The organism is Rhizobium sp. CSW-27, from assembly GCF_018760785.1.
Classification (GTDB): domain Bacteria; phylum Pseudomonadota; class Alphaproteobacteria; order Rhizobiales; family Rhizobiaceae; genus Neorhizobium.
This window is the reverse complement of the sequence record NZ_JAHHZO010000011.1, coordinates 1-56111: the sequence shown is the minus strand read 5'-3', so window position 1 is coordinate 56111 and position 56111 is coordinate 1. Positions and strand designations below refer to the sequence as shown.

The window sequence follows — 56111 nt, the reverse complement described above, 5'->3', positions numbered from 1 at the left end:
ACCCACCAGGGCAGAAGCAGAGTGGTGGCGACGATCATGATCCGCCGCCAGCGCGGCCCGCCGATGACGGTATGAGCAACCGGCCAGACGATCGCCAGCAGCCCGGCAAGCGCCGATGCCAGCACCGCAAGGCGCACAAGCCAGAGCCACAGCGTGCTGCCGCCGAGCAGCAGAAACAGTGGCAGGAGCAGCAGGTAGCCGCCATGAACGAGTGCGACGCCGCCCCAGTTCAGCATCACGATCAGCGGTCGCGCCAGCGGCCGAAGGCCAAGCGCAAGGCAGGCCAGCGAAGCCGACAGCAGCACCGCGCCCCAGGTGGCGACATTCAGCACCAGAACCTGATAGACGAAGACGATGTGCCAGCGTCCGGCATCGGGCAGCACCTGCAGGAAGGCGATGCGCCACAGCACGGCCGAGAAGAGGAAGGCCGGCAGGCAATAGAGAAGAGCGCGGAACGAGCCGATCACGCCCTCGTCGGAAATATCGAAATGAGAGAGGCCGCGGGCATCGCCGCGTGCCAGCAGAAGCAGCCCGCCGAGGTGATGGCGGATCTCCTCAGCTGGCCGCATGCGCGAACCAGCGGTCGATGAAGGTCTCGTAGATGGTCGTCAGCGTCTCCAGATCCGCCAGCGCCACCCGCTCGTCCACCATGTGCATGGTCTGGCCGACCAGGCCGAATTCCACCACCGGGCAATAATCCTTGATGAAGCGCGCATCCGAGGTGCCGCCGGTGGTGGAAAGTACCGGCACCTTGCCGGTCACGGCCTCGACGGCGCCGGACAGGGAGGAAATCAGCGCATCGTTGCGCGTGAGGAACACATGGCTCGGCCGCTCCGACCAGGTGATCTCGTAGCGGATCGGCGCACGGTCCGGACGCAGCGTCTGGTCTGCCGCTGCCGCGTCCAGCCGGCGCAGCAGTTCGGCCTGCAGGCTTTCGGCGGTCCACAGGTCGTTGAAACGCACGTTGAAATCGAAGCGCGCACGCGAGGGAATGACATTCGTCGCGCGGTTGCCGGTGTCGATGGTGGTGACTTCCAGATTGGTCGGCGGAAAGTTCTCGGTGCCGGTGTCGAGCGGCGGATGCATCAGCGCGGCGGCCATGGTGGTGACGGCCCGCAGCGGATTGTCCGCCAGATGCGGATAGGCCACATGCCCCTGCACGCCATGAACGGTGACGAAGCCGGAGATCGAACCGCGACGACCGATCTTGATCATGTCGCCCAGCTGGTCCGGATTGGTCGGTTCGCCGACAAGGCAGGCGTCCCAGCGCTCGCCCCTCTCTGCCGCCCATTCCAGCAGCTTGACGGTGCCGTTGATCGCCGGGCCTTCCTCGTCGCCGGTGATGAGGAAGGAGACCGAGCCCTTTGGGGCCCCGTGCTTGTTAATGTGGCGGGCAAGCGCTGCCACGAAGCAGGCAATGCCGCCCTTCATGTCGACGGCGCCACGGCCGAACATCTCTCCGCCGGCAATCTCGGCCGCAAAGGGCGGATGCGTCCAGGCCGCCTCGTCGCCCACCGGCACGACATCCGTATGCCCGGCAAACATCAGATGCGGGCCATCCGTCCCGAGGCGTGCATAGAGGTTCTCGATGTCCGGAGTCCCCGCCTCGCGGGCGGTGACGCGCTCGACGTTGAAACCGAGCGGCGCCAGCATCGCCTCAAGTGCGGCAAGCGCCCCGCCTTCCGAGGGCGTCACGGAGGGGCAACGGATCAGGGTGGCGAGGTTGTCGGCCGGGTTCGTCACGGACATCGGGATCATGCCTTCGATCAGTCGCGCAGCAGCTCGTTGATGCCGGTCTTGGAGCGGGTCTTCTCGTCGACGCGCTTGACGATGACGGCGCAATAGAGATGCGGTGCCGGCTGGCCATTGGCCATCGTGGCATTGGCGGAGGGCATGGAGCCGGCGACGACGACGGAATAGGGCGGTACTTCGCCATACATCACCTCGCCCGTGGCGCGGTCGACGATCTTGGTGGACTTGCCGATATAGACGCCCATGCCGAGCACGGAGCCTTCGCGGATGATGCAGCCCTCGACCACTTCGGAGCGCGCGCCGATGAAGCAGTTGTCCTCGATGATGGTCGGGCCGGCCTGCAGCGGTTCCAGAACGCCGCCGATGCCCACGCCACCCGACAGGTGCACGTTGGCGCCGATCTGGGCGCAGGAGCCGACGGTCGCCCAGGTATCGACCATGGTGTTTTCGCCGACATAGGCGCCGAGGTTGACGAAGGAAGGCATCAGCACCACGCCCTTCGAGACATAGGCCGAGCGGCGCACGACGGCATTCGGCACGGCGCGGAAGCCGGCGGCGCGGAACTGGTTCTCGCCCCAGCCTTCGAACTTGGAAGGCACCTTGTCCCACCAGGTGGAGGTGCCGGGGCCGCCCTTGACGACCTCCATGTCGTTCAGGCGGAACGACAGGAGCACGGCCTTCTTCAGCCACTGGTGCACCGTCCAGGTGCCGTCAGCACCGCGGGAAGCGACGCGCAGCGTGCCGCTGTCCAGCAGCGTCAGAGCCTCGTCGACCGCATCGCGGATCTCGCCCTTCGTGCTGATGGTCACGCTGTCGCGGTTCTCGAAGGCGTTTTCGATCGTTGCTTCGAGGGTGGCGAAGTCCTGGTTCGCGGGGCTGGTCATCGGAAGTCCTTGGCTGTCAAACGGAACGTGATGAGGGGAAGCTTTCTGCCGGCTGGCAAATTCTTGAGGATTGATCTAAGCGACCGCCTCTCGGGCGTCAACGTGGTTTGGCGTCGCGCGGCGTCGAGGCACGAGCGGGCGCGATTGCGTCTGCCGCCGGCATTTCGGCGGGAACCTACGGATTCGTAATCCATTGCGGGTTAGAACCTGTTTTTTGTGAGCATAAGGTGGAGGATTACCCCATGGCAGCGGGCAAGAGCGAAAGGCTGAGGCGCAAGGGCGGCGTGTTCGATCCGCTGAAGGACAGCTCGGTCGACAAGCTGCGTGCCCGCGCGATCCCTCAGACACCGCAATCGGTGTCGCCCTCCTACCGGCTGGCCTATGCCGACGAGGACTTTCTGTGTCGGGATGAGTTGCGGCCGGTGCGTCTGCAGCTCGAGTTGCTGAAGCCGGAGATGATCCTGACTGAAATGGGGATCAAGTCGACCGTCGTCCTGTTCGGCGGTGCGCGCATTCCGGCCCCCGGCGAGGAACCCTGGGCCGCGCGCAACGAGGTGCAGCGCAGGAGCCTGCAGCAGGCATCCATCTATTACGAGGAGGCACGCAAGTTCGCGGTCTTCTGTGCCGAGGAATCGGCCCGGCATGCGCATCAGGAATTCGTCGTCGTCACCGGCGGCGGGCCGGGCGTGATGGAGGCGGGCAATCGCGGTGCGGCCGAAGCCGGCGCGCCGAGCATGGGCCTCAACATCCTGTTGCCGCACGAGCAGGCGCCCAACCAGTATGTGACGCCGGCGCTCAGCTTCAACTTCCACTACTTTGCCATCCGCAAGATGCATTTCCTGATGCGGGCACGGGCGATTGCCGTCTTCCCCGGCGGCTTCGGCACGCTGGACGAACTGTTCGAAGCGCTGACGCTGATCCAGACGCGGCGCATGGAGCGGATTCCGCTGATCCTGTTTGCCGAAGCCTTCTGGCGCAGGATCATCAACTTCGAAGCGCTGGCGGAGTTCGGCACCATCGCGCCGGAAGACATGGAGCTGATCAGCTTCGTGGAGACGGCAGAAGAGGCATGGCAGGTGATTTCCGACTTCTACGAGCTCGACGCCGGCTGATCCGGACATAAAAAGGCCCGCCCCTGAGCGAAAGGGGCGGGCCGGACGTCGGCGGCGGACCTTACAGGGGGCGGTCCGGCAGGTCGTCGACGGTGATCAAACCATCCTTGTTGCGATCCATGCGCTCGAACATCTTGTTCATCGCTTCGGTCGCCTCGGCCTTGCTGATCTGGCCATTCTCATCCGTATCGATCATCCGCACCAGCGCAACGCCGGGCATCATGCCGCGCGGTCCCATCCCGCGGCGCATGTCATCGCCAGGGCCGTGATGGGGACCGCGCGGGCCGTCATTGTCGGCCATCTCACGGGGACCACCCTTGCCATGCGGACCCGGCGCACCGTCGGCGGGCGGCGGCGGGTTGTCGCCTTCGGCAACGTCCGGGCCCTTCGGGCCGCGACCCTCTGCCTGACGCTCGGCACGGCGCTCATCGCGCCATGCCTCCATGCGGGCTTCGTGAAACTTGCGCAGCTCGCCAGGCGTCACCACGCCGTCATTGTTGGTGTCGATTTCGGTGAACAGCTTGTCACCCCAGGCGAGCACCTCGTCCTTGGAGATCTTGCCGTCCTTGTTGGTATCGGCATTCTTCAGCAGGCGGACGAACATCATGTCCTGCATCATGCCGCGTGCGGGACCATGGCCGGGACCGCGATCCGGTCCGCCGGGAGCGGCAAAGGTGATTGAGGCTGCAGCGCCGGCCAGAACGGTGGCTCCGAGGGCTGCGAGGGCGAATTGGCGGGCCTTCATCGGCATGCTTCCTTTCCTTGGGTTCCTGTTTCAGGAAAAAGGTAGGGCGCGCCGTCGGCATTCACCACTTAAACATCGGTAATCTCGATGAAACTTTGGTAAGGTTGGCGGCTCAGGCCGCGTTCAGTGCCTGCAGGAAACCCGTCAGGTCGTCGGTCATGTAGTCGACGTTCGGATCTTCCGCGGAGGCCTGTTCCCAGCGCTCGATGACGAAGTCGCCGAGATTGCGCGGCACGAGAAGGATCGTCTTCATGCCGAGCGCGCGCGGCGCTTCCAGATTGCGCGGCAGGTCCTCGAACATCGCCGCATGCCGGGTGTCGACGCGGTTGAGACTGGCGAACTTGTCATAGGTCGCCCCCGCCGGCTTCGGCACGTAATCGGCCGCGACGATGTCGAAGATGTCGTCGAAATGGTCGAGAATGCCGAGCGCGCGCGCGGCTGCCTGCGCATGCGAGACGGTGCCGTTTGTGAAGATGAACTTGCGGCCCGGCAGCGCCTTGATCGCCTCGCCGAGTTCCGGGTGCGGCAGCAGCGCCGAATAGTCGATGGCATGCGCCCGTTCGAGAAAGGCGTTGGGATCGATGCCGTGATGCACCATCAGACCCTTCAGCGTGGTGCCGTGCTCGTGATAGTAGCGCTTCTGCAGGGCGCGAGCCTCATCCCTCTCCATCTGCAGCAGTTCCGCCACGAATGCCGTCATGTTGCGGTCGATCTGCGAAAACAGATTGACGTGATGCGGATAGAGCGTGTTGTCGAGATCGAACACCCAGTCGCGGACATGGGCAAAATCGGCGGGGTTCGGCATGGCGTTGAGCTGTGGCATGGCCGCTTTATGCACCGGGGCGCCGGCAAAGGGAAGCGGCAAAGCGGCGGGCGGCAAGCGTGCTGGCCGCCAGGCGAACCGATTGCCGTCGCGGCGGCCTTGGCGCTGTCGGGACCCCGTGCTAGCGCACGTGCATGGAACCCTGGATCCCCATCACCATTGCCGCCGCCTTCCTGCAGAACCTGCGCTCCGCCTTGCAGAAGCATCTGCAGGGCTCGCTTGGCACGCGGGGGGCAAGCTTCGTGCGCTTCGGCTACGGCTTTCCCGTGGCTGTTCTCTACGTGATCGCCCTGCATGCTCTGGCCGGCTATCGGTTGCCGGTGCCGACGCCCGGCTTCGCCATCTGGGCGGTGATCGGCGGTCTGGCACAGATCTATGCGACAATGATGCTGGTGCATCTCTTTTCGCTGCGCAACTTTACGGTCGGCACGGCCTATTCCAAGACGGAGCCGATGCAGGCGGCGCTGTTCGGCCTTCTGATCCTCGGCGAGCGCCTGAGCCTTGGCACCGTGATCGCCATCCTGATCGGCGTCCTTGGCGTGATGACCATTTCGGTCGCCCGCTCGCCGCTGACGGCCTCCAGTCTCATCCGCTCGCTCACCAGCCGGACGGCACTGATCGGCATTGCCTCGGGCGGGGTCTTCGGCATTTCGGCGGTGGCTTATCGCAGCGCCTCGCTGTCGCTCGATGGCCCGAATGCGGTGATGCAGGCGGCCGTGACGCTTGCCTGCGTGACGGGCTTCCAGACGCTGTTCATGCTGGGCTGGATGCTGCTCACCGATCGCGGCGAGATCGTCAAGGTGGTGCGCTCGTGGCGGACATCGTCCCTGGTCGGGCTCGCGGGCGTGGTGGGTTCGGCCGGCTGGTTCACGGCCATGACGCTGCAGCAGGTGGCCTATGTCAGGGCTCTCGGCCAGATCGAGCTGGTCTTCACCTTCATGGCCTCGGTCTTCCTGTTCAAGGAGCGGATCAACCGGCTGGAACTGGCGGGATGCCTGCTGATCGTTGCAGGCATCCTCGGTCTTCTGTTCTTCTGAACGCGGAGATCAGGCCGCAATCAGGGGACGATCAGCGTCCCCGCGCCGCCTTCGGTGAAGATTTCGAGCAGCACGGAATGCGAGGTCTTGCCGTTCAGGATGACGACGCCCTGCACGCCGGCACGGATCGCATCGATGCAGGTCTCGACCTTCGGGATCATGCCGCCGGAAATCGTGCCGTCCTTGATCAGCGCCTGGGCTTCCGCGACGGAAAGCTCCTTGATCAGGTTCTTGTCCTTGTCGAGAACGCCGGGCACATCGGTGAGGAACAGCAGGCGGTCGGCGCGAAGCGCGCCGGCAATCGCACCCGCAAAGGTATCGGCATTGATGTTGTAGGTGGCGCCGTCGCGGCCGGGCGCCACGGGCGCGATCACAGGGATCATCTCCGACTTGGCCAAGAGGTCGAGAAGCGTGCGGTCGACTTCCACCACATCGCCGACGAAGCCGAGATCCAGCACCCGCTCGATGTTGGAATCCGGGTCCATCACGGTCTTGCGCGCCTTTTCGGCGAAGACCATGTTGCCGTCCTTGCCGCACAGGCCGATCGCCCATTCGCCGGTCTGGTTGATGAGGGCGACGATTTCCTTGTTGATCGAGCCGGCCAGCACCATTTCGACGATCTCGACCGTCTTTTGGTCGGTGACGCGCAGGCCGCCCTCGAACTTGCTCTCGATGCCCATCTTGGCCAGCATCGCGCCGATCTGCGGCCCGCCGCCATGCACGACGATCGGGTTGACGCCCGACTGTTTCAAAAGCGCGATATCTTCCGCGAAGGCCTTGCCGAGCGTGGTGTCGCCCATGGCGTGGCCGCCATATTTCACCACGATGGTCTTGTTCTCGTAACGCTGCATGTAGGGCAGAGCCTGCGCCAGCAGCTGGGCCTGCATCTCGCTTTCGGACGTGGACATGATGTACCTCTGGAACGTGCGGTCCGGCCTTGTAACCCATGTTCTTGACGGAGGAAATAATCCGCGCGCAACAAATCGGCGTAACCGGGGGCACTGCGATCCTCCGGCAGAAAAGATGCCGGGCCGTGACGTGCATGACGCATTGACAGCCGCTGCGCCGCGTTGGATCCTTCGCCTTTGCGGGCTGTGTGAGGAGTGCCTGCGCGAAGGAGGATCTCGGCCGGGTGAGGGGGCAGGCGCTGGCGGTTGCGGCGCAGGTGCTGCGCGGCAGGTCGGGAATTGGGTGAACATGGCGAGAGAGTGCAGGGACCGATGAGCAGTCCGAACCAGAGCGAGGGCGATCGCGCCAGGGATGAAGTGCTGGCCGGCGAATATGTGCTGGGCGTGCTGTCGCCGGAGGGGCGTGCATGCGTGGAGGCCCGCATGCGCCGTGACCGTGCCTTCGCCGCCATCGTGGCGCGCTGGGAGCAGAACCTCGCCCCGATCGACGACGAATATGAGGCGCTCGCTCCGCCGGACTTTATCGTGCCCATGGTGGAACGGCGGATGATCGCGGCCCGCCAGAAGTCGTTTGCCCGGCCTACGCGCTTCGGTTCGCTGTGGGGCTCGATCGGGCTGTGGCGGACTCTCAGTCTTGCCTTCGGTTTCCTGTTCGTCGGCATGCTGTTCTTCAGCCAGCATCCGCCGGCAACCGGCACGGCGCCTGTCCCGCTGCGGCCGCTGGCGGAGTTGAAGGGGCAGGACAATCCGGTCAGTCTCGCCGCGCGCTACGATACCGGCGAAGGCCGCCTGAGCCTTGCCCCGATCGCCACCGTGGCCGCCGAGCAGCAGTCGCTGGAAGTCTGGGCGATTGATGGCAACGCGCCGGCTGTCTCGCTTGGCGTCTTGCCGCAGGCGGGAGATGGAGAGCTGCAAGTGCCGGACGAACTGCGCGCCCACCTCAAGCCGGGTGTGAGGCTGGCCGTCAGCCGCGAGGCCTATGGCGGCTCCCTGAGCGGCAAGCCTACGGGCAGCTTCATCGCCGAAGGCGTCGTCGGCGCGCCCTGACGGGATCGCGTTGCCGCGGTGGAGCGGGGCAGCGGCACGCCGGTGCCGTGCGTGGCATCAGGCCCGGTAGCCGACCGTTTCGGCGATCGCCTGGCGCAGGTCGTCCAGTCCCTCGACCTTTTCCGAGGAGGTGGCGAGCACCTGCGGATAGGCGGCAGGGCGCTTGCGGATCTTTTCCGTCGTCTCGCCGATCAGGCGGGGCACGGCCGGCGGCTTGATCTTGTCGGTCTTGGTCAGCACGATCTGATAGGAGACGGCTGCCTTGTCCAGCAGCGTCAGCACGTCCTCGTCATTCTTCTTGATGCCGTGCCGACTGTCGATCAGCACATAGACGCGCTTCAGCGTGGCGCGACCGCGCAGGTAGTCGAAGACGAGCTTGGTCCAGGCATCGACCTGATCCTTCGGCGCCTGGGCATAGCCATAGCCCGGCATGTCGACCAGCGCCATCGGCGGCAGGTCGTCGCCTTCACCGGAATAGCCTTCCGGAACGAAGAAGTTGAGTTCCTGCGTGCGGCCGGGCGTGTTGGAGGTGCGCGCCAGCCCTTTCTGGCCGACCAGCGCATTGATCAGCGAGGACTTGCCCACATTGGAGCGCCCGGCAAAGGCCACCTCCAGCGGTCCCTGCGGCGGCAGGAAATTCATGGAGGGAACGCCCCGGATGAAGATCCACGGCCGGCCGAAAAGCGGCCTTTCCTCTTGTGCTGCGTCCATGTCCGTACTGCCTGTCTTTGTCTCGGGTCAGGTTGTCGTCCGGCTTCCGGGTTTTCGGCCGCCATGTCAAGGCGCGGCGGCACATGCGGCCGGCCGGAAAGAGAAGACCCCGGTCGATGCCGGGGTCCCCAAGGCTCTTGTTACTTGCTGGTGGCCTGTTTTCGCTTGAACAGGCCCTTGAGATTGTCGAACAGCTCGATCTTGACGCCGTGCCGCTTCATGATCAGCGACTGCTGGATGATCGACAGCGTGTTGTTCCAGGCCCAGTAGATCACCAGACCGGCCGGGAAGGAGGCCAGCATGAAGGTGAAGACCAGCGGCATCCAGGTGAAGATCATCGCCTGGGTCGGGTCCGGCGGCGTCGGGTTCATGCGCATCTGCAGGAACATGGTGATGCCCATGATGATCGGCCACACGCCGATCAGAAGCGCATGCGGCACGTCGTAGGGCAGCAGGCCGAACAGGTTGAACAGCGAGGTCGGGTCGGGCGCGGAAAGGTCCTGGATCCAGCCGAAGAACGGTGCATGGCGCATCTCGATGGTGACGTAGATGACCTTGTACAGCGAGAAGAAGATCGGGATCTGCAGGAGCACCGGCCAGCAGCCGGCGATCGGGTTGATCTTCTCTTCCTTGTAGAGCTGCATCATCGCCTGCTGCAGCGCCACGCGGTCGTCGCCGTGCTTGGCCTTCAGTTCCTCCATCTTCGGCTGCACGCGCTTCATGCCGGCCATCGAGGCATACTGCTTGCTGGCGAGCGGGAAGAACAGCGCCTTCACGACGATGGTGGTGCACAGGATCGCCACGCCGAAATTGCCGAAGAAGCGGAAGAAGAAGTCCATCAGCTTGAACATCGGCTTGGTGATGAAATAGAACCATCCCCAGTCGATCAGCAGGTCGAAGCGCGGGATCGAGAGCGACTGCTCGTAGCCGTCCACCAGCGGCACTTCCTTGGCGCCGGCAAACACCATGTTCTTCAACTCGGTCGACTGGCCGGGCTGGATGGTGATCGCATCGGTCTTGTAGTCGGCCTGATAGCGCGGCTGACCGTCTGTGAAGTGCATGAAGCGGGATTCGTAAGGCACCGACTGCGGCGGGATAAGTGTCGTCGCCCAGTACTTGTCGGTGATGCCGAGCCAGCCGCCGGTCGCCTTCGGATTGTTGTAGGCTTCCTTCTCGACGTTCTTGTAGCTTTCTTCCATCAGGCCGCTCGTGGCGCCGATGACGCCGAGGAAGCCTTCGTGGATGACGTAGACGGCCGGATGCTCCGGCTTGTTGTAGCGGGTCACGCGGCCATAGGTGGACAGCGAGACGGGCGCGCCGGTCGGGTTCTCGACCTTGTCCGTCAGGGTCAGCATGTAATGATCGTCGACGCCGATGGTGCGGGTGAAGACGATGCCCTTGTCATTGGTGTAGGTCAGCGTCACCGGGGTCTGCGGCGTCAGCTTGTTGCCGCTTGCCAGCGTCCATACGGTGTTTGGGCCGGGAACGCTGCCGGCATTCTCGCCGGGAATATAGCCGATCTCGGTGAAATAACCGTCGCGCGTGTCGGCCGGCGACAAAAGCGTGATCGTCGGGCTCTTCGGATCGACCGTCTCGCGATATTCGTTAAGATGCAGGTCGTCCAGGCGGGCGCCCGTCAGGTTGATGGAGCCGCTCAGGGCCGGCGTGTCGATGGCGACGCGCGGCGTCTTGGCCAGCGCCTGCTCGCGGGTTGCTGCAGGGGCGGCCTGGGTGGAGCCCGGCAGGTTGCCGGTCACGGTGCCGGCGGCGGTCGATGCCTCACCGGCCGCGGGCGAGGCGCTCTGCGCCTGCTGTGTCTGCACCTGCTGGGCGCGCGCGGCCTCTTCGGCGCGCTGTGCCTCGATCCTCGGGTTCATATAGAGGAACTGCCAGGCCAGGACGATCAGCACCGAAAGCGCAATCGCGATGTAATAGTTACGGTTCTTTTCCATCATGCTTTCCTGGAACGGGTCTCCTCGGACCGCTTGGGTTTCGGTCGGCTCTCCAGGCGTTCGGAAAGCGCCGCCGTGATGTCGGCGAAGGAAGCTGTCAGCACCTCGCGTCGGGCGACAATGACATAGTCATGACCGTCTTTCATTGCAAACCGGGCCGAGTGCCGGACTGCCTCGCGCAGACGCCGGCGCATGCGGTTCCGCTCGACGGCGTTGCCCTGCTTCTTGGTGACCGTAAAGCCGACGCGGGGCGCGCTGTCCGGCTCCTTGCGGTCGAGCACTTCCAGAAGGAAAAGCGGGCCACGCCGCTTCTGTCCCTCCCGGACAGCAAGAAACTGCGGCCGGCTCTTCAGCCGCCCGACAGTCTTGTTTTCATCGTCGGAAGACGACATCGCCCGCGCGTTCCGGGCAGGCCGGCCTTAGGCCGACAGGCTCTTGCGGCCGCGGGCGCGACGGGCGGACAGAACCTTGCGGCCACCCTTGGTTGCCATGCGGGCGCGGAAGCCGTGACGACGCTTGCGAACAAGCTTGGACGGTTGATAGGTACGCTTCATTTATTTTACACCGCGGTGTGCGGCCCTTCTTGGGTTTGTCCCTTGTGGGACAACAGCGTTGATGGAGACGTTGCGGCACAGGAAAGCGCTCGCGCGCGCCTGAAAAGCCGGACGTGGGCGGCTTATAAGAGGACTCCGCCGCAAAAGTCAATCGGCGCGGGGTCGCTCGTTGCCGGCGCCTCATCACGAACCGATCACGAATGATCGTGCAAACATTTCTTAATCAGATGCTGCGAAATTAAGCAGGTCGGAATGGAGTGCCGGTCTGCCTCTTCCGTCGGACGTGTTTTGGAAGGAAACCACATGAGAATTCGGGGCAAGATCAACCTCCTGGTCGGTGTGATGGGGCTGGTCGCGTTGATTGTCGGCGGCACATCACTGTTTGCCATCTCGGAATACAGCCGGCGCATCGCCACCTATCAGTCTGCGGCAGAGCGCGCCCATCTGGGTGAGAGCCTGAACCGGATCGTGACGGCGGTGGTGATGGATGCGCGCGGCATCTATGCCTCGAAGACGGCGGCCGAGACCGAGAAGTTCGGTCCGGGCCTGATGAAGAGCCTCGACCAGATGGACAAGCTGCTGGCCGAATGGCAGCCGATGATCCCCGAGCAGCAGAAGCCTGCCTTCGAGGCCGTCGTCAAGCGCGCCAAGGAGTTCCGCGCCTTCCGTTCGGAGACTGTGCGCCTCGGCAAGGAGGTCGGTCCCGAAGCCGCCAACGAGCAGGGCAACAACGAGGGCAACCGCAAGAACCGCAAGGACTTCCAGGCCGAGATCGATGCCGTCGTCGCCCAGGACAAGGCCGAGCTGGAAACGGTGCAGGCCGGGCTTCATCAGTTCGGCAGGCTGCTGTTTTACGCGATCGGTTCCTTCACGCTTGCCGGTGTCGCCATCGGCGCCGCCTTCGGCCTCATCATGGCCCGCCGTTCGCTGAGCGATCCGATCCTGGCGCTGACGGAATCGATGCGGAAACTGGCCGGCGGCAATTACGGCACCGATATTCCCTCCCTCGGCCGTGCGGACGAAATCGGCGACATGGCCGCAGCCGTGCAGATCTTCAAGCAGAACGGCATCGAGGTTAACCGGATGAATGCGCAGGAGCGCGACATGCGGGTTCAGAACGACGACCTGCAGGCCCGGATGGCCGAGGTCGTTGCCGCTGCCGCCGAAGGCGATTTCACCCGCCGCATCGACAAGCATTTCGGCGATCCCTCGCTCGATCGCTTCGCCACCAATGTCGACCAGCTCCTGTCGTCGGTCGATACCGGCCTGCGGCAGACGGGCGAGGTGCTGCAGCGGCTGGCCGGCGGCGATCTGACGCAGAGCATGAACGGCGATTTCCGCGGCGCCTTCGCCCGGCTGCAGCTCAACGTGAATGACGCGATCGCGAATCTTCGCCGCACGCTCACCGAAATCCGTGCGACCGCGGGCGACATGAACGGCAATAGCGAGGAACTGCGCGCGGCCGCCGATGACCTGTCCAAGCGCACCGAGCAGCAGGCGGCAGCGCTCGAGGAGACCTCGGCGGCGCTCGACGAGATCACTGCAGTCGTGAAGTCCTCCACCGAACGGGCGCAGGAGGCAAGCAGCATGGTGACCGAGGCCAAGCAGAGTGCCGCCCAGTCTGCCGTGGTCGTCCGCGACGCGATCTCGGCGATGGAGCGCATCGAGCAGGCCTCGCACGAGATCAGCCAGATCATCAACGTCATCGACGAGATTGCCTTCCAGACCAACCTTCTGGCACTCAATGCCGGCGTCGAGGCGGCACGCGCCGGCGAGGCGGGCAAGGGCTTTGCGGTTGTCGCGCAGGAAGTGCGTGAACTGGCCCAGCGCTCGGCCAATGCCGCCAAGGACATCAAGGCGCTCATCACCAAGTCCGGCGACGAGGTTGCCGGCGGCGTGAAGCTGGTTCAGAAAACCGGCCAGGCGCTGAACGAGATCGAACGGCGTGTGCTCGGGATCAACGACCACATTCATTCCATCGCGACGGCCGCCCGCGAGCAGGCGACGGGCCTGCAGGAGGTCAATACCGCCGTCAACCAGATGGATCAGGTCACGCAGCGCAATGCGGCAATGGTGGAGGAAACGTCCGCGGCAACCCACCGGCTGTCGCAGCAGGCCAATGGGCTCTTCACGCTGATCTCCCGCTTCAACATCGGAACGGAAGCGGTCGAGCGTCCGATGCATGCCTCCGCCGGGCCGGGACAGCCGCGCGCTTCCGTGCCGCGGGTCGCCGACGAGCGCGCGGCGCCCAAGGCTTCGCCTGCCCGGCGCATGATGGGCACGCTTGCCCGCACCTTCTCGGCGCCCGCCGCCACGGCTGCCGTTGCCGTCGCCCCGTCCGGGGAGAACTGGGAAGAGTTCTGAGCGTGACCCGCAGCGCCCGTGCGGCTTGGACAGTGCTGAAAGACCCTGATGCCCGAGGACTGGAAAAAGTTCCCGGGCATCATTATTATGCAGGCAGATGAACGCGTCGTGCAGCTGCGTGGGGGCGCTGGCGTGCAACAGGAACGGAGATCCGCATGATGAAACAGGCGGAGGCTTCCGCCCCGCTGGGATCGCGCCCGGAGGACGAGGCGGATCTGCCCCTTCAGCCGATGCCGAGGCGTTTTCACGGTCTCTCCGGCCGCCTGTTGTGGCTGACCGTGATCTTCGTCATGTTCGCCGAGGTGCTGATCTTCGTGCCCTCCATCTCGATCATGCGGACCACCTGGCTGCGCGACCGGCTCGACACCGCCGCTGCCGCCGGCATCGTCATCGATGGGCTGCAGCCGGCCGAACTGCCGCGTGAGGTGCAGGACGATACGCTGCTGGCGACCGGTACCAAGGTTCTGGCGCTGCGCAAGGACGGCACCTCCCGGCTGCTGGCCGCCATCGACGTGCCGCCGCAGGTGGACGAGCAGTATGATCTTGCCAGCGAGACCATGCCGGAGGCCATGCAGCATGCGCTGGACACGCTGCTGTTCGGTGGCGACAAGGTGATGCGCGTCTATGGCCCGATCGGTGAGACGGACATGATCATCGAACTGGTGATGACCGACACGGCGCTGCGCAAGGCGATGATTTCCTTTTCCAAGCTGATGTTCGGCATTTCCCTGCTGATCTCGCTGGTAACGGCCGTACTGATCTATCTGGCGATCAACCGCATGATGATCGGGCCGATCCGTCGCCTGACGCATGGCATGCAGGTGTTTTCCGAGCGGCCCGAGGATCCCGAGCGGATTTTCCGTCCGGCGCGCGCCAAGGGAGAGCTGGACGTCGCGGGGCGACACCTTGCGGCCATGCAGCGTCAGCTGCAGCGCACGCTCCGGCAGCAGAAGAACCTCGCCGATCTCGGGCTTGCCGTCTCCAAGATCAATCACGACATGCGCAACATCCTCGCTTCTGCGCAACTGATGTCCGACCGTCTGGTGGATGTGGAAGATCCCATGGTGCGCAGCTTCGCGCCGAAGCTGCTGCGCACGATCGACCGGGCCGTCGGCTATACCAGCGAGGTGCTGGCCTATGGCCAGGCCTCCGAGGCGGCGCCGAAGCGTCGCCTGCTGCGGCTGACCGATCTCTGCCAGGATGTGCGCGACATTCTGGCCATCGATCCGGAGGCGGGAATCGAATTCATCGAGCAGATCGCGCCGGAACTTGAGGTGGATGCCGACAGCGAGCAACTGTTCCGGGTCATCCATAATCTGTGCCGCAATGCAATGCAGGCGCTGGTGCAGGCCGGCAGGACTGCGGAGGACCAGCCGCGCCGCATCCTCCTCAGCGCCCAGCGCATCGGCAGTGTCGTGAGCATCACCGTCGATGACAACGGCCCAGGCATGCCACAGAAGGCGCGCGAGAACCTGTTCACCGCCTTTCGCGGCTCCGCCCGCTCGGGCGGAACCGGCCTCGGACTTGCCATTGCCCGCGAGCTTGTGCTGGCACATGGCGGCACGATTGCGCTGGTCGAAAAGCCCGGTCCGGGCACGCAATTTCGCATCGAAATTCCCGACAGGCCGGTGGCGATCGAGGAGTATCGCGTGCGCGCCTGAAAATTAGTGTTTAAAATCAGTTCGTTGGAAACTTATTGCAATAAAATGACAGGCCGGCCGGCAAAATCGCTTGCAATCCAAATCGAACCGCTTTAGAGGATCGCCATCGCCGACGGACAGTCGGTGAGGCAAGCACCCGTAGCTCAGCTGGATAGAGCACCAGACTACGAATCTGGGGGTCAGGAGTTCGAATCTCTTCGGGTGCGCCACTTTACTTTCCCTGACATTGTGACGACGAGTTGGCGCGAGAGCAGGTATTTAGCTTCTTGCAATTGTTTGCTGCGCTGCAGCAACAACGATAAAAAGCCGCAACGCGTCGCGTTGCGGCTCCTTTCCTTGAATGACAGTGTCGCCCGATCAGACCGTGCGGTAGCCGCGGTCGAAGTAGACCAGTGCATCACCGTCGGCGCGGCTGCGGATCGTTTCGACCTCGCAGAACAGAACGTCATGCGTGCTGCCATCCGCCACCGAGCGGATGCGGCAGTCGAAGGAGGCGAGGGCGTCGTCGAGGCGGGGGCAGCCGGTTTCGCCGACCGACCATGAGGCTGCGGCAAAGCGTTCCTCCACCGGCGTCTTGCCACCGAACAGCCGACTCACCTCGACATGATCGGCCGACAGCACGTTGACGCAGACCGCCTGATTGGCCGCGACCGGCCGATAGGCGGAAGAACCGCGGTTGAGGCAGACGATGAGGGTCGGCGGATCGTCGGAAACGCTGCAGACGGCAGTGGCGGCGAAGCCGGCCCGGCCGCCCGGTCCGTCGGTGGTGACGATCGTCACGGCCGCAGCCATGCGCGCCATGGCATTGCGATAGGCAAGCCGGCGGTCCTCATCAGTGCTGGTCAGGGGGGCGGGGGCAGCGGACATGCAAAAACTCCAGATGGGATAGAGCAATTCCAGCAGATGCGCGGAGCATTTTGCCTCCGGAATTGCGATCAAACGAAGAGACGGGGCATTTCAGGCGGTTGCGATGGTGCCGGACATGCGCCGGGTGAATGTTTCTACGGTTTCGGAGCGGGCCGGTTCAGCAGGCATCGCAATTCCTGTGCCTGCCGGCAACGGCCCGCCGGTATCGCGGGCGGATCGACTTAGCCTGATCAGCCGGCCGGAGCCAGAAAATCAAGGATGTTCCGGTTGAACGGCTGCGGATAGACGATGTTGACGGCATGCGCACCGCTGTCCGTCAGCGATAGCGTGGCCCTCGGCAGTCCCTCCGCCAGCCGCAGCGAGCGCGTATAGGGCACCAGAAGGTCGTCCCTGCTGGCCACCACCAGAGTCTCGGCCCCAATCTCCGCCAACCGCGCATCCACGTCGAAGGCGCGCAATGCCGCGATGCGCCGGCTGACATTTTCCCTGCCCTGGAAATGCGCGAGGCCATGCGCATCGTCCGCCGCCAGACGCTCGGCATTTTCGCTCATCCACCAGCCGGGATAGAGAAACAGCGGCTGTGCCTTCACGAAGGCTTCCACGCCGGAGCGGTTCAGCAGTTCGAGCCGCACGTCGAAGCAGCGCCCGGAATGCGGGTCGGCCTTGCTCCAGGCATTGACGAGGATAAGCCTGTCAATCAGGTCCGGTCGGCGCAGCGCCAGATCGAGGCCGATCAGGCCACCCAGCGCATGGCCCATGAAATGGAATTTTTCGAGCTTCAGCGCCGCGACGATCTCAAGCACGTCATCCGCCATGGCGGCAATGCCACCTTCTTCCGGAACCGTTCCACCCGTGCGGCCGCAGCCGCGGTGATCATAGGTGATGACGCGGAAGCGCTCCGCCAGCGCTGCGATCTGCGGGGTCCAGTAGGCACCGGATCCGCCGAGCCCGGAGGAGAGCAGGATGGTGGGCGCGTCGGGCGCGGTCAGTCCGTGGATGTCGTAATGCATGGGGTGCTTGCTCTCAGCGGTTCAGGGTGGCACCCCCCTCTGGCCTGCCGGCCATCTCCCCCACAAGGGGGGGAGATCAGCCAAACAATTGCCCGCTTGCCCTCTTATCCATGCTGAACAGTGAGTACGGTCTACACAGAGGACAAAGGAGTATCGAGGCGGTGCTTCCTGCTGATCTCCCCCCCTTGTGGGGGAGATGGCCGGCGGGCCAGAGGGGGGGGCGTTCTCGTTCAGTCGCTCACTTCTTCCCGATATGCGCCACGGTTGCGATCTCCACCAGCGCATCCGGCTTCACCAGACCGCACTGCACGCAGTAGCGGGCGGGTTTGTCGCCGGGGAAATATTCGGCGTAGACCTTGTTGATCGCCTGGTAGTTGGACCAGTCGGTCAGGAAGATGTGGTTCATGGTCACGTCCTCCATGGTGCCACCGGCGGTTTCGATGACCGACTTGATGGTTTCCAGCACGTGGCGGGTCTGGGCGGCGGCGTCGCCCACATGCACCACGTCATTGTTCTTGTCGAAGGGAAGGGTCCCGGACACGTAGAGCACGCCATCGGCAAGGGTGCCGGGCGAATAGGGGGCGATCGGCTTCTGCGTGCCTTCCGGAACAACGATGGTCTTCGGCATTCTCACTCTCTCCGTTGTTGATGGTTGCTGTTCATTCGGCGGCGTCGGCAGGAGCTGCCTGGCTGATCGCGCCGCAGAAATCGTTGACGGTGGATACCCAGCCGAAGAATTTTTCCACGTTGTAGACGGTCGCCTGCTGGATGAAGTCGGGGCCGAGGTGATGCGTTGCATCCTCCAGCATCACCCCGAAATATTCGAGGTGGAAGGCATCGCGCAGCGAGCTTTCGACGCAGACATTGGTGGCAATGCCGACGAAGACGAGGTTGCGGATGCCGCGGGCGCGCAACACGCTGTCCATATTGGTGTTGAAGAAACCGGAATAGCGTGTCTTCGGCACCAGGATGTCGCCGGGCTTGGGCTGCAGTTCGTCGACGATGGCATAGTCCCAGGTGCCCTTGGCGAGAAGCTGGCCCTGCAGTTCGGGGCGCTTGCGCATGGTCTTCAGCGCATTCGACTTGTGCCAGTTGGGCGAGCCGGGGCCGCCCGCCTCGACATAGTCCTTGTCCCAGCCGTTCTGGAAATAGACCACCAGCACGCCGGCGGCGCGTGCCGCGTCCAGCGTCTTCTTGATGTTGGCAATCGTGCCTTTGGCGCCCGAAATGTCGAAGCCGGCGAGATCGACATAGCCGCCTTCGGTCGAATAGGCATTCTGCATGTCGACCACGACGACGGCCGTTTCCGACGGTTTCAGGGTGATCGGCTCTGGGCGTGCCGGAAGCGTGACGCTTTTCGTCAGCTCCGGACGCGGCTGGTAGCCGGCAACAACGGCCTCGCTCATTCGGCGGCCTCCAGCATCTGGTTGACATGGGCGCGGCTCTTCATCAGCGGCTGCACATATTTGCCGAACTTCTCGATACCTTCCAGGAAGTCGTCGAAGGTCAGCATCACGCCGCCGGTGCCGGGCACTTCGCTCATCTCGTCCAGCATGGCCGCCACTTCGGCATAGGAGCCGATCAGGGTGCCCATGTTGATGTTGACGGCCGAAACCGGGTTCGACATGTGGCGCACATTGGTGTCGGAACCGGACTTGGTATCGGCAGCACTCTGCAGGCCGAGCCACTTGATCGCTTCCTCGTCGGCGCCCGCCTTGTAGTGCTCCCATTTGGCAAAAGCGGCTTCGGTCGTTTCTTCGGCGATCACCATCGTCAGCACGAAGGAACGTACGTCGCGACCGGTCTTTTCCGTGGCCGCCAGCAGGCGTTCATTGGTCGGCGCAAAGGCCTTCGGCGTATTGACGCCAACGCCGAAGCAGAAGCTGTAATCGGCAAACTGAGCGGAAAACGCCATGCCGGAATTGGAAGAGCCGGCGCAGATCAGCTTCACATCGCCCTGCGGCACCGGCTTCATGCGGCAATCGTCCATCTGGAAATACTTGCCCTTCAGGTCCGACTGGCCGGTGGTCAGTAACTCCTTCAGAACGGTCGTATACTCGGTGAGATATTCGTAGCGGTCGGCAAAATAGTCGTCGCCGGGCCACAGACCCATCTGGCTGTATTCCGGACGCTGCCAGCCGGTGACGAGGTTGACGCCGAAACGCCCGCCGGAGATGGAATCGATCGTGGTTGCCATGCGGGCAACGATCGCCGGCGGCATCACGAGCGTTGCAGCCGTGCCGAACAGCTTGATCTTCGAGGTGACGGCGGCAAGGCCGGCCATCAGCGTAAAACTTTCCAGGTTGTAGTCCCAGAACTCCGTCTTGCCGCCGAAGCCGCGCAGCTTGATCATCGACAGTGCGAAGTCGAAGCCGTATTGCTCCGCCTTCAGCGTGATCGCCTTGTTGAGCTCGAAGCTCGGCTTGTATTGCGGGGCATTTTCCGACAGCAGCCACCCATTGTTGCCGATCGGAATGAAGACGCCAATTTCCATTGTGTTGCTCCCTCTGAGGTGGGGCGGCGAGGCCCCGTTCTGTCAGAAGAAAAGCAATCGGCGTGCCAGCTTGATAAATGTCAATTCAATCAAGGGCTTGCAAAATCGGCCTCGGAAAAATTTATCAAAAGGTCAAAAATTTACCGGATGATCAATAAAATTTGGGCGTCCTGCTCGCGCCGTAAGCGACAGGCTGGCGCTTTTTTGATCTTCGTCAGGGTGGGGTGAAAAATTAAGCGTCATCCTGCGCCTGCCGGCCGGTGTCAGCCGCAGCGGGCCTGCAGCTTGGCAAGGCTCAGCACCTCGATGTGCCGGTTGGCGGTGATGGCGATGATGCCGTCCTTCTTCAGGCGGGAGAACTGGCGCGAGACGGTCTCGATGGTCAGGCCGAGATAATCGGCAATGTCGAGCCGCGACATCGGCAGGTCGAAGATCCGCCGCTCGCCGGTGGCATCCGGATCGAGATGGGTTGCGATCAGCAGCAAGAGGCTTGCTACCTTTTCCGCCGCCGTCTTGCGGCCGAGCGTCACCATCCAGTCGCGCGCCTCGTCCAGTTCGCGCAGCGCCTGTTCCATCAGCCGCTTGCGCAGTGCCGGGTTGCGGTCGATCAGCCGTTCCAGCGTGGCACGCGGCACGCGGCAGACTTCGACATCGGAGGCGGCCTCCGCCGTCATCGGGCTTTCGCTGGCATAGAGCCGGCCGACGAGATCCGGCGCGAACTGCAGGCCGACGATCTGCTGGCGTCCATCCTCCAGCGTCTTCGACAGCTTCACCACGCCGCGCATGATGTTGTCATAGGCTTCCACATGCGTGCTTTCGCCGACCAGTTCCTCGCCCGAGGGATGTTCGATCTGGCGCGTGTGACGCGACAGCAGAGTCAGCTCGTCGGGGTTCAGGGCGCCGCACATGCCTTTGTGGCGCACCTCGCAGGCCTTGCAGAGGCTCGGAATTTCGCAGCTGTGAATGTCGTGGCGGCTGATGTCCATGGCGTCTCACCTTCCTGAGTGTCTGTGTGCCGGACTTCCGCCGGGGCAAAATTGATCTTGATCAAGGTCGGGTCGAAATTCCCTTCCTAGTTTGGCTTTGAAAGGAAGGGATCATGCAGCCAGAACTTCTCCGTCGTTATTCGGCCCCCGTGCCCCGTTATACGAGCTATCCCACCGCGCCGCATTTTCATGATGGCGTCGATGCCGAAACCTATGCCGGATGGCTCTCGGGGGAGGAGGACGACACGCCGCTGTCGCTCTATCTCCACATTCCCTTCTGCGATCGTCTGTGCTGGTATTGCGGCTGTCACACCAAGCAGGTGCGCCGCTATGATCCGGTGGCGACCTATGTGGACGCGCTGATTGCCGAGATTGCGCTGGTTGCCCACTGCCTGCCGCGTCGCCGCACGGTCAGTGCCATCCATTTCGGCGGCGGCTCTCCGACGATCCTGTCCACCGCGGATCTGGCCCGGCTGCGTCAGGTGCTGGAGCGGCATTTCGATCTGGAGAGCACGCTGGAGGTCAGCGTGGAGATCGATCCGGGTTATGTCGATGCCATCAAGCTGGCCGCCTGGCGCGATTTCGGCATGACGCGGGCGAGCGTCGGCGTGCAGGATTTCGATACTGCCGTGCAGACGGCGATCAACCGTCCGCAAAGCTTCCGCCAGACCGAACGGGTGGTCAGCCTGCTCAGGGAACTCGGCATCGGCGGCATCAATCTCGACGTGGTCTACGGCCTGCCGCACCAGACGCGCGACAGCCTTGCAAAGACGCTCGACATGGCGCTTTCCATGCAGCCCGACCGTTTCGCCATCTTCGGCTATGCCCATGTGCCGTGGATGAAGAAGCATCAGACGCTGATCGATGAAAAGGCACTGGCCGGCATCGAAGAGCGTTTTGCAATGGTGGGCCTGATCGGCGACAGGCTGCAGGCGGCCGGCTATCTCGCCGTCGGCATCGATCATTTCGCGCGTCCTGGCGACAGTCTTGCCCGCGCGCAGGAACAGGGGGCGGTCAAGCGCAACTTCCAGGGCTATACCACCGACCGCGCACCGGCGCTGATCGGCTTCGGCGCCTCGGCCATCGGGCGGGTGGATGCCGGTTATGTGCAGAACATCGTCGCGACCAGCGAATACATGCGTCATGTGCATGAGGGGCGCCTGCCGGTGGCCCGTGGCTTTGGCCTCAGCGATATCGACCGCGTCGTGGGCGATGCCATCGAGGCGCTGATGTGCTCTTACGGCTTTTCGGTGCATGATTTAAAGCAGCGCCACGGACCGGTGGCCGAACATGTCCAGGCTGAAGCCGCCCGCATTCACCAGCAGGACACCGACGGCTTTATCCTCTTCGACGGGGACCGTTTCCAGGTGCTGCCGCAAGGCCAGATGTTCGTGCGCACTATCGCCTCCCGCTTCGACGAATATTTCGGTCGCGGCACCGCGCGGCATTCCGTGGCTGTCTGAGGCGGGCTTCCGCCTCAGACTTCGCGGCGACCCCAGGCCATGAAGGCCGGATTGGCGAAATCCGCCATGTCCGGCCGCTGGCGCTTGCCATAGATCAGCGGCGTTGCGTCGATTTGAAGCGTGACGCCGCCCGCTGCCCGCAATACGGCATCGCCCGCCGCCGTATCCCATTCCATGGTGCGGCCGAAGCGTGGATAGACATCCGCCAAGCCCTCGGCCAGCAGCCCGAATTTCAGGGACGAGCCGATATTGCGGCACTCCCGCACGCCAAGCTGCTGCAGGCAGGCTGCCGTTTCCGGGTCCTGATGCGAGCGGCTGGCCAGCGCGACGGGTGGCGTTGCGACCGCGCGGACGGCAATCGGCCGGCGGTCGATGGTTTGCAGCGCCTCGTCCAGCGTCAGTTTCTCCGCGCCGTCGGCGCCGCCGAGATAGGTGATCCCCAGCACGGGGGCATGCACCACGCCGGCCACCGGCACGCCGTTTTCGATGAGCGCGATGTTGACGGTGAATTCGCCGTTGCGGCTGATGAACTCGCGCGTGCCGTCGAGCGGATCGATCAAGAGGAAGCGCCCGCCGGAGACATCCGGCACACGGCCCGCCGCCACTTCTTCCTCCGCAACCACCGGAATGTCGGGCAGATGGCGGGCGAGCAGGGCGAGGATTGTCTCCTCGGCGCGAATATCGGCTTCCGTCACCGGGGTCGCATCCGGCTTGGTCTCCACCGCGCAGCCGCGGGCATAGACCTCAAGGATGACGCGTCCGGCCGCATGGGCCGCTTCTTCGAAAATCGTCAGCATGGCATGTCCCTTATTCCGCTTCCCTGATGCGGTATCGGGACGGAAAAAGCAAATGCACCGGCTTGCGGGCGAAGCCATGCGGCGCAATATGGGCGCCGTCGCACCATCTGCGGCTGAAGGGCAGGGAAGGAAAAGTCATGCGCTGGAAACGGACGATGCAGTTGCTGGACGTGCATGCCGAGGGGGAAATCGGCAAGGTGGCGATTGGCGGCGTACCGAAGATCCCCGGCGCCTCGACCGCGGAACGCCTTGCCTGGCTGAACAGCGATCCGAAGGGGCAGGACCTGCGCCGCTTCCTGTGCCTCGAACCGCGCGGCAATCCGATCGGCTCCGTCAATCTTCTCCTGCCGCCGACCCATCCGGAGGCCGATGCGGCCTTCGTCATCCTGCAGCCGGATCAGGCGCATGCAAGCTCAGGATCAAACTCCATCTGCGTGACGACGGCACTCCTCGAATCCGGCATGGTGGAGATGCGCGAGCCGGAGACCATCGTGACGCTGGAGACGGCGGCGGGTCTGGTGAAGGCACGCGCGACCTGCCGTGAGGGCCGCTGCGAGCGGGTGGAACTCACCATGGTGCCCTCCTTCGTCGAGCAGCTCGACGTGGTGCTGGACACACGCTGGGGCAGCCTGACCCTCGATCTCGCCTATGGTGGTGTGTTCTATGCGCTTGTCGACGTTCGTCAGATTGGGCTTACCATCGAGAAGCACAATGCAGCCGCTCTCGTGGCGGCTGGCATGGAGCTGAAGGCGCAGGTGAATGCCGCCTATCCGGTGGTGCATCCCACCATTCCGGCCGTCTCCGGTGTGGCCTATGTCATGTTCCGCGATGTCGATCCGGACGGCGCTGTACGCACCTGCACCACCATGTGGCCGGGCCGGGCCGACCGCTCGCCCTGCGGAACCGGCAATTCCGCCAATCTCGCCACGCTGTTTGCGCGTGGCAAGGTGAAGGAAGGCGATGTCTTCACCTCGCGCTCCATCATCGGTTCGGAATTCCGGGTAGGTTTGTCAGGGCTTACCGAGATCGCCGGGCGCGCGGCGGTGATCCCGACCATCAGCGGGCGCGGCTTCACCTTCGGCCAGCAGACGGTGGCGCTCGATCCCTTCGATCCGCTGGGCTCCGGTTTTGCCATGACCGATGTCTGGGGGCCGTCGGCCGGCGAGATTCCCGGCTGAGCGATCAGATCTCGATCAGGCCGGAAGGCAGCTGGATGTCATCCGGCTGCAGCACCAGCATGTCGAGGCCGCCGCTGGTGGCCACTTCCGGTGCCGGATGTTCGTCCGGCAGCCTGACGCCTGCCTGCTGCATTTCCTGCAGCTTCAGCGCGCCGAAGGTGTCGCCTTCGGCTGCAGCCTGCGCGTAGAGTTCGGCGGCGGCTTCCCGGTTGGGGCGGATGCCTTCGCCTGCCTCATACATCAGGCCGAGATTGATCATGGCATCGGCATTGCCGCGCTTGGCGGCGAGATCGTACCAGGCAATGGCCATCTGGTTATCCTCGGCGACCAGTTCGCCCTCGTCATACATCGCGCCGATGTTGAAGGCGGCCGTGCTGTCGCCGGCGAGTGCTGCCGTCTCGAACCAGTGCATGGCCTGTGCGCCGTCGCGCCCGGTACCGATGCCGTCGCGATAGGCGACGCCGAGATTGTAGGAGGCCAGCACATTGCCGGCGAGTGCTGCCTGGCGATACATCTCGAATTCCCGATCGCTGTCGCCGATGCGGCCGAGCAGCATGCCCAGATTGACCTTGGCGGCGGCGTAATCGGCCTTCGCGGCGGTTTCATAGGCCGCCATGGCCTGGTCCGCCGCATCGGTGCGGTTCAGGGCGCGGCCAAGCTGGAAGGCGAAGCGGGGATTGCCGCTTGCTTCGAAGGCAAGCGTGCAGGCGCTGACGGCGTCCGGAGCAATGTCCTCCAGGCCGACCGGCGCATAGGCGAGGTTGCGGTTCTGGTCGTAAGGGCTGCCGGCCATTCGATCGCAGGCCTCCTGCATGGTGTTGGCCACGACATGCTTTGCCCGTTCGCGCGCATCCGGCGCCACGGTGAGAACCCCCAGCACGAGCGCGGTGCCGGCGCAGAGGCGAGACATGCTGCTGATCCTGGAAGCGCGGCTTTTCATTGTTGTCTCCGGTCCTGATCTTAATGATTGCTTAACGAACGCGGCATTGCCCAACCGGTTCCGCAGGGGCGCGACGTTCACGACGAGATGATCGGGCAAACCATGCGGCGCGGCGGCAGAGCCGGCGAAAAAGAGAGGCCTGCTCGGTTGTCGATCTTTGCCCTGCGGTGCTATGGCGTAACCCAACAACGAAACATCGGAACAGCGCCCATGAAGACCCTCAGCCTCCGCCGCCCGGATGACTGGCACCTGCACCTGCGCGACGGCGCGGTGCTGCAGGCCGTGATCGGCGATACCAGCCGGCACTTCGGTCGTGCCATCATCATGCCGAACCTCGTGCCGCCGGTGGTGACGACCGATGATGCCCGTGCCTATCGCGACCGGATCCTTGCAGCCGTTCCGCAGGGCGACCGTTTCGAGCCGCTGATGACGCTCTACCTCACGGAACATACCGATCCGGACGATGTGGAAGAGGGCAGGAAGAGCGGCCTCATTGCCGCCGTGAAGCTCTATCCGGCCGGAGCCACCACCAATTCGCATGGCGGCGTGCGCGATCTCGACAAGGCCATGCCGGTGCTGGAGCGCATGGCGAAGATCGGCCTGCCGCTCTGCGTGCATGGCGAGGTGACGACCCCAGAGGTGGATATCTTCGACCGCGAGGCCGTGTTCATCGAGGAGAAGCTCGAGGTGATCCGCCGCCGCTTGCCGGAGCTGAAGGTGACCATGGAGCATGTGACCACCAAGGACGGGGTGGATTACATCCTGGCCGCCGACCGCAATCTCGCCGGCACCATCACCACCCATCACCTGATCATCAACCGCAACGCCATTCTCGTCGGGGGCATCCGGCCGCATTACTACTGCCTGCCGGTCGCCAAGCGCGAGCATCACCGCCAGGCGCTGCGCAAGGCCGCAACCTCCGGCGATCCGCGCTTCTTCCTCGGCACGGATTCCGCTCCGCATGTGGACCCGCTGAAGGAATGCGCCTGCGGTTGCGCCGGCATCTATACATCGATCAACACCATGAGCTGCCTTGCCCACGTATTCGAAGAAGAGAATGCGCTGGAGAGACTGGAAGCCTTTGCCTCCCTGAACGGCCCGGCCTGGTACGGACTGGCCGCCAGTGAGGAGATCATGGTGCTGGAGCGGCAGGCGGAGCCCGTTTCCTATCCGGCCAAGCGCGACACGGATGCCGGTCCGATCACCGTATTTGACCCGATGTTCCCGCTTTTCTGGCAGGTTCGCTAGCCGAATTTACGGCTTGACGGCAAGCTCCCGGAACCGAAGAGTGGAAGAAGTCTTTACACTTCGTCTATAAGAGGTGTTGGCTGGGACGTTAGGTCTGGGCGGGCATGATGCTTGATTATAGGACGCTGGTCATATCGCTGGGCGTATCGGCGCTTTGTCTGCTGCTGACCCTGTTCGGCACATGGTTCGCCAGGCGTGGTGACGGTTTCCTGCTGACCTGGGTGGTCGGCATGGGCTTTCTGGTGCCCGGCATCTTCGCCTACAGCTATTATACCGAAAGCCCCTCCGCCGGGGTGGGGGCGCTCTGTTTCGCGCTGGTGCTGATCGGCTTTGCCATCATCTACAGCGCCGCCTACCAGTTTCGCACCGGTCAGTCGCCGGTGTCGCATGCGATGTGGGCTGCCGCTCCCTCTTTGCTGCTGACCGTGCCGTTGATGCTGACGACCTATGACGGAATTGGCTTTATCGCCCTCAACATCTTTTCCGCGCTCATGCTGTTCGGCACGGCCGGTGAATATTACAAGGCGCGGCGGGAATCGCCCGGCGCGCTGACCGGCATGGGGCTTCTCTACGGACTGACCGGCGTGTCCTTCGTGCTCTGTGCCCTCGTTCTTGCCGTCAACGGCCAGTGGGTGATCGGCCATGCACCGACCAACTGGGCCGAAGACCTCAATACCGGGCTCAGCATTGCCGGCATGACGGGTGTGGGCGCGCTGTCGCTGATGGTGCATCAGGGGCGCATTACCGCGCGTCATCGCCGCGAAGCGATGACCGATGCGCTGACCGGCCTCTACAATCGCCGCGCCCTGTTCGAGCGGCACGAGCGCGACACCTTTTCGCATGAAATGGCGGTGATCGTCTTCGATATCGATCGCTTCAAGGCCGTGAACGACCAGTATGGCCACGCGGCAGGAGACCGGGTGATCTGCGCGCTGGCCGACGAGCTGAAGGATGCGGTCGGTGTCAGCACCGCGGCCCGGCTGGGCGGCGAGGAATTTGCCGCCGTCTTGATGACGGCGGCGCCCGGCTATGCCGAATGGCTTGCCGAGCGTATCCGCCGCAATTTTGCCGAGCGTGACATGCAGGCGGCGGGCCTTTCCTTCCGGGTCACCGTCAGCGCCGGCATCGCCTACGGCCTGCCGGCGGGCCGCAATTTCGACGGCATACTGAGCATCGCCGACAGCGCCCTCTACGAGGCCAAGCGCAATGGCCGCAACCGCATCCTGGTGGCCGGTCCCGAAGCGCCGGCCACGGTGGCCACGCGCACCACCGCCTGAGCGCACGTCCATGGCGGCGCCCCCCCGCGAAAAATGCAGCCTCAGCCCGGTCATTCCGTCTCGTCCTTCTGGTCTCGCGCAGATGTTGCTGCTATTGCCGCAGGCAGACGACTGGAAGGAGACGCGCATGGTCACTCTGACTTATCCCGAACGCCCCGTGATGGCGGAACTGATGGCACGGATGCTGTGGGAAATCGGCGCGGTGCACTTCCGGCCGCAAGAGCCCTACAAGCTTGCCTCCGGCATGGCGAGCCCGGTCTATATCGATTGCCGCAAGCTCCTCTCCTTCCCGCGCATCCGCTCCGCCCTCATGGATTTTGCCGCCTCGGTCGTGACACGTGAGGCCGGCTTCGAAAAATTCGATTGCGTGGCCGGCGGCGAGACGGCGGGCATTCCCTTTGCAGCGCTGCTGGCAGATCGTCTGGCCCTGCCGATGATCTATGTGCGCAAGAAGCCGAAGGGCCATGGCCGCGCCGCCCAGATCGAGGGCCACATGCCGGAAGGCTCGCGCGTTCTGGTGATCGAGGACCTGACGACGGTGGGCGGCAGCATGTTCACCTTCATCGATGCGGTGCGCGCCGCCGGCGGCGTCGTCGATCACGCCATCGCACTCTTCTACTATGGCTTTTTCCCGGAAGCCGAAGCGCGCTTCGCCAATGGCAAGGTCAAGCTGCATTACATCGCCACCTGGCGCGAGGTTCTGGCGGTCGCCAAGGCGGACAAGCTGTTCGACGAGGCAACGCTTGCGGAAGTCGAGAGTTTTCTCGATGCGCCACTCGCCTGGTCTGCCCGTCATGGCGGCGTCAGCGAATTGCCGGCCAGCTGAGGCTGGCCTTTTTCATCAGGCTGATTTAATCGATTGAACACCGGCTCGGCTTTTGGAGGACGACAATGATCTTGTGCTGTGGAGAGGCCCTCATCGACATGCTGCCGCGTGAAACCACGCGCGGGGAAAACGGCTTTGCGCCCTATGCCGGCGGTGCCATCTTCAACACGGCGATCGCGCTCGGCCGCCTCGGCCAGCCGACCGGCTTCTTCACCGGCCTCTCCGACGACATGATGGGCGACATTCTGCGCCAGACGTTGAAAGAGAGCCATGTCGACTACCGCTTCTGCGCCACCTCCTCGCGGCCCACAACGATCGCCTTCGTCAAGCTGGTCAACGGCCAGGCGAGCTATGCCTTCTATGACGAGGGCACGGCCGGTCGCATGCTGTCGCGCGAGGATCTTCCGGAGCTTGGGCCGGAAATCGAGGCCATGCATTTCGGTGCGATCAGCCTCATTCCCGAACCCTGCGGCGAAACCTACGAGACGCTGATGGCGCGCGAATATCGAAGCCGCGTCATTTCCTTCGATCCGAACATCCGCCCGGGCTTCATCAAGGACCGCGAAAAGCATCACGGCCGCGTCGCCCGCATGGCCGCCATGTCCGACATCATCAAGTTCTCGGACGAGGACCTGGAATGGTTCGGTATGGACGGCGACCATGACACGCTGGCGAAATACTGGCTGGGGCAGGGGGCAAAGCTCGTCGTCATCACCCGCGGCGCCGAAGGCGCTGTCGGCTACACGGCCGGCTTCAAGGCCGTGGTGCCTGCCGAGCGCGTCACCGTGGTGGATACGGTCGGCGCCGGCGACACGTTTGATGCGGGCATTCTCGCCTCGCTGAAGCGTCAGAACCTGCTGACCAAGCAGAAGGTTGCAGACCTTTCCGAACAGGCGGTCAAGGATGCGCTTGCGCTGGGTGCAAAGGCGGCTGCCGTCACCGTCTCGCGCGCCGGCGCCAATCCGCCGTTTGCGCACGAGATCGGGCTCTGAGGAAGTCGGGGAGAAAGGAGGCGGTCTCGCCTTGCCTCTCCCCGCTGCGTTTCATGATTGACCGAAGGGATTGACGATGCGCAGGCGATCATCAATGACGAGGCCATCGCGTATGTCTTCGGATACCAAGGTGTCGCAGTCAGCGATAAGGGCTGCTGCGACGACCATCGCATCATAGATGGACAGCCCGTAACGCTCGGACACGGCCAAGCCCTTCGCGTGGGTCGCCGCCGTCACCGGCTCGACTGTCAGCAATGCCTGGATCATGTCGAGAAACAGACGCGTGTCGGACCATGACATCTGCATCTTCCGGCGAAGGACATTGGCGATTTCGTTGAGGATCTGAACGCTGATCGTGCCGCCTTGGGCAACTATGGCCTCTGCCAGATCGGCTTTCCGCGCATCGCCGGAGGCTAGATAAAGCAGCACGTTCGTATCGACGAACCTACCGCCCATTTGCCTCATCCCGGTCGAACTTGAAATCGGGGGGCAATCGACCGCGGAAGGACCGTAGACGCTCAAGAAGATCTTGGGGAGTGGGCTTGCGCGCAACATCGAGCTCGCGCCAGTCGGCGGCGCGAAGTTCGACATGATCACCTTCCTTCAGGTTAAGCGCTTCGACCACGCTTGCTGGAAGGCGAACCGCAAGGCTGTTGCCCCATTTTGCGATCTGCATGGCGCTCTCCGACGATATACGTACAGGATAAAGTATATCATACCTGCTTCTCCATCAACCATCGGCCGTGTTTCGCAGTCCGGCATTCTCGTTTCGCTGGATTGCCAAGGATTGCATCATGCCGTGGCGGTGTCTGCTCCGGCATTTCTGTATTTGCCGACCCGGCGCCGCAATAAATTTCCTCTCCCCGTGCCTGTGGTGGAATGGTTGCCGTTGATAATTCGGGCAGGAAGCCCATAATTTCATCAGTCTCAAGAGAGCGCGATCCGTCGCCTTCCTCTCGCCCTTCCTAAGGACACATCATCATGTCTTCCTCTCCCGCCAGGGCTGAAAAGCCCGTTTTCGCTTCGTTCGGTTTCCAGGTTCTGGCCGCCATGGTGATCGGCCTCGTGCTCGGTTACGTCGCCCGCCAGATCGGGCCGACCGGTGCAGGACCGAACTGGCTCGTCCAGACGTTGTCGACCGTCGGCTCGATCTTCGTGCAGTTGCTGCGCGCGCTGGTGCCGCTTTTGATCTTCACCGCGATCGTCGCCAGCATCGCCAATCTGCGCGAACTCAACAATGCCGCCCGCCTCGTCTGGCAGACGCTGCTCTGGTTCGCCATCACGGCGCTGATTGCGGTTTCGATCGGCATCACGCTCGGCCTTCTCATCCAGCCGGGCCTCAACACCGGCCTTGCCGAGACGGCAGCCGCAGCCCCGTCCAGCACCGGCTCCTGGCTCGATTTCCTGAAGGGTCTCGTGCCGGTCAACCTGCTCGGCCTGCAGGCCTCGACGAAGGTGACGGCAACCGGCGCAACCACCGCCCTGAACTTCAACGTGTTGCAGATCCTGGTGGTCTCCATCGCGGTCGGTATTGCCGCGCTGCAGGTGGGCGAGAAGGCGGAACCCTTCCTCGCCTTCAACCGCTCGCTGCTTGCCATCACCCGCAAGATCCTCTGGTGGGTCATCCGCCTGACGCCGATCGGCACCATCGGACTGCTCGGCAATGCGGTTGCCGTTTATGGCTGGGAAGCGCTTGCTTCGCTCGGCTGGTTCTCCGGCGCGATCTATATCGGCCTCGCCATCGTGCTTTTCGTCGTCTACCCGCTGCTGCTTCTGGCACACGGGTTGAATCCGGCCCGCTTCTTCGCCTCCGCATGGCCGGCCATCCAGCTTGCCTTCGTCTCGCGCTCCTCGATCGGCACGCTGCCGGTGACCGAGCAGGTGACGGAGCGCAATCTCGGCGTGCCGCGCGAATATGCCGCCTTTGCCGTGCCGCTCGGTGCCACCACCAAGATGGATGGCTGTGCTGCCATCTATCCGGCGATCTCGGCGATTTTCGTCGCGCAGTTCTACGGCGTGCCGCTCGGTATCCAGGAATATTTCCTGATCGTCTTCGTCTCTGTCATCGGTTCGGCGGCAACGGCGGGTCTGACGGGTGCCACCGTGATGCTGACGCTCACGCTCTCCACCCTCGGCCTGCCGCTTCAGGGCGTCGGCCTGCTGCTCGCCGTCGATCCGATCCTCGACATGGGCCGCACCGCCGTCAACGTCGCCGGCCAGGCACTCGTGCCGACGCTGGTCGCCAAGCGCCAGGGGATACTCGACCAGACGGCCTATGACCGTCAGGAAGGCATCGACGCGCTCGATCCGGTGGCCGCGCCGGCCGAGTGACGTTGCAGCCTCTTCGGCTCAACGAGGCAACAGGCATTTATAGGAAAGGGGCCGGTCCGGCCCCTTTCCTTTGGTCTCTATTCCAGGCTGAACATTTCGGCATGCTCGTCATAGGCGAACAGCTCGGCATAGCGTCCCCAGGAAATGACGGTCTTCAGCGTGTCCTCCGCATAGTTTTCCGACATATGGTCCTCAAGCTCGGTCAGGAAGCGCGCTGCCGGCGCCGTGTGGGACGGGCGTTCCTCCAGGACGCGGCGCATAAGGGCCACCAGCGGCACATAGGCCATGAGATGGCTGGCAAACAGCTGCTTGCGGCTTTCCGTGTCCAGATCGGCAAAGCGCCGTCCCTCGTCCGTCAGCACCACATCGCCTTCGCTCAACTGGGCAAAGCGCAGCAATTGCAGGGCTTCGGCCAGATGGAACAATTCGTCCGCCTCCAGCTGCAGGACCCCCGCCAGCACCGGCAAGTCGGCGCGGCCGTGATAGGGCTCGCGCGCCAGAGCCTCCAGCAGACCGGCCATGACATTGGTAGAAACCGGCTCCAGGATCATGCCGACCCCCGTGCCCGGAATACCTTCGACACTCGGCACTCTCGGTTCCGGGCGCTCGGTCATGCGGGCATAAATGCTGTCGACGAGCTGGCGGAACATGGGATCGAGACGGTTGCGCGGATGTGGCAGGTCCACCTTGATTTCCGAGGCCACGCGGCCCGGATTGGAGGAAAACACCAGGATGCGGTCGCACATCAGCACCGCTTCCTCGATGTTGTGGGTGACGATCAACACGGATTTGATCGGCAGCCGACCTTCCATCCACAGGTCGATCATGTCGGTGCGCAGCGTTTCCGCCGTCAGAACGTCGAGCGCGGAAAAGGGCTCGTCCATCAGCATCAGGTCCGGATGGACGACAAGCGCGCGGGCAAAGCCGACACGCTGGCGCATGCCGCCGGAAAGCTCCTTCGGATAGGCGCTTTCGAAACCGCCGAGGCCGATCAGGTCGATGGCCGCTTCAGCCCGCTTGCGGCGCTCCCCGCGCTCTACGCCCTGGGCTTCGAGGCCCAGTTCCACATTTTGCAGAACCGTCAGCCAGGGAAAGAGGGCGAAGGACTGGAATACCATGGCAACGCCCTGCGGCGGCCCGTCAATGGCTTCGCCCCGGCACAACGCCCTGCCGGAAGAGGGCGCGATCAAACCTGCGATAATGCGCAGCAGCGTGGACTTGCCGGAGCCTGAGCGGCCGAGCAGGCCGACGATCTCGCCTTCGCGAATGGTGAGATCGACATTTTCCAGCACCATCACATCATGGCCGCTGCCCTTGGGAAAGGACCGGCAGGCCTGTTGAATGTCGATGAGCGGAGCCTTGTTGGTGATATCGAGCATGGAATGACCCTCCGGTCAGAAATAAAGCGGCAAATGGATGGACGTGCCGGTCGGCGGTTACAGTCTCAGGCGTCTTTCGCCGAGCGTGTAGAGAGGTCGCCAGACCAGCCGGTTGAAGAGCGTGACGAAGGCGCACATGACGATGATGCCGAGCACGACGCGCTGGAAATCGCCCTTCGTGGTCGCATCGGCGATGTAGGAGCCGAGGCCGGGGGTGGAGAGCTGCTCATTGCCCCAACTGGCCACTTCGGCCACGATGCTGGCATTCCACGAGCCGCCGGACGCCGTAATCGCGCCGGTGACGTAGTAGGGAAAAATGCCGGGCAGGATGACCTTCGCCCACCAGCGCCAGCCCTTGATGCCGAAGCTGCGGGCAGCTTCCTTCAACTCGCTCGGATAGGCGGATGCGCCTGCGATGACGTTGAAGAGAATGTACCACTGCGTGCCGAGGATCATCAGCGGGCTCAGCCAGATATGCTCGTTGAGATCGTAGCGGACGATGACCACGACGAAGACCGGAAAGGCGAGATTGGCCGGAAAGGCTGCCAGAAACTGCGCCAGCGGCTGTACCTTTTCGGCAATGGCCGGGCGAAGCCCGATCCACACACCGACCGGCACCCAGACGGCCGTCGCAATCGCCATCAGCACCACCACGCGGGCAAGGGTGATGAAGCCGTATAGCACGGCGGTCGTTACATCCCCCCAGCCGATCGTATCCCGCAGATAGCCGATGCTCTGAATGGCCGCATAGAGGCCGGCAGCCAGGATCATCGCCAGCCAGAGCCAGTCGAAAAGCCGCGACTGCACCGCACGGGTGACGGCCTTTTGCGCCTTCGGGCGAAATTCAGGCAGGCGAAGCGACCAGACCTGCCGCCCAAGCCAGGCCAGCGGCGCAGTCAGCATGGCGATGATCCGCGAACGGCGCATCAGGTCCAGCATCCACGAGGTCGGCTGCTCGGTGGAGGCGGTGGTCTCGAAACGGAATTTGTCGGCCCAGGCGACCAGGGGGCGGAACAGCAACTGGTCGTAAAGGATAATCACGGCCAGCATGGCGGTGATGGCATAGCCAATGGCCGCGATGTTCTGCTCCTTGATGGCGAGCGCCACATAGGAACCGACGCCCGGCAGCGTCACCGTCGTATCGCCCACCGTAATGGCTTCGGAGGCCACGACGAAGAACCAGCCGCCGGACATTGACATCATGGCATTCCACACCAGACCCGGCATGGCAAAGGGCACGTCCAGACGCCAGAAGCGCTGCCAGTCGCTCAGGTGAAAACTGGCGCTGGCCTCTTCCAGATCCTTGGGCTGGTTGCGCATCGACTGGTACATGCTGAAGGTCATGTTCCAGGCCTGACTGGTGAAGATGGCAAAGACACTGGCCAGTTCCGCGCCCAGGACCCTGCCTGGAAACAGGTTCATGAAGAAGGTGACGGTAAAGGTCAGGAAGCCGAGGATCGGTACTGATTGGAGAATGTCCAGAACGGGGACCAGCACCATTTCCGCCCGGCGGCTGCGCGCGGCAAGGGTTGCGTAAATGAAGGTGAAGATCAGCGAAAAGACGATGGCCGCCAGCATGCGCAGCATGGTGCGCAGCGCATAAAGCGGCAGGTGAGACGGATCGAGCGACAGGGGGGCGGCATCGAGTGCGGAAAGCGGCTCGTTTGTGGCTTCTGCCCCATAGGCAATGGCCACGATGAGGCCGATCACCAGAAGCAGTGCGACGACATCCCAAAGGGTCGGCAGGACAGAGCGGCGCAGCGCAAGGGGTGCGTGTTTCGGAAAGAGCATGGGAACGCTCCGAAAATCGGAAATGATAAAAAAGGGTGAGGTTCTAGCCCTGGGCCTGGCGTGAACTCAGATCGTCACGTGGCCGCAATACTGGCCCGGACGTAAGGCAAAGGTGGGTTTGTGCGCGGGGACTGCGATCGCGGACGCATCGCCTGCAACGTGGCGGTGGCACGCGCATTGGATGGAAAAACAGGCAATAGTTTCAGATTGAGAGCATGCATTGCGGCTCATCCTTTCCCGGTCACCAAAGACCGGCGGATGAGCGGAAAGCTCAGCCGGTCGCGGGCCGAATGACAGAGGTTCTAGATCGACTGGAACTGTCCATAAGCTTTCATCTGCCGACGGCCGTGGCGGAAACCATTTCCGGAACGATACGCCAGCTCCCTTGTTTGAAAGGCCGTCCGGCTTCATCCGAAAAGCGGCCTTTCGTTGCTGCTCTTGCGCCTGTCTGATGGCTCCGTCAAGCATCCGGAAATGGTGCAGGTGCAAAAAAAGAGAGCAGCGCATTCTTGCGCTGCACACAGTGTCGTGAACGCCCGGCGAGGGAAAAGATGGCGGAGCGAAGCGCGGCGAACCCCGTCAATCTCCGCGGGAAGCGTGGAGCGCAAGGTTGTCATCGCCGCGCCGGCCGAATGAAGCGCTAAACGGCCCTGATGCGTGCATGAACGAGATGCGGGCCGGTGCCGCCGCGGTTTTGCGCATGCTCGGGACCATAATATCGGGCGGCGATATCGCCCGGTCCCAAATCCTCGATGGTGGCGTAACCCATCGCGGTGAGGGCTGCGTGGATCTCGTACGGATCGAGCAGCGTGATCCAGGGCTCGCCCGCCAGAGCCACGCGGTCCGCCATCGCAGCCATCGCCTGCCGCCGTTCCGCCGGATAATTGTCGATCGGCTCCGAATAATCGAAGACGATGCTCGATTGCGGCGCACGCGCCACCTGCCGCAGCAGCGCGAAAACCGTTTCACGCTGCAGGTAGGGCGTGACGCCGAGCCAGATGTAGAAGGCGGGACGATCCGGGAGGAAGCCGCTGTCCTGCAGTCTTTTTGAGAAATCGTCCCGCTCGAAATCGACTGGCACCCACACCAGTTCCACCGGTTCGCGCAATCTTGCCGCAGACAGCCGCGCTCGCTTCCAGTCCTGGGTCGATGGCTGATCCACCTCAAAGACCCTGAGGCCAACTTCGCGATAGGGATTGCGCAGGCCGAAGGTGTCCAGACCGGCACCCAGCACCACCACCTGCCGCAGGCCCTCCGCAACGGCTGCGGCAAGGCAGTCCTCGGCGAAGCGGCTTCGTGCGGCCATGAACAACCGCATGCCGCGCGATGCGGGATCGCGCGCCCGTTGATCCGCTTCCGCCAGTGCATCCGGCTCCAGAATGAGACGAGCGAAGGGGTCGCGGAACACGGTTGCTCCGTCGACCGTCTGGTGCGCGGCACGATAGCCGGCGGCTCCCCGTGCCGTCTTGCTGGGACCGGTGAGGGCCATCGTCCGGTCTCAGCCGATCAGCGCCTTGACCAGCCCTGCGGTCGAGGCATCCTGGCCGTCGGTTCCGGTTTTGCCCTGCACCACCGGCAGAAGGCCGGTCGCCAGTTCCTTGCCCAGCTCCACGCCCCACTGGTCGAAGGAGTTGATGCGGAAGAGCACGCCTTCGACGAAGACGCGGTGCTCGTAGAGCGCGATCAGGCGTCCCAGCGCAAACGGCGTCAGCTGGTCGTAGACGAAGGTCAGCGACGGGCGGTTGCCGGTGAAGACGCGGTGTGGGGCAATGTGATCGGCCTTCTTCTCGTCCATGCCCGATTTCAGAAGCTGTGCCTTGGCTTCCTCCAGCGTGCGGCCCTTCATCAGGGCTGCCGACTGGGCAAGGCAATTGGCGATCAGCAGTTCGTGCTGGTGGCGCAGATGCGGTTCGAAGCCTCTGGCGGCCACCATGAATTCGGCCGGGATGATGCTCGTGCCCTGGTGGATCAGCTGGTAGAAGGCGTGCTGACCATTGGTGCCAGGCTCGCCCCAGACGACCGGGCCCGACTGTCCCTCGACCGGCGTGCCGTCAATGGTGACACCCTTGCCGTTCGATTCCATGTCCAGCTGCTGCAGATAGGCCGGGAAGCGCGACAGGCGCTGGTCATAGGGCAGGATGGCGCGCGAGGGATAGTTCAGCACGTTGCGGTGATAATAGCCGAGAAGGCCGAGCAGCGCCGGCAGGTTCTGGCGCACCGGGGCCTCGCGGAAATGCGTGTCCATGGCATGGGCGCCGGCGAGGAAATCCTCGAAATTCTTTGGGCCGATTGCCAGCATCAGTGGCAGGCCGATGGCCGACCAGATGGAGTAACGGCCACCGACCCAGTCCCAGAAGCCAAAAATCCGTTCGCTGTCGATGCCGAAGGCGGCAACCTTGTCGAGCGCGGTGGATACGGCCGCGAAATGATGCTTCACGGCGCTTTCGCCGAGTGCATCGGCGATGAAGGCGCGGGCGGAGGCTGCATTCGTCATCGTCTCGATCGTGGTGAAGGTCTTGGATGCGACGATGAACAGCGTCGTTTCGGCGTTCAAGAGCTTCAGCGTATCGGCAATATGGGCGCCATCGACATTCGAGACGAAATGCGCGCGCGGGCCGTCATGGAAGGGGGAAAGCGCCAGCGTTGCCATGACCGGGCCGAGATCCGAACCGCCGATGCCGATATTGACGACATCGGTGATCGCCTTGCCGGTGGCGCCCTTCAGCGCGCCGGAGCGGATGCCCTCGGCAAAGGCGCCCATGGCTGAAAGCACCGCATTCACATCCGGCATCACATCCTTGCCGTCCACCAGCACCGGCACATTGGAACGGTTGCGCAGCGCGGTGTGCAGCACGGCGCGGTTTTCCGTAAAGTTGATCGCCTTGCCGGAGAACATTTCTTCGCGCTTTTCCGCGACGCCGCCCTCGACGAACAGGCTTTCGAGCAGGGCCATGATCTCATCGTTCACGGCGCATTTCGAATAGTCCATCAGCAGGTCGTCAAACCGGGCGCTGAATTTGTCGAAACGGCCACTGTCGGCGGCAAAGGCGGCGCGGATATCCGTCGCATGGGTGGCGGCGGCGGTGGATTTCAGCTGTTCGACGATCGCCTGCATGGCACTCCTCAAGGGTCATCAGTGGGTGAGAGGAACCTATTCGCTTTCCGTGTCAAATCAAGCACGGTCAGGGCGCAGACGGTTCGCTCTACTGTCCGACGGCCGTCTGAATGGTGCCGCCGAGCGCCTGGCCGAAGCGATCCACCTGTTCGGTATAGGTGCGCCGCGTGCGCGGATCGAAGACGGCGATGGGGGCGCTGACGGCAACGCTTGCCGCGCTGCCCACCGTCTGGGCCGTGCCGACGGCCAGCGCGCCGATGCTTTCGCCAAGCCCGACCGGCGAATCCGTCACCGTCTGGCCGGCAATCAGCCGGTTGCCGAGCAGGCGCACCACATAGGGGCTTTCGGCGAATTTTCCGTGGTTGAGCGGGTCACCGCCCTGCAAGGCCGTCAGGTCCAGCACCGTGATACCCGCCTTCTCGAATTCGGAGCGGTAGGGCTCGATCCGCGGGTCCACCTGGCCCAGGCGATCCACATTGCCGGAAATGCGGCGCGACAGGTTGAGCGCACGATCATCCTGCGAGACGAACAGGGTGAAATCCGGTCGCGGCCGGCCGATTTCCGCCATCTGCTGGCCGAACACATCGACGTCGAGATCGGGCGAGGCAAGGATGACATTGCGGATCTTGGGGGCAACGCGTCCGTCGCGGATCGCCATCTGCCGCAGCGCCTCCACCGTCAGCCAGGAGCCCATGGAATGCGCCATCACGGTGATTTCCCGCACGCGCCCGTCCCTGGAGAGATCGCGCAACAGTTCCTCCAGCGCATGACGGGAATAGTTTGTGCTTTCCTTGTCGTAATTATAGGCAAAGATGCTGCCGCGCGAGGGCCAGGTGAACAGCACCGGCGCCACATCCGCGCCGCTGTCATGCACGATCTGCGCAAAACGGTAGACGGCATCCTCGTACTGGTTGTTGAAGCCATGCACGAAGACCAGCACGCGGCCGCTGGGCGGCAGGTGGCTCCGCAGCCAGGCCCTTGCCTCGCCACGGTTGAACGGCTCCACCCTGGTCGTGGCGAATTCCGTGGCCGGGTCGGGCGGCAGCCGCCGCGGCCACTGCACCTGGCCGATCTTGCGGCTCCTGTCCGGCGGGATGGACACGGTGATCGCCGTCATCTCCGCCTTCTGGCCGCGCTCGCCCGAATAGAGCATGCCCGGCACCTCGGATTCCTTGCGGGTGGTGGCGACCAGCACATTGACCTTGGAGGTGGCGGGATTGTCGACCGAGATCGGGATCAGCACGCCTTCCGCGCGGCTGGCACAGCTTGAAACGAGCGCCAGCATGACAAGAAGCGCGAGAAACGGAAGGGGAGGGCGATTGGACAAGGCGGACACCGGGGCTGTTGACGGGGCGTCCGGCAGGGCCAGACAATCGCAATCCTTTCTAGGGCGCGCGACCGGATCCGTCCATCCGGCCGCCATCACGTTTCGTGACGTTTGCCCGGCTTCGTCACTTTGGCATCATTTGGGCCGCAACTCACGGCGCAGGATCTTGCCGACAGGCGATTTCGGCAGCTCGGTGCGGAACTCGATATGCTTCGGCCGCTTGTAGTTGGTCAGGTTCTCGGCGCAATGGGCCTTGAGTGCCGCCTCCGTCAGCGCCGGATCCTTCTTCACCACGAAGAGCTTCACCGCCTCGCCGGAATTGTCGTCCGGAATGCCGATCGCCGCGCATTCGAGCACCCCCGGATGCATGGCGGCCACTTCCTCCACTTCGTTCGGATAGACATTGAAGCCGGACACCAGGATCATGTCCTTCTTGCGATCGACGATCTTGATGTAGCCGCGCTGGTCCATGAAGCCCATGTCGCCGGAGCGGAAATAGCCGTCCGCGGTCATGGCCTTCGCGGTCTCGTCCGGCCGGTTCCAGTAGCCGGTCATCACCTGCGGGCCGCGAATGCAGATCTCGCCGACTTCGCCGTGCGTCAGGATCGCGCCGTCCTCGTCGCGGATCGTCACTTCGGTGGAGGAGACGGGCAGGCCGATGGTGCCGGTGAAATCACTCCGGTCCACCCGGTTGGCGGTGGCAACCGGCGAGGTTTCCGACAGGCCGTAGCCCTCGGTGATCGGGCAGCCGGTCATCTCGTACCAGCGCTCGGCCACCGGCCGCTGCACCGCCATGCCGCCGCCGAACACCAGCATCAGCGAGGAATGGTCGAGCTTGCGGAACTGCTCGTTGTTCATCAGGGCGTTGAACAGCGTGTTGAGACCGGGGAAGATGTGGATGCGGTGCTTCTCGATCTCCTTGACCAGCGCCGGCAGATCGCGCGGATTGGCGATCAGCACGTTATGGCTGCCGGTGGCAATCCCCATCAGCGAATTCACCGTCAGCGCAAAGATGTGATAGAGCGGCAGCGCGCACAGGAAGTTCAGGACCTCCGGGCGCTTCTGGCTGAGGAAGGCGCTGTCCAGCCAGTAGCTCATCTGGTCCTTGTTGGAGAGAAGGTTGCGATGCGTCAGCATCGCGCCCTTGGAAACGCCGGTCGTGCCGCCGGTATATTGCAGGAAGGCAAGGTCATCGAGGCCCATCTCCGCCGGCGTCAGCGTGCCGCGCGCGCCGCCGGACAGAACCTTGTTGAAGGAAAGGGCGGCAGGAATGGACCAGGCCGGCACCAGTTTCTTGACACGGCGAACCACGAAATTGACGATATGGCCCTTCAGCCCCAGCATGTCGCCCATGCTGGTGACGACGACATGGCGCACGGAGGTGCGCGCCACCACCTGCTGTACCGTATGGGCGAAATTTTCCAGCACGAAGATCGCCCGGGCGTCGGAATCGTTCAACTGATGCTCCAGTTCGCGCGGCGTATAGAGCGGGTTGACGTTCACCACCACCAGACCGGCACGCAGGATGCCATAGACGGTGACCGGGTTCTGCAGGATGTTCGGCATCATCACCGCCACCCGGTCGCCCTTCGAAAGGCCGATACCCTGCAGCCAGGCAGCGACCCGGCGACTTTCTTCCTCCAGCTCGCGGAAGGTCATCTCGCGGCCCATGCTGGAAAAGGCCACCCGCTCCGCATAGCGCAGGCAGCTTTCCTCGAACAGCTGGCCGAGCGAGCGATGCGCGAGCGGCGGCAGATCTGCCGGAACGGTGGGAGGGTAGGAAGAAAGCCAGATGCGGTCCACCGCCTGGTGGGTCGGGGCATGGGACATGTGGGTCATGGCGGCCTTTTCTCCTCCGTTTGCAAGTCGCATGCCCGGCCTCCACTCCGGACATGCGACCCATTGATAACCGTGCGGGCGATCCTACACCAGTTGTTCCGGAAAGCTAAATAACTTTGACGTAAACGTCAATAATGGCGAATCCACAGCCCAAGCATTCGGCACCGGGTCTGTCGCCAGCGTCTGACGCCATGCTCCGGCAGCCTCCCGTCACCCGGCCGGCCTTGCGCCGGAACAAGGATCGAGGGCTCTGCGTTGGCTTCACATCCGAACAACAGCGAGGAGACACGCCATGTTGCATCAGGAACCGAAGGCCGGACAGGACCCCTATGTGAAGGACAATTATCAGCTGATTGCCAGCGACAAGGTGGAGGGCACCAGCGTCTACGGCGCAGACGGCAAGCGCATCGGCACGATCGAGCGGGTGCTGCTCGAAAAACGCGGCGGCAAGGTGGCCTATGCGGTGCTCAGTTTCGGCGGCTTTCTCGGCATCGGCGACGACTATTATCCGCTGCCCTGGGAAAAGCTGCACTATGACGAACAGCTCGACGGCTACCGGATCGACCTGACCAAGGACCAGATCACCGGCGCGCCCCGCTACCGCAACCTCGACGACGACACTCTTTACCGCAACAACGACCGCACGATCTACGACTACTACGGCGTGCCGCCCTACTGGATGTAAGGCCCCGTCCCCGATCCATGAAGAGCATGGGGCAACCCCGTCTCTGCCGGCAGAGGCGGGGTTTCGCGCATCAGGAGCATGCGGACGGTTCGGGGGGATGCCACGTATCCTTCGTGCCGAAAGACAGGCAATAAACATGATTTAATTAATCATGTTTATTGCCTGTCCGGTTTTTTTACCGTAAGCCATCACGATCGCACCATTCACCGGAAGCTGCTGCCCATGGGGAGCCAATCTGCCGCACGCGCAATCGTTGATGACGCCATGGAGGCTCACTACCAGGAGCTTTGCCGCGCCATGAAACGCCGTGGGCATGCCGCGGCAACCTCGCAGGAAATCGTGCATGAGGTCTATCTGCGCCTCGCAGCCAGGCCGACGCTGGTGGAGAACAGGCCGTTCCTGAAGGCGTTTCTCATTCGCGTCTGCGCCAATCTCGGCATTGATCGCCTGCGGCGCGAGAGACTGGAGCGCCGGCTGTTTTCGGGCATGACGGAAGAGGCGTTGAGTGTTCCGCAGCCCTCTCGCGATGCGGACGGCCTTGCCGACAGGCAATACCGGCTGAAACGCCTGCGTGGTGCGATCATGACCATGTCCTACCAGCGACGGCAGGTCTTTCTCGCCAGCTGCATCGGCAACCTGACGGCCGACGAGATTGCCGCGCGTTGCGGAATCAGTCGCAATATGGTCGATCGTCATATCCGCAAGGCCTATCTGCATTGCCTCGAATGCCTCGAGGACACGCTGTGATGGCCGGGGCACGCCGCGTGCGCGACATTCGCGAGGAGGCTATCGACTGGCTCCTCCAGCTTCGGGAAAAACCCGATGACAAGGCGGTCAGGGCAGCCTTCGATGCCTGGGCAAAGGCCGATCCACGCCATCCCGCCGCCTTCGATCAGGTTCGGCGTCTGATTGGCGACACATCGCGGCTGCTTGCCGAAGATGAAGGCTTTCTGTCGAAGGCGAGCCGCAAGCCTGCGTCGCGAAAGCTGAAGGGCGCGGCGGCTGCCGCCGTTGCGGGCCTCTGTCTGCTGGCAGGACTTCACCTCGACATCCCGCTGCGTTTTCGCGCCGACCACATGTCCGCCAGCGGCCGCAGTGACGTCGTCCGGACGGCGGACGGATCGATGGTGACGCTCAATGCCGACAGTGCAATCGCAATCCGGTTCACGGCGCGGGAACGGTGCATCCTTCTCCTGCGTGGCGAGATCTTCGTAGAAGTCCATCCCGATCCATCGCGCCCCTTCTGCGTGGAAGCCGGGGGTGGGCGGACGACTGCGCTCGGCACTGCCTTTGATGTGGATCTGAGGGGCACCACCACCCGGGTGGTGGTGCAGGAGCACAGCGTCGCAGTGGATGTCGGTCCCAGCCTGGCGCCGGCCATCGTGCAGGAGAACCAGTCAGTCGTCTATCAGGACGACGGCGTGATCGGCGCCCCGCAGGCGGTCGACCCCTCCACCATTGCTGCCTGGCGAAAGGGAAGACTGGTCTTCGAGGACCTGCCGCTAGGCGATGTTGTCACCGGCATCCAGCGCTATCTGCCCGGCCACGTTCTCGTCGCCAGCAGGCCTCTGCGGCAGAAGAGATTGAGCGGCAGCCTCGATCTGGCAAGGCCGCAGGCGGCACTCGATGATCTGGCAAGGGCCTTCGACATCCGCGTGGCGCATGTCGGTGCCTACCTGACGATTCTTTATTGAAGAAATTTCAGGCGAGCCTGTCCTTAAACGCAAGGCTCATTCGTACGGAAGGCAGACACCCCATTTGCCCTTCCAAGGAGCCTGTTCAAGATGACACGCAAGACCCGGCCCGCACGCCGCTGGATGAGATCGCCCCTGCTTTCCCTGTTGCTCGGCAGCGTGGTTCTCGCCTCCCTTCCGGAGGGCGCATGGGCACAACAGGCCGACACGATCTCGATCGACCTGCCGGCCGGCAGCTTTGCTGCAAGTCTCAGCCGCTTTGCCAGCCAGTCCGGCCTTCAGGTCGTTTTCGATGCATCCCTTGCCAGCGGCAAGTCGAGCGGCAGGGTTTCCGGTTCAATGACGGTTGGGGAGGCCCTGCAGAAACTGCTGGCCGGAACCGGGCTTACCTACCGGTTCGTCGGAGAACGAACGGTCAAGCTGGAAAAGGTCTCTGCCGACGCGCCGGCATCCGGCACGGATGATGAAACGCTTTTGTCACGCGTGACGGTCGAGGCAGGCGGTGTGTTCAACAGTGGCGCGCCCAGCGTTGCCGAAATCGGCGCAGCGCAGATCGAGGCTGCCCAGTCGAACTCCCTGCCGCAGCTTCTGCAGAAGACGCCGGGGGTCAGCGCGACCGGCGGGGTGAGGCTGCAGGGGCAAAGCCTGTCCATCCGCGGCTTCACCCGGCAATCGGATGTGCGGATTCTGCTGGATGGCGCGCCGAAGAATTTCGAGCGCTATGACCAGGGCACCGTGTTCGTGGATCCCGAACTGTTGAAGCGGGTGGAAATCCAGAAGGGAGCTACCTCGGTCCGCTATGGCAATGGTGGTTTCGGCGGTACCGTCATCATGGAAAGCAAGACTGCTGAGGACATGCTGCTGGAGGGGAGAAGTTTTGGCGCCTGGGTGAAGACCGGCTATCAGACCGCCAACCACCAGCGCCTCGGCTCCGCCGCCATCTATGGCAAGTCCGATTTCGGCGGGCCGGTGACCTATGATGGACTGGCCTCGGTCATCTGGCGCAAGAGCGGCAATATGCGCGTGGGCGGCGGCCAGGTTTACGAAGCCTCCAGCGATCGGCTGACCTCCTTTTCCGCAAATGGTGGTCTGGAGGTCGATGGGCACGAGCTGCGTGCCTCCGTGATCTATGGCCGCTCCTCCGATTACGGTCCTCCGGCCGCCAATCGCGGCGATCTGGACCTCACGGCCTATAGCATCAGCCGCTACGGATACGAACTGGCCAGGCTGCGGGCGCTGGCCCTGCGTGAGATGGAAGATTTCTCCTCCTCGCTGAAATATGGCTACACCGGCGACAGCGATCTGGTGAACGTCAAGGCGATGCTGAGCGTATCCTCCACGGATCTGCACATGACCCGCCCGACGATCGCAGGTTTTACGCCGAGCGCCAGCCTTGGCGGTCAGGAGGATGATGCCAAGTACACGGATGTGAAGTTCGAGCTGGAGAATACGTCGAATTTCGATCTCGGCGGCTTCTCGCATGTCGCCAATTACGGCGTTCAGTACATGCACCATGATCGCGACACGTGGATGTACGACATCGCCAACAGGAACAGCGCCCAATATAATTATGGACGCTATACATCCTGGATCATGCCGCAAGGCAAGCAGGATACGCTGGCCGCCTTCATCCGCGACGAGATTGCCCTCACTGCGGATTTCAAGGTCACGCCCGGGCTTCGCTTCGATTATGTTCGCTCGCAGGGCGTGCCCAATGCCGCGCCGCGCTACAACAACCCGGCGGCCGGCCATGACTATTCCGCGGTTTCGCACAGCGGAGCAACGCCGGCGCTCAGCCTTCGCTGGGAGGCAACGCCCGAGACCACGCTGTTTGCCGACTGGGCCTATGCGATGCGCGTGCCTGTCATCGACGAGCTTTATTCCAGCCAGAGTGCCTCAACCACCGCATCCGGCACCTCCCGCAATCTGGAGGTCGAACGAGACAACAACTTCAATATCGGCATTTCGCACCAGTTCGACGGACTTCTGGCTGAGGAGGACACGGTAAAAACCTCCCTGGCCCTCTTCTACAACCATGTGACCAATCCGGTGACACGCCGTTTCGGAAGCGCCAATCTTGCCAATGTCACGGGTCCTGTCCCCTTCTACTGGAACACGCCGAGCTACAAGATCTACGGCGCGGATCTTTCCGTGAACTACGATTCAGAGACCATATTCTCCACTCTCGGCCTCTCCTGGATGAACGGTTCCCGCAACGGCGCGATTAACGACGTGCGCGGCCCCGACACCTACTTCCAGGATCTCGCGCCCTTCACCGGAAATGTGCAGCTGGGCTACAAGTTTGCGGATTGGGATCTCGCGATCAGCTGGACCGGTCTGTTCGTTTCGGCGCAAAACCGCACGCCCTACAATCAGGGAACCGGCTATTTCTACGCGCGTCCGGAAAGCAAAGGCTATGCGGTGCACGGTATTTCCGTCGACTGGACGCCCAAGGAGGGCAGTCTTGCGGGGATCGAGGTGCATGCAGCGATCGACAACCTGTTTGACAAGTACTACGAACCCTATCTCTCGGATGGGATCGCCGCGATGCCCGGCAGGAACTTCAAGGTCTCGATCAGCCGGAAATTCTGACCGGTTGCCGCGCCGGCAACCGACCTCGCTTCTGTGCCACGATCCTTGAGCCCGAGCGGCAATGATCGCGGCCAGTTGCCCGTGGCGACCGCTCTGCCCGCTGCATGCCACGTGCAGGTGATGGCCGGGCAGAACGGAAAAGCGGAATGCCCGAAGGACGGCGCTGGTGCGGATGGAACGCGCCGCCATCACCTGTCGCCATGGCCGGGTTCCGATCCGCTCGGAACCCGGATGCGCAGCCCGCTGCCCTTGCGCCTGCGAATGACACGGGTGGACAACCGGAATGGCATAGGTCGGTCGCGCCTCTCCCGATGGATCGGACGTGCCTTGCCAGCCCGCCCTGACGGATGTTTCGCGTCCTTCAGCGGTGTTCTCCAGATGCAGTAGGCTCGCTGATCATCGCCAGGCGAGCTTCGGGTTCGCCTTCGTTGCGGCAAAGCCCGACAGGGGCGCTTTCCCGCGCGTCAGTTCGATCGTTTCCGCCAGGCCGTAGCCGCGCCACTTCGATTCGCCAAAGTCAGCGTCCCGCTCTTTCCGAAAGCCGCTTTCCAGCTCGAAACCGTATTTTTCAACTTCTTGCTAAGTGCTTGAATTTTATGGTGCCGCTTACGTGACTCGAACACGTGACCCCATCATTACGAATGATGTGCTCTACCGACTGAGCTAAAGCGGCCCCCGCGCCTCTGTCCAGAGGTGGACGGGCGGTGTGGGGCGGCTGATACAGGCAAAGCGGAGAGATTTCAAGTGTGGATTTTCGCTTCTTTTCCATCGCGCGGCAAGAATTGCCATCAGCCTGCCTTCTATGCCCTTACAAGCAGGGGCTTTGCGGTGGTGCTTGCGGATCGTCGGGCGAGCGTTTACCGAAGATCGATACGGGTTCGCATGGAAGCAAAGGGCAGGCAGTGAGCGGTTTGGAAACGGCAATCAGGAATGCGCTGGCGCGGAGCGACCGCGGCGACGCCGATATCCGCGCCCGCATCTACCAGTCGGCCCGGCAGGCGCTGGAGGCGGGCCTGCGCAAGCAGGAGATCAGCGATCCCGAGGTGATTGCCGCCGAACGCCGGCGGCTTGAGGCGAAGATCGGCGAGATCGAGGCCGAGGAGCGCGCGCGGCCCGAGGCCGAAACGCCGGAGGCGGTCACGCCCGTCGTGGTGTCGCCCGATCCCGGAGAGCGCCGGACGAGGAGCGAGCCGGCGCCTGCGGTTGCGCCGGCAAGGCGCGAGGCGGTGCCGTCATCGGCCTTGCCGCCGGAGGCGAGCCTTGAGGTTGGGTCGGTTTCCCCGCCCTCGAAGGATCCGCGTCCTGATCCGGCCGATGCCGGCAGCCCCGGCAGCATCGGCGATCTGGGTGGCATGCGCGCCGAGCGCGGCGCGGACCGGCTTGCCGCCGATTCGCGGGGCAAGGTGCAGGCAGCCAGGCCGCCGCGTGGCCGCAAGGCCAAGGCCGCCGCCAGGGCTGCGGCACGCCAGGAGGCGGCGCCTGCCATTCCCGGCGAGAAGCGCCGTCGCCGCCGCCGTGGCATCCTGTCGCGCCTGTTCGTCTGGTTCACCTTCCTCGTCTTCATCGGCATGGGTGGCTGGTGGGTGGTCACCTCCGGCCTGCTTCTGACGCCCGAGCAGCGCGATACCAGCGTGCCCAATCCGCCGGCCCGGGTGGAGGAAGAGGATTTTGCCGGCGCCCCCGCGCATTTCGATCCGCAGCGCGGCTTCTCCGCCGACTGGCTGGAAGTGTTCGGGCCGGATCGCAAGCCGGTCGTGACGCCGGGCTCCGCCGCCACCGCAGAGACGGTCGCCATGGCCGACGGACCCGCGCTGAAGATCACTTCGGCAGTGCCGAATGCCAATGGCGAGGTGGCAATAGAGGTGCCGGCCGCCATCCTGCGCGACCTGGCCGGCAAGACTTCAACTATTGCGCTGACCCTGCAATCGGCGGGCGACATGTCGGTACAACTGGCAGTCCGCTGCGATTTCCCCGGCCTTGGTGATTGCTCGCGCCACCGGGTCATGGCCACGCAGGAGCGCTCCGACACGCTGTTCCGCGTATCCTTCGCCGGCAATCTCGTGCCGAACCTGCCCGGACGCATCTATCTCAACAGCGATATCCTGAACGGCGGATCAGGCGTCCTCGTCTATTCGCTGCGCGTGCTGCCCGGGCAGTGATGGCGCCTGCTGCCGTCATGTTCCGGCCGCTCAGCGGAAGGCCTTCGGGCCGAAATCAAGGATACGCCGGTCGATCTCGCCGATCGACGCCGCATCCTTGCCCTCGTAGTCCAGGCTCTGCAGCAGGTGGCGGATGATGTTCAGCCGCGCCCGCCGTTTGTCATTGGCACGCACCACGGTCCAGGGCGCGTGCGGCGTGTGCGTTTCCTTCAGCATCAGGTCGCGCTTTTCGCCATAATCCTCCCAGCGGTCGAGCGAGGCGATATCCATCGGCGAGAGCTTCCAGATCTTCAGCGGATCGTGCCTCCGGTCGTGGAAGCGCTTCAACTGCATCTCGCGGCCGATGTTCAGCCAGAACTTGAAGAAGTGGATGCCGTCCTCGACGATCAGTTTCTCGAAGACGGGGGCAGCGTTCAGGAAATGGCGGTGCTGCTTCGGCGTGCAGAAGCCCATGACCGGCTCCACCACGGCGCGGTTGTACCAGGAGCGATCGAACAGCACGATTTCGCCGCGGGTGGGGAAGTGCTGCACATAGCGCTGGAAATACCACTGGCCCGCCTCGGTCTCCGTCGGCTTGGGCAGGGCCACCACCCGTGCCGAGCGGGGATTGAGATAGGCGCGCACGGCAAAGATCGAACCACCCTTGCCGGCGGCATCGCGACCCTCGAAGAGGGCGATGACGCGCTCGCCGCTTTTCTGCATCCAGGACTGCACCTTCACCAGTTCGATCTGCAGCTGACGAAGCTCCGTCTCGTAACGGTCGTTGTCCAGCTTGCGATCATAGGGATAGCCGTCGGATGACAGGGCCCTGTCGGAAATCCAGTCCGGCAGATGCGGATCGTCGATGTCGAAGCTCCGCCGCTCGCCACCGATTTCGAGTGTGACAATCCGCTGTCCTGTCGTGTCGGTCATTGGCTGTTTCCGTCCGTTTCCGTCTGTCATGCTGCGTCGAAAATCTCTGCCTATCAAGTTTCCGCACGCTGTTCTTGTTCCAGCGCAAGGCGAGGCAATGCCGGTCACGGATGCGTTGAAAGACGGATTTTGCCGGTTGCATTCTCCAGCCGATGTATATCTGTCATGCGAACCGGCTATCACCGCCGGTCAAGTTGGTGCACTCACCGCATCCGGTGGGGTCAGAGAGGCAGGTATGGCGTTGGCGAAGGTAAGGGCAGGGCGCGGCGAGCAATTGCGTCGGGGCTGGCTTGTGGTTGCGTCGGCAAGCCTGCTGGCGGCGCTGGCGCTGGGCGCGGAAATCAGTCCGCTGTTCGTTGCGGCCGGTTGGGTGCTGATCCTGCTGTCCCTGCTTCTGTCGCCATCGCTGCCGATCATCGAGCCGCCAGAGCCGGACACGCCGCCGGCCCCGTTGCCGCCTCCCGATCCGCTCGGCGATGTCTGTCGGGCCTATGCCGCGCTCGACATGCCGGTCATGGTGCTGGGCGCCGATGTCAACGTGCAGTTCCAGAACGATGCGGCACAGCGGGCCTTCGGGGAGATCGCCACCGATTCCCACCTGTCGGTGCGCCTGCGCGCGCCCGGCATTCTCGACATGGTGCGCGAGACGATCGCGACCGGCCAGCCGAACCAGATCGAATATTCCGAGCGGCATCCCTCCGAACGTGTCTTCCTGCTGCGCATTGCGCCGATCATGGCGGAGGCCGAGGGGCAGGCGGAGGCGCCCTATTACGCGCTGTCCTTCCGCGACATTTCGGAGTTGCGCCGCATCGACCGCATGCGGTCTGATTTCGTTGCCAATGCCAGCCACGAGCTGCGCACGCCGCTCGCCTCCCTGCGCGGCTTCATCGAGACGCTGCAGGGGCCTGCCAAGGGCGATCCCGGTGCGCATGAGCGCTTCCTCGGCATCATGCTGGACCAGGCGAACCGCATGAGCCGGCTGGTGGATGACCTTTTGTCGCTGTCGAGGCTGGAACTGAAGGCGCATATCGCCCCCAGCCAGCGGGTCGATCTGGTGCCGCTGATCGGCCATGTGCGCGACAGCCTGCTGCCGCTTGCCCAGGAACTCGGCATCGAGATCCGCATGCATCTGCCGGAGGGCCGGGTGGAGGTCACGGGCGATCGCGACGAACTGGTGCAGGTGATCGAGAACCTCATTGAAAACGCCTGCAAGTATGGCCAGGAAGGCAAGTTCGTCGATGTCTACCTGCGCAACGAACCCTCGCAGCCGGTGGAACTCAGCGTGGTCGATCGCGGCCCCGGCATTCCGGCCGAGCATGTGCCGCGCCTGACCGAGCGCTTCTACCGCGTCAGCGTGGCCGACAGCCGCTCCAAGAAGGGCACCGGACTGGGGCTTGCAATCGTCAAGCACATCCTGACGCGCCATCGTGCACGGCTGATCATCACGTCCGAGCTGGGCAAGGGCACCGACTTTACGGTCCGTTTCTGACAAAGAGAGGCGGCCGAAATTTTCACCGTCATGATTTTTCTTTTGAAATCAGTGGGATGATCTGTCACAAATGTTTCATCGAACTGACATAAAAGGGTGGCGTTGGGGCGGCTAAGACATGGTTGCCTACTCATCGGCGAGAGCGAGCGCCGGTTGAGACTGACATCACACAAGCCCATGACGGGAGATCACAATGAACATCCTGAAACTTTCCGCGGCTGCCCTCGTGGCCTCTGTCGCGTTTTCCGGCGCTGCTGCTGCGCGCGACCAGATCCAGATTGCCGGTTCCTCGACCGTTCTTCCCTATGCTTCGATCGTTGCCGAGGCTTTCGGTGAAAACACCAAGCATCCGACCCCGGTCGTTGAATCGGGCGGCTCGGGCGCCGGCCGCAAGAAGCTCTGCGAAGGCGTGGGCGAAAACACCATCGACATCGCCAACTCCTCGTCGCGTATCTCCAAGGCCGACATCGAACTCTGCGCCAAGAATGGCGTGACCGAGATCCAGGAAGTCCGCATCGGCTACGACGGCATCGTGTTTGCCTCCGACATCAAGGGCCCGAAGTTCGCCTTCACCCAGGCTGACTGGCACAAGGCGCTGGCTGCCAAGATCCTGAAGGATGGCAAGCTGGTCGATAACCCGAACAAGACCTGGAAGGACGTTCGCGCCGACCTGCCGAACCAGCCGATCCTCGCCTTCATCCCGGGCACCAAGCACGGCACCCGCGAAGTCTTTGATGAGAAGGTCATCATCGACGGCTGCAAGGAAGACGGCACCTACGATGCGCTGCTGGCTGCCAACAACAACGACAAGTCTGCTGCCTCCAAGGCTTGCGGTGCAATCCGCACCGACGGCGTTGCCGTTGACATCGACGGCGACTACACCGAGACGCTGGCTCGCGTCGACGCTAACAAGAACGGCATCGGCGTCTTCGGTCTGTCCTTCTACCAGAACAACACCGACAAGCTGCAGGTTGCCACGATGGCCGGCATCGAGCCGTCCGTGGAAACCATTGCTGCCGGCAAGTACCCGGTCTCGCGTCCGCTGTACTTCTACGTGAAGAACGCCCACCTCGACGTCATCCCGGGCATGCAGGAATATGTCGAGTTCTTCGTGTCGGATGAAATGGCCGGCCCGAATGGTCCGCTGGCTGCCTACGGTCTGGTTTCCGATCCGGAACTGAAGAAGACCCAGGAAGCCGTCAAGGCCCGCAAGCCGATGGCTCCGCTGAAGTAATCCAAAATGACCGCCCGGCGGCGCGATGATCGCGCCGCCGGATTTCCCCGTGTTTGAAGGATGCGGCCAAGATGAATGTTGGCATCATTATTCTTGTTGTGTTGGCGTTTGCGGCCGCCGGTTATATTGCCGGCAAGCGACAGGCCCTGGCGCTTTCGGCGGGAAGCGGAATGAAGCTGCACTCCCTGTCCGGCTATTATGGCCAGACCGTTGCGCTTTTTGCGGCCGTTCCTGCCTTTCTCCTGATGATTGTGTGGCTGCTGGTGCAGCCGGTCGTCGTCGAAAACCGCATCAGCGGCATGATTCCTGAAAGCCTTGCATCCGAGCCGGCCGCCCGCAGCCTGGTCATGTCGGACGTGCGCCGCATTGCCGATGGCCTCGATTCCGTCCTGGTGCGTGGCGGTCTGGGTGAGGAGGCGCTGGACAGCATTGCCGCCGATACCCAGAACGTTCGCGCCCGCCTGGCCGAAGTCGGCATTGCGCTTGCCGGTGAAGTGCCGCCGGTGGTCTTCGAGGCAGCCCGCAGCTATCGCCAGAGCGCCAAGACCGGCGCGCTTGCGATGACCTTTGCCGTGTTCGGCCTGTCCCTGCTGCTGGGTTTCCTTGCCTATCGGCGCATCGATCCGCAGATGCGGGCGCGCAACATCAGCGAAACCTTCGTCAAATCGTTGCTGATCGCCTCCTCGCTGATCGCCATCCTGACCACCATCGGCATCGTCTTCTCGCTGGTGTTCGAAACCATTACCTTCTTCAAGCTCTATCCGGCGTCGGAATTCTTCTTCTCTACCGTCTGGAACCCGCAGTTCCGCGGTGGCTCCGAACTCGGCATCCTGCCGCTGCTGTGGGGAACGCTGTATGTGTCCTTCATCGCGCTGCTGGTCGCGGTCCCGATCGGCCTGATGATCGCCATCTACCTGTCGGAATATGCCGGCCGTTCGATGCGCAGCTTCGCCAAGCCGGCGATCGAGATGCTGGCGGGCATTCCCACCATCGTCTACGGCCTCTTTGCGCTGGTCACCATCGGCCCGTTCCTGCGTGATTATTTCGCGGCCCCGCTCGGTCTCGGCTCCTCGTCCTCCTCCGTGCTGACGGCGGGTCTCGTGATGGGGATCATGATCATTCCCTTCGTCAGCTCGCTGTCGGACGATATCATCAATGCCGTGCCGCAGGCCCTGCGCGATGGCTCCTACGGCCTTGGTGCAACGCGGTCGGAAACCATCAAGAAGGTGGTAATGCCGGCTGCCCTGCCGGGCATCGTCGGCGCCGTCCTGCTGGCGGCCAGCCGCGCGATCGGCGAAACCATGATCGTGGTGCTGGGGGCCGGTGCCGCCGCCAAGCTGTCGCTCAACCCGTTCGAGGCCATGACGACCGTGACCGTCAAGATCGTCAGCCAGCTGACCGGTGACTCCGAGTTCTCCAGCCCGGAAACCCTGGTCGCCTTTGCGCTCGGCCTGACCCTCTTCACCTTCACGCTCGGGCTGAACGTGCTCGCCCTCTACATCGTGCGCAAATATCGGGAGCAGTACGAATGACCGACATGACCGTTTCAGGCGCATCTGTCGCCATGCCCCGGACCAAGTCCCTTCTCCAGCTCGATGAGCGCACCCGCCGCCGCAACGCATCGGAAGCCCGTTTCCGCATGATCGGCTTCCTGGCCGTGCTGATCGGCGTCTTCGCGCTGGTCTTCCTGCTCGGGTCGATCCTGTCGAACGGCCTGTCATCCTTCCGGCAGACCTATATCTCGCTGGATATCTTCCTTGACCCTGCGCGGCTCGACAAGGCCGGCACGCGCGATCCGGCGGAACTCGCCAAGATCACCACCTTCAGCTATGCACCGCTTATCGAGAAGGCGCTGGCCGATGCCATGGCGGCCAAGGGCGTTTCCGGCGATGGTGTCAGCGTCAAGGCTGCCGCCGAGCTGATCTCCAAGGAAGCGCCGGCGGACCTGCGCCGCTACGTGCTGGCCCATCCGCAGGCGATCGGCACCAAGGTGAACTTCGATCTCCTGGCGTCCGGTCGCATCGACGGCTACTACAAGGGCCGCGTGACGATGGAAAGCGCCGAGCTTGACCGCAACATCTCGCCGGCACAGCTGCAGCTCGCAGACAAGCTGAAGGCGGCCGGCATTCTCGGCACGCATTTCAACTGGGGCTTCTTCACCGCGCCCGATGCCTCGGACACCCGTCCGGAAGCCTCCGGCCTCGGTGTGGCGATCCTCGGCTCCGCCTACATGATGATCATCGTGCTGGTGCTGTCGCTGCCGCTCGGCGTTGCCTCCTCCATCTATCTGGAGGAATTCGCGCCGCAGAACCGCCTGACGGACCTGATCGAGGTCAACATCGCCAATCTGGCGGCCGTTCCCTCCGTCGTGTTCGGCATCCTCGGCCTTGCCGCCTTCATCAACTTTGCCGGCCTGCCGCAATCGGCTCCGGTGGTGGGCGGTCTGGTGCTGACGCTGATGACGTTGCCGACGATCATAATCGCAACGCGCGCCGCGCTGAAATCGGTTCCGCCGTCGATCCGCGATGCGGCACTCGGCGTCGGTGCCTCCAAGATGCAGGCGATCTTCCACCACGTGTTGCCGCTGGCCATGCCGGGCATCCTGACCGGCACGATCATCGGCCTTGCGCGTGCGCTCGGCGAAACCGCGCCGCTGCTTCTGATCGGCATGGTCGCCTTCGTGCGCGATTATCCCGCCGGTCCGCCGGAAGGCTTCTTTGATCCGGCGTCCGCCCTGCCGGTCCAGGTCTACAACTGGACGCAGCGTGGCGACCCGGCCTTCATCGAGCGTGCGTCCGGCGCCATCATCGTTCTGCTGGTGTTCCTCATCCTGATGAACTTGTCCGCAATCATCTTGCGCCGACGCTATGAGCGCCGCTGGTAGGAGGTCTGACCATGAATAGCATCTCTTCCATGAACACGACGACGACGACCACGAAGGCCTCCCCCATGACCGAAACGAAAATCTCCGCCCGCAGCGTGCAGGTCTATTACGGCGAGAAGCATGCGCTTCGCGATGTCAGCATCGAGATCCGGCCGCGCTCCGTCACGGCCTTCATCGGTCCGTCCGGCTGCGGCAAGTCGACCTTCCTGCGCTGCCTCAACCGCATGAACGACACGATCGACAGCTGCCGGGTCGAGGGCAGCATCCTGATCGACGGCGAGAACATCTATGACCCCAAGGTCGATCCGGTGCAGCTGCGCGCCAAGGTCGGCATGGTGTTCCAGAAGCCGAACCCGTTCCCGAAGTCGATCTACGAGAACGTCGCCTATGGCCCGCGCATTCACGGCCTTGCCCGCAAGAAGTCCGAGCTTGACGATATCGTTGCCTCCTCGCTGCAGAAGGCCGGTCTCTGGAACGAAGTGAAGGACCGCCTGAACGAGTCCGGCACGGGCCTGTCCGGCGGCCAGCAGCAGCGCCTCTGCATTGCCCGCGCAGTGGCCGTTTCGCCGGAAATCATCCTGATGGACGAGCCCTGCTCGGCGCTCGACCCGATCGCGACGGCCAAGGTCGAGGAACTCATCCACGAACTGCGGACGAATTTCACCATCGTCATCGTGACGCACTCCATGCAGCAGGCAGCCCGCGTTTCGCAGCGCACGGCCATGTTCCATCTCGGCCTGCTCGTCGAAGAGAACGACACCGACAAGATGTTCACCAACCCGGATGATCAGCGCACGCAGGACTACATCATGGGCCGCTTCGGCTGATGCCGGGCCGTTCTGCCTTCTGCTGACAACCCTTTATCCGAGGATGAAACACCATGCCCTCCACCCATATTCTGTCGGCCTTCGACGAAGACCTGAAATACCTGAACCGCCGGATTTCCGAGATGGGCGGCCTTGCCGAGGAGATGTGCGGCAACGCCGTTCGGGCCCTGGTGAATTCGGATGCGGCGCTGGCGCAGAAGATCATCTCGGATGACGTGATCCTCG

Annotated in this window: 50 protein-coding genes and 2 tRNA genes (1 of these 52 running past the window's edge); 24 read left to right on the top strand and 28 right to left on the bottom strand. The window is 63.4% G+C overall.

Going from position 1 to position 56111, the window contains the following annotated elements; translation table 11 throughout:
* The 3 genes in view from KLP42_RS19495 to dapD are tightly spaced (at most 17 nt apart) and all read right to left on the bottom strand, a layout consistent with a single transcriptional unit that may run on beyond the window.
* Positions 1-569, bottom strand: partial view of a hypothetical protein gene (locus KLP42_RS19495; protein WP_215568623.1) — the 5' portion only. 49 nt of this gene lie to the left of the window's left edge; the window shows 569 of its 618 coding nt (coding positions 1-569); it begins with the start codon at positions 567-569; its stop codon lies off the left edge, out of view.
* Positions 556-1749, bottom strand: coding sequence for a succinyl-diaminopimelate desuccinylase (gene dapE, locus KLP42_RS19490; protein ID WP_215568741.1), 1194 nt, complete (start codon positions 1747-1749; stop codon positions 556-558). The genes KLP42_RS19495 and dapE overlap by 14 nt, the downstream gene beginning before the upstream one ends.
* 17 nt (positions 1750-1766) lie before the next feature.
* Positions 1767-2636: a 2,3,4,5-tetrahydropyridine-2,6-dicarboxylate N-succinyltransferase gene (gene dapD, locus KLP42_RS19485; protein ID WP_215568622.1), complete on the bottom strand. Its 870-nt coding sequence runs from the start codon at positions 2634-2636 to the stop codon at positions 1767-1769.
* 242 nt (positions 2637-2878) lie between these two features.
* Between dapD and KLP42_RS19480 the strand changes: the two genes are divergently transcribed.
* Positions 2879-3748: an LOG family protein gene (locus KLP42_RS19480; RefSeq protein WP_215568621.1), complete on the top strand. Its 870-nt coding sequence runs from the start codon at positions 2879-2881 to the stop codon at positions 3746-3748.
* Positions 3749-3809: 61 nt separating this feature from the next.
* On the opposite strand, the gene KLP42_RS19475 is transcribed toward KLP42_RS19480, so the two are convergent.
* Complete coding sequence (locus KLP42_RS19475) at positions 3810-4499, bottom strand: calcium-binding protein (protein ID WP_215568620.1); 690 nt, start codon at positions 4497-4499, stop codon at positions 3810-3812.
* Between the two features lie 106 nt (positions 4500-4605).
* Positions 4606-5316 carry a pyrimidine 5'-nucleotidase gene (locus KLP42_RS19470; protein WP_215568619.1) on the bottom strand — a complete coding sequence of 237 codons (711 nt, stop codon included), beginning with the start codon at positions 5314-5316 and terminating at the stop codon, positions 4606-4608.
* Positions 5317-5450: 134 nt separating this feature from the next.
* On the opposite strand from KLP42_RS19470, the gene KLP42_RS19465 reads away from it, so the two are divergent.
* Positions 5451-6353 (top strand): EamA family transporter, encoded by a 903-nt coding sequence (locus KLP42_RS19465; RefSeq protein WP_215568618.1) that lies wholly within the window; start codon positions 5451-5453, stop codon positions 6351-6353.
* 20 nt (positions 6354-6373) lie between these two features.
* Here the strand turns inward: KLP42_RS19465 and argB are convergent, their stop codons facing one another.
* Positions 6374-7261, bottom strand: a complete 888-nt coding sequence (gene argB / locus KLP42_RS19460; RefSeq protein WP_215568617.1) for an acetylglutamate kinase — start codon at positions 7259-7261, stop codon at positions 6374-6376.
* A gap of 312 nt (positions 7262-7573) precedes the next feature.
* On the opposite strand from argB, the gene KLP42_RS19455 reads away from it, so the two are divergent.
* On the top strand, positions 7574-8308 hold the full coding sequence (locus KLP42_RS19455; RefSeq protein ID WP_215568616.1) for an anti-sigma factor: 735 nt from the start codon (positions 7574-7576) through the stop codon (positions 8306-8308).
* A 57-nt stretch (positions 8309-8365) separates the two neighbouring features.
* Here the strand turns inward: KLP42_RS19455 and yihA are convergent, their stop codons facing one another.
* The 4 genes from yihA to rpmH form a co-directional block, all read right to left on the bottom strand.
* Positions 8366-9019, bottom strand: a complete 654-nt coding sequence (yihA, locus tag KLP42_RS19450) for a ribosome biogenesis GTP-binding protein YihA/YsxC (RefSeq protein WP_215568615.1) — start codon at positions 9017-9019, stop codon at positions 8366-8368.
* A gap of 140 nt (positions 9020-9159) precedes the next feature.
* Positions 9160-10971 carry a membrane protein insertase YidC gene (gene yidC, locus KLP42_RS19445; RefSeq protein WP_215568614.1) on the bottom strand — a complete coding sequence of 604 codons (1812 nt, stop codon included), beginning with the start codon at positions 10969-10971 and terminating at the stop codon, positions 9160-9162.
* Positions 10971-11363: a ribonuclease P protein component gene (gene rnpA, locus KLP42_RS19440; protein WP_215568613.1), complete on the bottom strand. Its 393-nt coding sequence runs from the start codon at positions 11361-11363 to the stop codon at positions 10971-10973. The genes yidC and rnpA overlap by 1 nt, the downstream gene beginning before the upstream one ends.
* A gap of 27 nt (positions 11364-11390) precedes the next feature.
* The gene (gene rpmH, locus KLP42_RS19435) at positions 11391-11525 is read right to left on the bottom strand and encodes a 50S ribosomal protein L34 (protein ID WP_142880770.1); all 135 of its coding nucleotides are present in this window, start codon (positions 11523-11525) and stop codon (positions 11391-11393) included.
* A 303-nt stretch (positions 11526-11828) separates the two neighbouring features.
* Here rpmH and KLP42_RS19430 point away from each other — a divergent pair, with 303 nt between their 5' ends.
* From KLP42_RS19430 to KLP42_RS19420, 3 genes are all read left to right on the top strand, one after another.
* Complete coding sequence (locus tag KLP42_RS19430) at positions 11829-13889, top strand: methyl-accepting chemotaxis protein (RefSeq protein WP_215568612.1); 2061 nt, start codon at positions 11829-11831, stop codon at positions 13887-13889.
* A gap of 155 nt (positions 13890-14044) precedes the next feature.
* Positions 14045-15550, top strand: coding sequence for an ATP-binding protein (locus KLP42_RS19425; protein ID WP_502941322.1), 1506 nt, complete (start codon positions 14045-14047; stop codon positions 15548-15550).
* 132 nt (positions 15551-15682) lie between these two features.
* A tRNA-Arg gene (locus tag KLP42_RS19420) sits at positions 15683-15759 on the top strand.
* A 148-nt stretch (positions 15760-15907) separates the two neighbouring features.
* On the opposite strand, the gene KLP42_RS19415 is transcribed toward KLP42_RS19420, so the two are convergent.
* From KLP42_RS19415 to KLP42_RS19390, 6 genes are all read right to left on the bottom strand, one after another.
* On the bottom strand, positions 15908-16417 hold the full coding sequence (locus tag KLP42_RS19415) for a flavin reductase (RefSeq protein ID WP_215568611.1): 510 nt from the start codon (positions 16415-16417) through the stop codon (positions 15908-15910).
* A 230-nt stretch (positions 16418-16647) separates the two neighbouring features.
* Positions 16648-17427: a pyrimidine utilization protein D gene (gene rutD, locus KLP42_RS19410; RefSeq protein WP_215568610.1), complete on the bottom strand. Its 780-nt coding sequence runs from the start codon at positions 17425-17427 to the stop codon at positions 16648-16650.
* 238 nt (positions 17428-17665) lie between these two features.
* Positions 17666-18055, bottom strand: a complete 390-nt coding sequence (gene rutC, locus KLP42_RS19405; RefSeq protein ID WP_215568609.1) for a pyrimidine utilization protein C — start codon at positions 18053-18055, stop codon at positions 17666-17668.
* 31 nt (positions 18056-18086) lie between these two features.
* Complete coding sequence (gene rutB, locus KLP42_RS19400) at positions 18087-18833, bottom strand: pyrimidine utilization protein B (RefSeq protein WP_215568608.1); 747 nt, start codon at positions 18831-18833, stop codon at positions 18087-18089.
* Entirely contained in the window at positions 18830-19921 is a 1092-nt protein-coding gene (gene rutA, locus KLP42_RS19395; protein ID WP_215568607.1) for a pyrimidine utilization protein A, read from the bottom strand. Before rutA ends, rutB begins: the two co-directional genes overlap by 4 nt.
* A 263-nt stretch (positions 19922-20184) precedes the next feature.
* The gene (locus KLP42_RS19390; RefSeq protein ID WP_215568606.1) at positions 20185-20907 is read right to left on the bottom strand and encodes a Crp/Fnr family transcriptional regulator; all 723 of its coding nucleotides are present in this window, start codon (positions 20905-20907) and stop codon (positions 20185-20187) included.
* A gap of 113 nt (positions 20908-21020) precedes the next feature.
* Between KLP42_RS19390 and hemN the strand changes: the two genes are divergently transcribed.
* Positions 21021-22370: an oxygen-independent coproporphyrinogen III oxidase gene (hemN, locus tag KLP42_RS19385; protein WP_215568605.1), complete on the top strand. Its 1350-nt coding sequence runs from the start codon at positions 21021-21023 to the stop codon at positions 22368-22370.
* A gap of 14 nt (positions 22371-22384) precedes the next feature.
* Here hemN and cysQ read toward each other — a convergent pair whose 3' ends face one another.
* On the bottom strand, positions 22385-23167 hold the full coding sequence (gene cysQ / locus KLP42_RS19380) for a 3'(2'),5'-bisphosphate nucleotidase CysQ (RefSeq protein WP_215568604.1): 783 nt from the start codon (positions 23165-23167) through the stop codon (positions 22385-22387).
* Positions 23168-23304: 137 nt separating this feature from the next.
* On the opposite strand from cysQ, the gene KLP42_RS19375 reads away from it, so the two are divergent.
* On the top strand, positions 23305-24345 hold the full coding sequence (locus tag KLP42_RS19375; protein ID WP_215568603.1) for a proline racemase family protein: 1041 nt from the start codon (positions 23305-23307) through the stop codon (positions 24343-24345).
* 4 nt (positions 24346-24349) lie between these two features.
* On the opposite strand, the gene KLP42_RS19370 is transcribed toward KLP42_RS19375, so the two are convergent.
* The gene (locus KLP42_RS19370; RefSeq protein ID WP_215568602.1) at positions 24350-25255 is read right to left on the bottom strand and encodes a tetratricopeptide repeat protein; all 906 of its coding nucleotides are present in this window, start codon (positions 25253-25255) and stop codon (positions 24350-24352) included.
* A gap of 240 nt (positions 25256-25495) precedes the next feature.
* Between KLP42_RS19370 and pyrC the strand changes: the two genes are divergently transcribed.
* The 4 genes from pyrC to KLP42_RS19350 all read left to right on the top strand — a co-directional run bounded on the left by pyrC (position 25496) and on the right by KLP42_RS19350 (position 29628).
* Positions 25496-26533, top strand: a complete 1038-nt coding sequence (gene pyrC / locus KLP42_RS19365; protein ID WP_215568601.1) for a dihydroorotase — start codon at positions 25496-25498, stop codon at positions 26531-26533.
* 104 nt (positions 26534-26637) lie between these two features.
* Positions 26638-27810 (top strand): GGDEF domain-containing protein, encoded by a 1173-nt coding sequence (locus KLP42_RS19360; protein ID WP_215568600.1) that lies wholly within the window; start codon positions 26638-26640, stop codon positions 27808-27810.
* 127 nt (positions 27811-27937) lie between these two features.
* Positions 27938-28636 (top strand): orotate phosphoribosyltransferase, encoded by a 699-nt coding sequence (locus KLP42_RS19355; RefSeq protein ID WP_215568599.1) that lies wholly within the window; start codon positions 27938-27940, stop codon positions 28634-28636.
* A gap of 65 nt (positions 28637-28701) precedes the next feature.
* A complete protein-coding gene (locus KLP42_RS19350; RefSeq protein WP_215568598.1) occupies positions 28702-29628 on the top strand; it encodes a carbohydrate kinase family protein in 927 nt (308 codons plus the stop codon).
* Between the two features lie 51 nt (positions 29629-29679).
* Here KLP42_RS19350 and KLP42_RS19345 read toward each other — a convergent pair whose 3' ends face one another.
* On the bottom strand, positions 29680-30084 hold the full coding sequence (locus tag KLP42_RS19345) for a PIN domain-containing protein (RefSeq protein WP_215568597.1): 405 nt from the start codon (positions 30082-30084) through the stop codon (positions 29680-29682).
* On the bottom strand, positions 30074-30304 hold the full coding sequence (locus tag KLP42_RS19340; protein ID WP_215568596.1) for an AbrB/MazE/SpoVT family DNA-binding domain-containing protein: 231 nt from the start codon (positions 30302-30304) through the stop codon (positions 30074-30076). Before KLP42_RS19340 ends, KLP42_RS19345 begins: the two co-directional genes overlap by 11 nt.
* A 305-nt stretch (positions 30305-30609) precedes the next feature.
* Here KLP42_RS19340 and KLP42_RS19335 point away from each other — a divergent pair, with 305 nt between their 5' ends.
* Complete coding sequence (locus KLP42_RS19335) at positions 30610-31959, top strand: dicarboxylate/amino acid:cation symporter (RefSeq protein WP_215568595.1); 1350 nt, start codon at positions 30610-30612, stop codon at positions 31957-31959.
* Positions 31960-32036: 77 nt separating this feature from the next.
* Here KLP42_RS19335 and KLP42_RS19330 read toward each other — a convergent pair whose 3' ends face one another.
* The 6 genes from KLP42_RS19330 to KLP42_RS19305 all read right to left on the bottom strand — a co-directional run bounded on the left by KLP42_RS19330 (position 32037) and on the right by KLP42_RS19305 (position 41410).
* Complete coding sequence (locus KLP42_RS19330; protein WP_215568594.1) at positions 32037-33338, bottom strand: ABC transporter ATP-binding protein; 1302 nt, start codon at positions 33336-33338, stop codon at positions 32037-32039.
* 57 nt (positions 33339-33395) lie between these two features.
* Positions 33396-35129, bottom strand: coding sequence for an ABC transporter permease (locus KLP42_RS19325; protein ID WP_215568593.1), 1734 nt, complete (start codon positions 35127-35129; stop codon positions 33396-33398).
* A 640-nt stretch (positions 35130-35769) separates the two neighbouring features.
* Entirely contained in the window at positions 35770-36618 is an 849-nt protein-coding gene (locus tag KLP42_RS19320; RefSeq protein ID WP_215568592.1) for a class I SAM-dependent methyltransferase, read from the bottom strand.
* Between the two features lie 9 nt (positions 36619-36627).
* Complete coding sequence (gene pgi, locus KLP42_RS19315; protein ID WP_215568591.1) at positions 36628-38244, bottom strand: glucose-6-phosphate isomerase; 1617 nt, start codon at positions 38242-38244, stop codon at positions 36628-36630.
* A gap of 88 nt (positions 38245-38332) precedes the next feature.
* The gene (locus KLP42_RS19310; RefSeq protein WP_215568739.1) at positions 38333-39529 is read right to left on the bottom strand and encodes an alpha/beta hydrolase; all 1197 of its coding nucleotides are present in this window, start codon (positions 39527-39529) and stop codon (positions 38333-38335) included.
* 177 nt (positions 39530-39706) lie between these two features.
* Positions 39707-41410 carry a long-chain fatty acid--CoA ligase gene (locus KLP42_RS19305; protein WP_215568590.1) on the bottom strand — a complete coding sequence of 568 codons (1704 nt, stop codon included), beginning with the start codon at positions 41408-41410 and terminating at the stop codon, positions 39707-39709.
* Positions 41411-41702: 292 nt separating this feature from the next.
* Here KLP42_RS19305 and KLP42_RS19300 point away from each other — a divergent pair, with 292 nt between their 5' ends.
* The 4 genes from KLP42_RS19300 (at position 41703) to KLP42_RS19285 (ending at position 46381) form a co-directional block, all read left to right on the top strand.
* Entirely contained in the window at positions 41703-42095 is a 393-nt protein-coding gene (locus KLP42_RS19300) for a PRC-barrel domain-containing protein (RefSeq protein ID WP_215568589.1), read from the top strand.
* 78 nt (positions 42096-42173) lie between these two features.
* A complete protein-coding gene (locus KLP42_RS19295; protein ID WP_353844900.1) occupies positions 42174-42842 on the top strand; it encodes an RNA polymerase sigma factor in 669 nt (222 codons plus the stop codon).
* Positions 42842-43789, top strand: a complete 948-nt coding sequence (locus KLP42_RS19290; RefSeq protein ID WP_215568587.1) for a FecR family protein — start codon at positions 42842-42844, stop codon at positions 43787-43789. Before KLP42_RS19295 ends, KLP42_RS19290 begins: the two co-directional genes overlap by 1 nt.
* A gap of 90 nt (positions 43790-43879) precedes the next feature.
* Positions 43880-46381 carry a TonB-dependent receptor gene (locus tag KLP42_RS19285; protein WP_252193110.1) on the top strand — a complete coding sequence of 834 codons (2502 nt, stop codon included), beginning with the start codon at positions 43880-43882 and terminating at the stop codon, positions 46379-46381.
* 597 nt (positions 46382-46978) lie between these two features.
* On the opposite strand, the gene KLP42_RS19280 is transcribed toward KLP42_RS19285, so the two are convergent.
* Positions 46979-47054 (bottom strand) — tRNA-Thr (locus KLP42_RS19280).
* 229 nt (positions 47055-47283) lie between these two features.
* Here KLP42_RS19280 and KLP42_RS19275 point away from each other — a divergent pair.
* Positions 47284-48540, top strand: coding sequence for a hypothetical protein (locus KLP42_RS19275; RefSeq protein WP_215568586.1), 1257 nt, complete (start codon positions 47284-47286; stop codon positions 48538-48540).
* Positions 48541-48570: 30 nt separating this feature from the next.
* On the opposite strand, the gene ppk2 is transcribed toward KLP42_RS19275, so the two are convergent.
* Entirely contained in the window at positions 48571-49452 is an 882-nt protein-coding gene (gene ppk2, locus KLP42_RS19270; protein ID WP_215568585.1) for a polyphosphate kinase 2, read from the bottom strand.
* 241 nt (positions 49453-49693) lie between these two features.
* On the opposite strand from ppk2, the gene phoR reads away from it, so the two are divergent.
* From phoR to KLP42_RS19240, 6 genes are all read left to right on the top strand, one after another.
* Positions 49694-50941, top strand: coding sequence for a phosphate regulon sensor histidine kinase PhoR (gene phoR, locus KLP42_RS19265; protein ID WP_502941325.1), 1248 nt, complete (start codon positions 49694-49696; stop codon positions 50939-50941).
* Positions 50942-51134: 193 nt separating this feature from the next.
* A complete protein-coding gene (locus tag KLP42_RS19260; protein ID WP_215568583.1) occupies positions 51135-52175 on the top strand; it encodes a substrate-binding domain-containing protein in 1041 nt (346 codons plus the stop codon).
* A 71-nt stretch (positions 52176-52246) separates the two neighbouring features.
* On the top strand, positions 52247-53707 hold the full coding sequence (gene pstC / locus KLP42_RS19255; RefSeq protein ID WP_215568582.1) for a phosphate ABC transporter permease subunit PstC: 1461 nt from the start codon (positions 52247-52249) through the stop codon (positions 53705-53707).
* Complete coding sequence (gene pstA, locus KLP42_RS19250; RefSeq protein ID WP_215568581.1) at positions 53704-55059, top strand: phosphate ABC transporter permease PstA; 1356 nt, start codon at positions 53704-53706, stop codon at positions 55057-55059. The genes pstC and pstA overlap by 4 nt, the downstream gene beginning before the upstream one ends.
* 65 nt (positions 55060-55124) lie before the next feature.
* Entirely contained in the window at positions 55125-55886 is a 762-nt protein-coding gene (gene pstB / locus KLP42_RS19245; protein ID WP_252193113.1) for a phosphate ABC transporter ATP-binding protein PstB, read from the top strand.
* Between the two features lie 53 nt (positions 55887-55939).
* On the top strand, positions 55940-56111 hold a 172-nt coding region (locus KLP42_RS19240), incomplete at its 3' end, for a PhoU domain-containing protein (RefSeq protein WP_286675467.1).

What these genes read in the sequence shown, in the direction of transcription:
- dapE (WP_215568741.1), bottom strand. Translation starts at nt 1,749, where the DNA reads ATGTCCGTGACGAACCCGGCCGACAACCTCGCCACCCTGATCCGTTGC.
- rpmH (WP_142880770.1), bottom strand. Translation starts at nt 11,525, where the DNA reads ATGAAGCGTACCTATCAACCGTCCAAGCTTGTTCGCAAGCGTCGTCAC.
- pyrC (WP_215568601.1), top strand. Translation starts at nt 25,496, where the DNA reads ATGAAGACCCTCAGCCTCCGCCGCCCGGATGACTGGCACCTGCACCTG.
- KLP42_RS19300 (WP_215568589.1), top strand. Translation starts at nt 41,703, where the DNA reads ATGTTGCATCAGGAACCGAAGGCCGGACAGGACCCCTATGTGAAGGAC.
- cysQ (WP_215568604.1), bottom strand. Translation starts at nt 23,167, where the DNA reads ATGCTGACGATTTTCGAAGAAGCGGCCCATGCGGCCGGACGCGTCATC.
- KLP42_RS19310 (WP_215568739.1), bottom strand. Translation starts at nt 39,529, where the DNA reads ATGCTGGCGCTCGTTTCAAGCTGTGCCAGCCGCGCGGAAGGCGTGCTG.
- dapD (WP_215568622.1), bottom strand. Translation starts at nt 2,636, where the DNA reads ATGACCAGCCCCGCGAACCAGGACTTCGCCACCCTCGAAGCAACGATC.
- pstB (WP_252193113.1), top strand. Translation starts at nt 55,125, where the DNA reads ATGACCGAAACGAAAATCTCCGCCCGCAGCGTGCAGGTCTATTACGGC.
- KLP42_RS19305 (WP_215568590.1), bottom strand. Translation starts at nt 41,410, where the DNA reads ATGACCCACATGTCCCATGCCCCGACCCACCAGGCGGTGGACCGCATC.
- KLP42_RS19330 (WP_215568594.1), bottom strand. Translation starts at nt 33,338, where the DNA reads ATGCTCGATATCACCAACAAGGCTCCGCTCATCGACATTCAACAGGCC.
- KLP42_RS19295 (WP_353844900.1), top strand. Translation starts at nt 42,174, where the DNA reads ATGCGGACGGTTCGGGGGGATGCCACGTATCCTTCGTGCCGAAAGACA.
- KLP42_RS19415 (WP_215568611.1), bottom strand. Translation starts at nt 16,417, where the DNA reads ATGTCCGCTGCCCCCGCCCCCCTGACCAGCACTGATGAGGACCGCCGG.
- hemN (WP_215568605.1), top strand. Translation starts at nt 21,021, where the DNA reads ATGCAGCCAGAACTTCTCCGTCGTTATTCGGCCCCCGTGCCCCGTTAT.
- KLP42_RS19260 (WP_215568583.1), top strand. Translation starts at nt 51,135, where the DNA reads ATGAACATCCTGAAACTTTCCGCGGCTGCCCTCGTGGCCTCTGTCGCG.
- KLP42_RS19325 (WP_215568593.1), bottom strand. Translation starts at nt 35,129, where the DNA reads ATGCTCTTTCCGAAACACGCACCCCTTGCGCTGCGCCGCTCTGTCCTG.
- KLP42_RS19475 (WP_215568620.1), bottom strand. Translation starts at nt 4,499, where the DNA reads ATGCCGATGAAGGCCCGCCAATTCGCCCTCGCAGCCCTCGGAGCCACC.
- yidC (WP_215568614.1), bottom strand. Translation starts at nt 10,971, where the DNA reads ATGGAAAAGAACCGTAACTATTACATCGCGATTGCGCTTTCGGTGCTG.
- yihA (WP_215568615.1), bottom strand. Translation starts at nt 9,019, where the DNA reads ATGGACGCAGCACAAGAGGAAAGGCCGCTTTTCGGCCGGCCGTGGATC.
- KLP42_RS19345 (WP_215568597.1), bottom strand. Translation starts at nt 30,084, where the DNA reads ATGGGCGGTAGGTTCGTCGATACGAACGTGCTGCTTTATCTAGCCTCC.
- KLP42_RS19340 (WP_215568596.1), bottom strand. Translation starts at nt 30,304, where the DNA reads ATGCAGATCGCAAAATGGGGCAACAGCCTTGCGGTTCGCCTTCCAGCA.
- KLP42_RS19465 (WP_215568618.1), top strand. Translation starts at nt 5,451, where the DNA reads ATGGAACCCTGGATCCCCATCACCATTGCCGCCGCCTTCCTGCAGAAC.
- pstA (WP_215568581.1), top strand. Translation starts at nt 53,704, where the DNA reads ATGACCGACATGACCGTTTCAGGCGCATCTGTCGCCATGCCCCGGACC.
- rnpA (WP_215568613.1), bottom strand. Translation starts at nt 11,363, where the DNA reads ATGTCGTCTTCCGACGATGAAAACAAGACTGTCGGGCGGCTGAAGAGC.
- KLP42_RS19320 (WP_215568592.1), bottom strand. Translation starts at nt 36,618, where the DNA reads ATGGCCCTCACCGGTCCCAGCAAGACGGCACGGGGAGCCGCCGGCTAT.
- KLP42_RS19480 (WP_215568621.1), top strand. Translation starts at nt 2,879, where the DNA reads ATGGCAGCGGGCAAGAGCGAAAGGCTGAGGCGCAAGGGCGGCGTGTTC.
- KLP42_RS19375 (WP_215568603.1), top strand. Translation starts at nt 23,305, where the DNA reads ATGCGCTGGAAACGGACGATGCAGTTGCTGGACGTGCATGCCGAGGGG.
- KLP42_RS19335 (WP_215568595.1), top strand. Translation starts at nt 30,610, where the DNA reads ATGTCTTCCTCTCCCGCCAGGGCTGAAAAGCCCGTTTTCGCTTCGTTC.
- KLP42_RS19470 (WP_215568619.1), bottom strand. Translation starts at nt 5,316, where the DNA reads ATGCCACAGCTCAACGCCATGCCGAACCCCGCCGATTTTGCCCATGTC.
- KLP42_RS19350 (WP_215568598.1), top strand. Translation starts at nt 28,702, where the DNA reads ATGATCTTGTGCTGTGGAGAGGCCCTCATCGACATGCTGCCGCGTGAA.
- rutA (WP_215568607.1), bottom strand. Translation starts at nt 19,921, where the DNA reads ATGGAAATTGGCGTCTTCATTCCGATCGGCAACAATGGGTGGCTGCTG.
- KLP42_RS19355 (WP_215568599.1), top strand. Translation starts at nt 27,938, where the DNA reads ATGGTCACTCTGACTTATCCCGAACGCCCCGTGATGGCGGAACTGATG.
- KLP42_RS19430 (WP_215568612.1), top strand. Translation starts at nt 11,829, where the DNA reads ATGAGAATTCGGGGCAAGATCAACCTCCTGGTCGGTGTGATGGGGCTG.
- KLP42_RS19290 (WP_215568587.1), top strand. Translation starts at nt 42,842, where the DNA reads ATGGCCGGGGCACGCCGCGTGCGCGACATTCGCGAGGAGGCTATCGAC.
- ppk2 (WP_215568585.1), bottom strand. Translation starts at nt 49,452, where the DNA reads ATGACCGACACGACAGGACAGCGGATTGTCACACTCGAAATCGGTGGC.
- rutD (WP_215568610.1), bottom strand. Translation starts at nt 17,427, where the DNA reads ATGCATTACGACATCCACGGACTGACCGCGCCCGACGCGCCCACCATC.
- argB (WP_215568617.1), bottom strand. Translation starts at nt 7,261, where the DNA reads ATGTCCACGTCCGAAAGCGAGATGCAGGCCCAGCTGCTGGCGCAGGCT.
- KLP42_RS19285 (WP_252193110.1), top strand. Translation starts at nt 43,880, where the DNA reads ATGACACGCAAGACCCGGCCCGCACGCCGCTGGATGAGATCGCCCCTG.
- pgi (WP_215568591.1), bottom strand. Translation starts at nt 38,244, where the DNA reads ATGCAGGCGATCGTCGAACAGCTGAAATCCACCGCCGCCGCCACCCAT.
- KLP42_RS19455 (WP_215568616.1), top strand. Translation starts at nt 7,574, where the DNA reads ATGAGCAGTCCGAACCAGAGCGAGGGCGATCGCGCCAGGGATGAAGTG.
- rutC (WP_215568609.1), bottom strand. Translation starts at nt 18,055, where the DNA reads ATGCCGAAGACCATCGTTGTTCCGGAAGGCACGCAGAAGCCGATCGCC.
- KLP42_RS19425 (WP_502941322.1), top strand. Translation starts at nt 14,045, where the DNA reads ATGATGAAACAGGCGGAGGCTTCCGCCCCGCTGGGATCGCGCCCGGAG.
- KLP42_RS19390 (WP_215568606.1), bottom strand. Translation starts at nt 20,907, where the DNA reads ATGGACATCAGCCGCCACGACATTCACAGCTGCGAAATTCCGAGCCTC.
- pstC (WP_215568582.1), top strand. Translation starts at nt 52,247, where the DNA reads ATGAATGTTGGCATCATTATTCTTGTTGTGTTGGCGTTTGCGGCCGCC.
- rutB (WP_215568608.1), bottom strand. Translation starts at nt 18,833, where the DNA reads ATGAGCGAGGCCGTTGTTGCCGGCTACCAGCCGCGTCCGGAGCTGACG.
- KLP42_RS19360 (WP_215568600.1), top strand. Translation starts at nt 26,638, where the DNA reads ATGATGCTTGATTATAGGACGCTGGTCATATCGCTGGGCGTATCGGCG.
- KLP42_RS19370 (WP_215568602.1), bottom strand. Translation starts at nt 25,255, where the DNA reads ATGTCTCGCCTCTGCGCCGGCACCGCGCTCGTGCTGGGGGTTCTCACC.